This window comes from Streptosporangium sp. DT93 (genome assembly GCF_049844535.1).
Classification (GTDB): Bacteria; Actinomycetota; Actinomycetes; order Streptosporangiales; family Streptosporangiaceae; genus Streptosporangium.
On record NZ_JBNCLF010000010.1, the window covers coordinates 48,287 to 104,703 of the forward strand.

At 73.3% G+C, this 56,417-nt stretch carries 49 protein-coding genes and 1 tRNA gene (1 of these 50 cut by a window edge); 31 read left to right on the plus strand and 19 right to left on the minus strand.

What is annotated here, in order from left to right:
• Positions 1-82: 82 nt before the first annotated feature.
• Genes ACLQ2R_RS21770 through ACLQ2R_RS21785 form a run of 4 tightly spaced genes read right to left on the minus strand, consistent with a single transcriptional unit; the run spans position 83 to position 4,855 of the window.
• Entirely contained in the window at positions 83-2,050 is a 1,968-nt protein-coding gene (locus ACLQ2R_RS21770; protein ID WP_425962086.1) for a DUF6807 family protein, read from the minus strand.
• Entirely contained in the window at positions 2,047-3,090 is a 1,044-nt protein-coding gene (locus ACLQ2R_RS21775; protein ID WP_425962088.1) for a mandelate racemase/muconate lactonizing enzyme family protein, read from the minus strand. Before ACLQ2R_RS21775 ends, ACLQ2R_RS21770 begins: the two co-directional genes overlap by 4 nt.
• Complete coding sequence (locus tag ACLQ2R_RS21780; RefSeq protein ID WP_425962089.1) at positions 3,087-3,953, minus strand: 5-dehydro-4-deoxyglucarate dehydratase; 867 nt, start codon at positions 3,951-3,953, stop codon at positions 3,087-3,089. The genes ACLQ2R_RS21775 and ACLQ2R_RS21780 overlap by 4 nt, the downstream gene beginning before the upstream one ends.
• Positions 3,954-3,967: 14 nt before the next feature.
• Complete coding sequence (locus ACLQ2R_RS21785; protein ID WP_425962091.1) at positions 3,968-4,855, minus strand: NAD-dependent epimerase/dehydratase family protein; 888 nt, start codon at positions 4,853-4,855, stop codon at positions 3,968-3,970.
• A 147-nt stretch (positions 4,856-5,002) separates the two neighbouring features.
• On the opposite strand from ACLQ2R_RS21785, the gene ACLQ2R_RS21790 reads away from it, so the two are divergent.
• On the plus strand, positions 5,003-5,965 hold the full coding sequence (locus tag ACLQ2R_RS21790) for a LacI family DNA-binding transcriptional regulator (RefSeq protein ID WP_425962093.1): 963 nt from the start codon (positions 5,003-5,005) through the stop codon (positions 5,963-5,965).
• A 134-nt stretch (positions 5,966-6,099) separates the two neighbouring features.
• Here ACLQ2R_RS21790 and ACLQ2R_RS21795 read toward each other — a convergent pair whose 3' ends face one another.
• The gene (locus ACLQ2R_RS21795) at positions 6,100-6,552 is read right to left on the minus strand and encodes a VOC family protein (protein WP_425962095.1); all 453 of its coding nucleotides are present in this window, start codon (positions 6,550-6,552) and stop codon (positions 6,100-6,102) included.
• Positions 6,553-6,573: 21 nt separating this feature from the next.
• On the opposite strand from ACLQ2R_RS21795, the gene ACLQ2R_RS21800 reads away from it, so the two are divergent.
• From ACLQ2R_RS21800 to ACLQ2R_RS21820, 5 genes are all read left to right on the plus strand, one after another.
• Positions 6,574-7,176, plus strand: a complete 603-nt coding sequence (locus ACLQ2R_RS21800) for a CGNR zinc finger domain-containing protein (RefSeq protein ID WP_425962097.1) — start codon at positions 6,574-6,576, stop codon at positions 7,174-7,176.
• A 353-nt stretch (positions 7,177-7,529) separates the two neighbouring features.
• Positions 7,530-8,510: a carbohydrate ABC transporter permease gene (locus ACLQ2R_RS21805; protein WP_425962099.1), complete on the plus strand. Its 981-nt coding sequence runs from the start codon at positions 7,530-7,532 to the stop codon at positions 8,508-8,510.
• Positions 8,494-9,354, plus strand: coding sequence for a carbohydrate ABC transporter permease (locus tag ACLQ2R_RS21810; RefSeq protein ID WP_425962101.1), 861 nt, complete (start codon positions 8,494-8,496; stop codon positions 9,352-9,354). Before ACLQ2R_RS21805 ends, ACLQ2R_RS21810 begins: the two co-directional genes overlap by 17 nt.
• Positions 9,355-9,415: 61 nt before the next feature.
• On the plus strand, positions 9,416-10,687 hold the full coding sequence (locus ACLQ2R_RS21815) for an ABC transporter substrate-binding protein (RefSeq protein ID WP_425962103.1): 1,272 nt from the start codon (positions 9,416-9,418) through the stop codon (positions 10,685-10,687).
• A gap of 80 nt (positions 10,688-10,767) precedes the next feature.
• Positions 10,768-12,063 (plus strand): Gfo/Idh/MocA family protein, encoded by a 1,296-nt coding sequence (locus ACLQ2R_RS21820; protein ID WP_425962105.1) that lies wholly within the window; start codon positions 10,768-10,770, stop codon positions 12,061-12,063.
• Between the two features lie 165 nt (positions 12,064-12,228).
• Here the strand turns inward: ACLQ2R_RS21820 and ACLQ2R_RS21825 are convergent, their stop codons facing one another.
• The gene (locus ACLQ2R_RS21825) at positions 12,229-13,743 is read right to left on the minus strand and encodes a hypothetical protein (protein WP_425962107.1); all 1,515 of its coding nucleotides are present in this window, start codon (positions 13,741-13,743) and stop codon (positions 12,229-12,231) included.
• 126 nt (positions 13,744-13,869) lie between these two features.
• The gene (locus tag ACLQ2R_RS21830) at positions 13,870-14,913 is read right to left on the minus strand and encodes a hypothetical protein (protein WP_425962109.1); all 1,044 of its coding nucleotides are present in this window, start codon (positions 14,911-14,913) and stop codon (positions 13,870-13,872) included.
• An 87-nt stretch (positions 14,914-15,000) separates the two neighbouring features.
• Here ACLQ2R_RS21830 and ACLQ2R_RS21835 point away from each other — a divergent pair, with 87 nt between their 5' ends.
• Together ACLQ2R_RS21835 and ACLQ2R_RS21840 are read left to right on the plus strand one after the other, a co-directional pair.
• A complete protein-coding gene (locus ACLQ2R_RS21835) occupies positions 15,001-16,113 on the plus strand; it encodes a sensor histidine kinase (RefSeq protein WP_425962111.1) in 1,113 nt (370 codons plus the stop codon).
• Positions 16,110-16,754 carry a response regulator gene (locus tag ACLQ2R_RS21840; RefSeq protein WP_425962113.1) on the plus strand — a complete coding sequence of 215 codons (645 nt, stop codon included), beginning with the start codon at positions 16,110-16,112 and terminating at the stop codon, positions 16,752-16,754. Before ACLQ2R_RS21835 ends, ACLQ2R_RS21840 begins: the two co-directional genes overlap by 4 nt.
• Before the next feature lie 52 nt (positions 16,755-16,806).
• On the opposite strand, the gene ACLQ2R_RS21845 is transcribed toward ACLQ2R_RS21840, so the two are convergent.
• Positions 16,807-17,211 carry a winged helix-turn-helix transcriptional regulator gene (locus tag ACLQ2R_RS21845; protein ID WP_425962115.1) on the minus strand — a complete coding sequence of 135 codons (405 nt, stop codon included), beginning with the start codon at positions 17,209-17,211 and terminating at the stop codon, positions 16,807-16,809.
• A 92-nt stretch (positions 17,212-17,303) separates the two neighbouring features.
• On the opposite strand from ACLQ2R_RS21845, the gene ACLQ2R_RS21850 reads away from it, so the two are divergent.
• The 4 genes from ACLQ2R_RS21850 (at position 17,304) to ACLQ2R_RS21865 (ending at position 21,665) form a co-directional block, all read left to right on the plus strand.
• Positions 17,304-18,161: an SDR family oxidoreductase gene (locus ACLQ2R_RS21850; protein ID WP_425962117.1), complete on the plus strand. Its 858-nt coding sequence runs from the start codon at positions 17,304-17,306 to the stop codon at positions 18,159-18,161.
• Between the two features lie 108 nt (positions 18,162-18,269).
• Positions 18,270-19,088, plus strand: coding sequence for a PIG-L family deacetylase (locus ACLQ2R_RS21855; RefSeq protein WP_425962119.1), 819 nt, complete (start codon positions 18,270-18,272; stop codon positions 19,086-19,088).
• Positions 19,089-19,353: 265 nt separating this feature from the next.
• Positions 19,354-21,000, plus strand: coding sequence for a penicillin-binding transpeptidase domain-containing protein (locus ACLQ2R_RS21860; protein ID WP_425962121.1), 1,647 nt, complete (start codon positions 19,354-19,356; stop codon positions 20,998-21,000).
• Between the two features lie 65 nt (positions 21,001-21,065).
• The gene (locus tag ACLQ2R_RS21865) at positions 21,066-21,665 is read left to right on the plus strand and encodes a phosphoribosylanthranilate isomerase (RefSeq protein WP_425962123.1); all 600 of its coding nucleotides are present in this window, start codon (positions 21,066-21,068) and stop codon (positions 21,663-21,665) included.
• A 77-nt stretch (positions 21,666-21,742) separates the two neighbouring features.
• On the opposite strand, the gene ACLQ2R_RS21870 is transcribed toward ACLQ2R_RS21865, so the two are convergent.
• Positions 21,743-22,219, minus strand: a complete 477-nt coding sequence (locus ACLQ2R_RS21870) for a DUF1992 domain-containing protein (protein ID WP_425962125.1) — start codon at positions 22,217-22,219, stop codon at positions 21,743-21,745.
• Positions 22,220-22,461: 242 nt separating this feature from the next.
• Between ACLQ2R_RS21870 and ACLQ2R_RS21875 the strand changes: the two genes are divergently transcribed.
• Positions 22,462-23,025, plus strand: a complete 564-nt coding sequence (locus tag ACLQ2R_RS21875; protein WP_425962127.1) for a carboxymuconolactone decarboxylase family protein — start codon at positions 22,462-22,464, stop codon at positions 23,023-23,025.
• Positions 23,026-23,133: 108 nt separating this feature from the next.
• Here the strand turns inward: ACLQ2R_RS21875 and ACLQ2R_RS21880 are convergent, their stop codons facing one another.
• A complete protein-coding gene (locus ACLQ2R_RS21880; protein WP_425962129.1) occupies positions 23,134-23,550 on the minus strand; it encodes a hypothetical protein in 417 nt (138 codons plus the stop codon).
• A gap of 447 nt (positions 23,551-23,997) precedes the next feature.
• On the opposite strand from ACLQ2R_RS21880, the gene ACLQ2R_RS21885 reads away from it, so the two are divergent.
• Both ACLQ2R_RS21885 and ACLQ2R_RS21890 read left to right on the plus strand, forming a co-directional pair.
• A complete protein-coding gene (locus ACLQ2R_RS21885; protein ID WP_425962131.1) occupies positions 23,998-24,792 on the plus strand; it encodes an SDR family NAD(P)-dependent oxidoreductase in 795 nt (264 codons plus the stop codon).
• Positions 24,793-25,129: 337 nt separating this feature from the next.
• On the plus strand, positions 25,130-27,136 hold the full coding sequence (locus ACLQ2R_RS21890; RefSeq protein ID WP_425962133.1) for an FUSC family protein: 2,007 nt from the start codon (positions 25,130-25,132) through the stop codon (positions 27,134-27,136).
• Positions 27,137-27,185: 49 nt separating this feature from the next.
• Here ACLQ2R_RS21890 and ACLQ2R_RS21895 read toward each other — a convergent pair whose 3' ends face one another.
• A complete protein-coding gene (locus tag ACLQ2R_RS21895) occupies positions 27,186-28,571 on the minus strand; it encodes a GntP family permease (protein WP_425962135.1) in 1,386 nt (461 codons plus the stop codon).
• Complete coding sequence (locus ACLQ2R_RS21900; protein WP_425962137.1) at positions 28,571-29,134, minus strand: gluconokinase; 564 nt, start codon at positions 29,132-29,134, stop codon at positions 28,571-28,573. Before ACLQ2R_RS21900 ends, ACLQ2R_RS21895 begins: the two co-directional genes overlap by 1 nt.
• Positions 29,135-29,417: 283 nt before the next feature.
• Between ACLQ2R_RS21900 and ACLQ2R_RS21905 the strand changes: the two genes are divergently transcribed.
• Positions 29,418-30,077: an HAD family hydrolase gene (locus ACLQ2R_RS21905; RefSeq protein WP_425962139.1), complete on the plus strand. Its 660-nt coding sequence runs from the start codon at positions 29,418-29,420 to the stop codon at positions 30,075-30,077.
• 175 nt (positions 30,078-30,252) lie between these two features.
• On the opposite strand, the gene ACLQ2R_RS21910 is transcribed toward ACLQ2R_RS21905, so the two are convergent.
• The gene (locus ACLQ2R_RS21910) at positions 30,253-31,221 is read right to left on the minus strand and encodes an aldo/keto reductase (RefSeq protein ID WP_425962141.1); all 969 of its coding nucleotides are present in this window, start codon (positions 31,219-31,221) and stop codon (positions 30,253-30,255) included.
• A 301-nt stretch (positions 31,222-31,522) separates the two neighbouring features.
• Here ACLQ2R_RS21910 and ACLQ2R_RS21915 point away from each other — a divergent pair, with 301 nt between their 5' ends.
• Positions 31,523-32,629 (plus strand): WD40/YVTN/BNR-like repeat-containing protein, encoded by a 1,107-nt coding sequence (locus ACLQ2R_RS21915; protein WP_425962143.1) that lies wholly within the window; start codon positions 31,523-31,525, stop codon positions 32,627-32,629.
• A gap of 216 nt (positions 32,630-32,845) precedes the next feature.
• Positions 32,846-34,156: a hypothetical protein gene (locus ACLQ2R_RS21920; RefSeq protein ID WP_425962145.1), complete on the plus strand. Its 1,311-nt coding sequence runs from the start codon at positions 32,846-32,848 to the stop codon at positions 34,154-34,156.
• Between the two features lie 144 nt (positions 34,157-34,300).
• Here the strand turns inward: ACLQ2R_RS21920 and ACLQ2R_RS21925 are convergent, their stop codons facing one another.
• Together ACLQ2R_RS21925 and ACLQ2R_RS21930 are read right to left on the minus strand one after the other, a co-directional pair.
• Entirely contained in the window at positions 34,301-35,410 is a 1,110-nt protein-coding gene (locus tag ACLQ2R_RS21925) for a winged helix DNA-binding domain-containing protein (RefSeq protein ID WP_425962147.1), read from the minus strand.
• A gap of 95 nt (positions 35,411-35,505) precedes the next feature.
• Complete coding sequence (locus tag ACLQ2R_RS21930; protein ID WP_386238950.1) at positions 35,506-35,739, minus strand: zinc-ribbon domain-containing protein; 234 nt, start codon at positions 35,737-35,739, stop codon at positions 35,506-35,508.
• Between the two features lie 332 nt (positions 35,740-36,071).
• On the opposite strand from ACLQ2R_RS21930, the gene ACLQ2R_RS21935 reads away from it, so the two are divergent.
• Positions 36,072-38,330, plus strand: a complete 2,259-nt coding sequence (locus ACLQ2R_RS21935; protein ID WP_425962149.1) for a glycogen debranching N-terminal domain-containing protein — start codon at positions 36,072-36,074, stop codon at positions 38,328-38,330.
• Here the strand turns inward: ACLQ2R_RS21935 and ACLQ2R_RS21940 are convergent.
• On the minus strand, positions 38,302-39,327 hold the full coding sequence (locus ACLQ2R_RS21940; RefSeq protein WP_425962151.1) for an aldo/keto reductase: 1,026 nt from the start codon (positions 39,325-39,327) through the stop codon (positions 38,302-38,304). The two genes, ACLQ2R_RS21935 and ACLQ2R_RS21940, sit on opposite strands and share 29 nt — an antisense overlap.
• 200 nt (positions 39,328-39,527) lie before the next feature.
• Here ACLQ2R_RS21940 and ACLQ2R_RS21945 point away from each other — a divergent pair, with 200 nt between their 5' ends.
• The 6 genes from ACLQ2R_RS21945 to nrfD all read left to right on the plus strand — a co-directional run bounded on the left by ACLQ2R_RS21945 (position 39,528) and on the right by nrfD (position 47,841).
• A complete protein-coding gene (locus ACLQ2R_RS21945) occupies positions 39,528-40,637 on the plus strand; it encodes an AraC family transcriptional regulator (RefSeq protein ID WP_425962153.1) in 1,110 nt (369 codons plus the stop codon).
• Positions 40,638-40,732: 95 nt separating this feature from the next.
• The gene (locus ACLQ2R_RS21950) at positions 40,733-41,962 is read left to right on the plus strand and encodes a styrene monooxygenase/indole monooxygenase family protein (protein ID WP_425962154.1); all 1,230 of its coding nucleotides are present in this window, start codon (positions 40,733-40,735) and stop codon (positions 41,960-41,962) included.
• A gap of 62 nt (positions 41,963-42,024) precedes the next feature.
• Positions 42,025-42,636, plus strand: a complete 612-nt coding sequence (locus ACLQ2R_RS21955) for a flavin reductase family protein (protein ID WP_425962156.1) — start codon at positions 42,025-42,027, stop codon at positions 42,634-42,636.
• A gap of 9 nt (positions 42,637-42,645) precedes the next feature.
• Complete coding sequence (fdh, locus tag ACLQ2R_RS21960; RefSeq protein WP_425962158.1) at positions 42,646-45,831, plus strand: formate dehydrogenase; 3,186 nt, start codon at positions 42,646-42,648, stop codon at positions 45,829-45,831.
• A 4-nt stretch (positions 45,832-45,835) separates the two neighbouring features.
• The gene (locus tag ACLQ2R_RS21965) at positions 45,836-46,726 is read left to right on the plus strand and encodes a 4Fe-4S dicluster domain-containing protein (RefSeq protein ID WP_425962438.1); all 891 of its coding nucleotides are present in this window, start codon (positions 45,836-45,838) and stop codon (positions 46,724-46,726) included.
• Positions 46,723-47,841 (plus strand): NrfD/PsrC family molybdoenzyme membrane anchor subunit, encoded by a 1,119-nt coding sequence (gene nrfD / locus ACLQ2R_RS21970; RefSeq protein WP_425962160.1) that lies wholly within the window; start codon positions 46,723-46,725, stop codon positions 47,839-47,841. The genes ACLQ2R_RS21965 and nrfD overlap by 4 nt, the downstream gene beginning before the upstream one ends.
• 142 nt (positions 47,842-47,983) lie before the next feature.
• Here nrfD and selD read toward each other — a convergent pair whose 3' ends face one another.
• Positions 47,984-49,057 (minus strand): selenide, water dikinase SelD, encoded by a 1,074-nt coding sequence (selD, locus tag ACLQ2R_RS21975; RefSeq protein WP_425962162.1) that lies wholly within the window; start codon positions 49,055-49,057, stop codon positions 47,984-47,986.
• A gap of 87 nt (positions 49,058-49,144) precedes the next feature.
• Between selD and ACLQ2R_RS21980 the strand changes: the two genes are divergently transcribed.
• Positions 49,145-49,240 (plus strand) — tRNA-Sec (locus tag ACLQ2R_RS21980).
• 366 nt (positions 49,241-49,606) lie between these two features.
• Here ACLQ2R_RS21980 and ACLQ2R_RS21985 read toward each other — a convergent pair.
• Both ACLQ2R_RS21985 and ACLQ2R_RS21990 read right to left on the minus strand, forming a co-directional pair.
• Positions 49,607-50,107, minus strand: coding sequence for a TIGR03618 family F420-dependent PPOX class oxidoreductase (locus ACLQ2R_RS21985; protein WP_425962164.1), 501 nt, complete (start codon positions 50,105-50,107; stop codon positions 49,607-49,609).
• 302 nt (positions 50,108-50,409) lie between these two features.
• Complete coding sequence (locus tag ACLQ2R_RS21990) at positions 50,410-50,544, minus strand: hypothetical protein (protein ID WP_425962166.1); 135 nt, start codon at positions 50,542-50,544, stop codon at positions 50,410-50,412.
• A 3-nt stretch (positions 50,545-50,547) separates the two neighbouring features.
• Between ACLQ2R_RS21990 and ACLQ2R_RS21995 the strand changes: the two genes are divergently transcribed.
• From ACLQ2R_RS21995 to ACLQ2R_RS22015, 5 genes are all read left to right on the plus strand, one after another.
• The gene (locus tag ACLQ2R_RS21995) at positions 50,548-50,808 is read left to right on the plus strand and encodes a hypothetical protein (RefSeq protein ID WP_425962168.1); all 261 of its coding nucleotides are present in this window, start codon (positions 50,548-50,550) and stop codon (positions 50,806-50,808) included.
• 328 nt (positions 50,809-51,136) lie between these two features.
• Positions 51,137-52,459: an L-seryl-tRNA(Sec) selenium transferase gene (gene selA, locus ACLQ2R_RS22000; protein WP_425962169.1), complete on the plus strand. Its 1,323-nt coding sequence runs from the start codon at positions 51,137-51,139 to the stop codon at positions 52,457-52,459.
• Positions 52,459-54,306 (plus strand): SelB C-terminal domain-containing protein, encoded by a 1,848-nt coding sequence (locus ACLQ2R_RS22005; protein WP_425962171.1) that lies wholly within the window; start codon positions 52,459-52,461, stop codon positions 54,304-54,306. The genes selA and ACLQ2R_RS22005 overlap by 1 nt, the downstream gene beginning before the upstream one ends.
• A 301-nt stretch (positions 54,307-54,607) precedes the next feature.
• The gene (gene fdhA, locus ACLQ2R_RS22010) at positions 54,608-55,831 is read left to right on the plus strand and encodes a formaldehyde dehydrogenase, glutathione-independent (protein WP_425962172.1); all 1,224 of its coding nucleotides are present in this window, start codon (positions 54,608-54,610) and stop codon (positions 55,829-55,831) included.
• A 331-nt stretch (positions 55,832-56,162) separates the two neighbouring features.
• Positions 56,163-56,417 carry the 5' portion of a hypothetical protein gene (locus ACLQ2R_RS22015; protein ID WP_425962174.1) on the plus strand. The gene runs 15 nt beyond the window's last position, so 255 of the gene's 270 nt are visible here — the first part of the coding sequence; its start codon is at positions 56,163-56,165; its stop codon lies beyond the right edge, outside the window.

The following is a 56,417-nucleotide window of genomic DNA, read 5'->3' on the forward strand; positions in this document are numbered from 1 at the left end:
GGGGCACCCGGGGCGCCGCCCCGCCCCCCCCCCCCCCCCGCGGGCCCCCCCCCCCCCCCCCCCCCCCCCGCGACCGGGGTCCTCACGGGACGGCGAGCTCCGCGGCCAGGGCGTGGGCCCGCTCGGTGGTGAGCCGCCCGTCGGCGACCACGACGGTGATCGCACGCTCCAGCCGTTCGGGGACGACCAGCGGCACCTCCCAGGCCAGGGCCGGTCCGACCCCAGGGTACTCGGCGACGCGGACGAACCACGGGTCGAGCCCGGCGGTCTGCGCGAACAGCAGGCTCCAGTCGTCGCAGGTCAGCGCCAGCCAGGGGGATCGGCTGCCGTGCACGGCCCGCTCGCCGCGGGCGTCGGCGGTGAAGACGTCCAGCCCGGGGGAGTCCTTGGGAGCGCGCCAGAAGAACCCGCCGTACCCGGCGCCGGTCCGCCCCTTGCAGGCCGAGCTCTGGATCGACAGCGGCTCGCCGGTCCGGTTGTGCAGCGTGAAGACGAACTCCAGCGCCCAGGCGCCGGTCACGGTACGGGCCAGCAGGGTCCGTTCCTCGACGGCCAGGACGGTGCCGTCCGGCCCGACCCAGTCGAGCCGCTCGGCGAAACCGTCACCGCCGTCGCCGTTCACGGGACGCAGTGAGCGGCGCCGCTGCCGCCCGTGGTTGGGGAGGATCACCGGCCCGGTGCCGGGCACGTAGGTGGAACCGCCCCAGAAGTTGACCCCGTTGACGTCGGAGATCGCCACGCCCGCCCCGAAGTGGTGGACGTGGTCGGCGGGCTGGGTCTCGGTCACGACCGTCCCCGCCAGCGTCCGTACCGGATGCAGGTGGGGGCGGGGCGCGTCCGTCGCCTGGAGGTCGCCCCGGCGGACGTAGGTCGCGACCTCCCGCGAACCGGCGCGCAGCAGCGACTCGGGCCATACCGCCGGTGCCTCCGGCGTGATCGGTGCGGCCGGCGCCGGCGGGGGGGTGGACGCGGTCGCCGGGGAGCCGGTGCCGCCGGGGAAACCGAGCTCCGACAGGGTCCTCAGCTCCGCCGCCGCGCGCACGGCCAGGCCCTCGATGCCCGGCAGCACCAGCCGGGACGGCTCCGTACGGAAACCGGTAGCGGGCAGCGGGTCGGGGGCGCGCCGGATCTCGTCGAGCACCCGGGTGAAGCCGCCGGTCCGCTCCAGCGGCACCAGCAACTCCTCTCCCTCCCTGACGTGCGCCAGCAGGTTGGACAGCAGGTCGGTGCGGTCGAAGCCGGTGCGGACGCCGTCCACCTCGACCTCGTCGAGGGTGTAGAAGAGCAGCGCCGAGCGGGTGTCGCCGTGCAGGTGCAGGTAGGGCTCGGTCCGGCGCCCGCCGCACAGGCTGACGGTGATCGCGATGACGGTGCCGTCGGAGAGGCGGAGGCGGGCGCTGGAGGTGTCGTCGGAGGAGATCGCGTTGGCCCGGTACAGCTCCAGCTCGATCCCCTCGACCGAGGAGACCGCGTCGGCCCCGGCGACGGCCAGCGCGGTGGCCACCGCGTGCGCGAACGGGTTGGTCAGGGCGCCGTCCATGACGTCCACGCCGTCCAGCCTGCGCCGCCCCGCCCAGGGGGCGCGCGTGTAGTAGGAGAACGGGCGCGTCCAGGACCCGGCGACGCCGACGGCGCGGATCGGCTCGCCCAGCAGCCCGGCCGCCGCGGGAACGGCGGCCGAGCCGAGCGACTGGAAGCCGACCTGGCAGGCCAGCCCCGTCTCGGCCACGGCGGCGGAGATCTGCTCGAACTCCTCCACCGACGGTGTGGGGGGCTTCTCCAGCAGCACGTGCGCCCCGGCCCGCAGGGCGGCGACGGCCAGGGGGGCGTGGGTGTGGATCGGCGTCGCGATCACCGCCACCTCCGCCCCGGTCCCGGCGATCAGCGACGCCAGGTCCGCCGACCACGGCACGTCGAGGCCGTCGGCCGGCCGCGTGTCGCAGACCCCGGCGAGCTCGGCCCTGCCGGTCGCGGCCAGCCGCCGCACGTTCTCCACGTGGTTGCGGCCGTGGCCGTGGATCCCGGCGACCACCACGCGCACCGGCTTCACGACGCCCACCTCGTCGGCGCGCCGGTCGCGCGCAGCTCGGCCCCGTCGATCTCCACCGGGAGGGGGGAGGCGAGCAGGCCCAGGTCGGCCAGCGTGGCGTCCTCCACCCGCTCCACCATCGCGGGATGGTGCAGCGCGAGGGCGAGCTGCCCCGACAGCTCGGTGAGCAGGTGCGGGTAGACCGGGACGCCGAAGACGCGGGCCAGCTCGGCGATCCGCAGGAACGGGGTGATCCCGCCGACCCGTACCAGGTTCGGCTGGACGACGTCGCAGGCGCCCGCCGTCAGCAGGTCGCGGAACCCGTGGACGGTGGCGACGTTCTCGCCGACCGCCACCGGGACGCCGACGCCGCGCCGCAGCTCCACCTGGCCGGGCAGGTCGTCGGCGGGCAGCGGCTCCTCGATCCAGAACAGGTCGTACCTCTCCAGGGCCCGCAGCGCGACGCGGGCCCGGTGCAGGTCCCACCGCTGGTTGGCGTCGACCATCAGCAGCCGGTCCGGCCCGATCACCTCGCGGACCGCCGCGACCCGCTCGACGTCCTCGGCGAGGGAGGGGCGCCCGACCTTCATCTTGACGGCGGTGAACCCGGCGGCGACCCACCGCTCGGCCTGCGCGCGCAGCTCCTGGAGGGTGTAGTGGAGGTTGACGCCGCTGCCGTAGACGGGGACGCTCTCGCGCCGCGCGCCGAGCACGTCGACCAGTGCCCGCTCGCCGCAGCGCAGGTCCCACAGCGCGAGATCCATCCCGGACAGGGCGATCGGGACGATCCCCGACCGTCCCGCCTCGCTCAGGTGGGCCGAGAGGCGGTCCCACACCAGCTCCGGGTGCGGCGGCAGGCCGATCACCGCGTCGCGGACGTCGTGCTCCAGCAGGGCCTTGACCGCCTGGGCGCCGATCTGCGGCGTCCAGGCGAGCCCGGTGCCGCGCCGCCCGTCGTCCAGCGTGATCGTAACGAGCAGGGCGTGGTTGAAGGGCACGTCCGCGCCCCAGGGCCGGGCCAGGGGCGCCGACCGCAGCGTGACCGCCAGATCCTTGATCACGAAGCCACCAGGGCGAGGCCCGAGGTGATCAGCGCCTCCAGCTCGGCCTCGTGCTCGGGCGTCACCGGCACCAGCGGCGGCCTGACCTGGCCGGCGTCCAGCCCGCGCAGCCGCACCCCGGTCTTGACCAGCGACACCGCGTACCCCGGCACCTTGGAGCGCAGTCGCACCAGCGGCGCGTAGAACTCGGCGATCAGCCGCTCGTCGCCGTTCAGGTAGGCGTTGGCGATCTCGGGCGCGAAGCAGAACACCGCGCTGGAGTACAGGCCGACGCCGAGCGCGCGGTAGGCGGGCTGGGTCAGCTCGGCGGTCGGCAGCCCGTTGAAGAACAGGAAGTCCTGGCGCACCTCCCGCACGGCCAGCACGATCCGCTGCATCCGGTCGATGTCGCCGAGACCGTCCTTGAGGCCGATGACGCCGGGGATCGCGGCCAGCTCGACCGCGGCCTCCGGCTCCAGGGCGATCGGCCCGCGCTGGTAGATGATCACCGGCAGCTCGGCGGCGATCGCCCGCACGTACGCGGGGAAACCGGGGCCCTGCACGAGGTAGGGCGGCATGAGCAGCAGCCCGTCGGCACCCGCCTCGCGGGCGGCCCGCGCCTGGGAGAGCGCCGCGCCGAGCGGCCCGCCTGCCCCGGCGAACACCGGGACGGCCCCGGCCGCGCTCTTCACGGCCACCCGGACGACCTCGGCGTGCTCGGCCTCCGACAGGGCGGTGAACTCGCCGGTCCCGCAGGCGGCGAACACGCCGCCGGGACGGTGCTCCAGCCCCTGGCGGACGTGGTCGGCCAGCACGCCGGGCGCGAGCTCGCCGTCGGGGCCGAAGGGGGTCACGGGGAAGAACAGGACGCCATCGAGATTCATGATCGGGCTTTCCTTCAGGAGAGTTCGGTGCGCCAGCTGCGCTTGGCGGTCCAGCCGAGCAGCCGCTCGGCCTTGGCGGAGGAGAAGGCGGGACAGGTGCCGGTCAGGGGGGTGGCGAACGCCTTCGTCTCCGGCATGACGGTCGGCAGCAGCTCGGCCAGCGGTTCGCGCGCCAGCGCGTCGGCGGCGCCCGCGAAGAAGACCTCGCCGTTCGTCTCCAGCAGGGGGAGCCTGGCCATCAGCGTGTCGACGAAGTCGCCGGCGTCGCGGGCGTCGAGGTAGTTGAACAGGGAGACCCCGCCGATCTCGGGCCGGTCGAGCCGCTCGACGATCGTGTGCCCGGACTGGGTGGGCGCTCCCTCCCACTCCTCGGGCGCGACGACGAAGCAGGGGCGGAACGCCGCCATCCGGGTGCTCTCACTGGAGCGCGCGAACGCCTGCATGGTCTGCTCGGCCACGAGCTTCGACAGGTTGTAGGCGTTCCAGGGCCGCGCCGGATGGTCCTCGTCCAGCGGCAGGTAGGCGGGGGTCCACCCGCCCGGCGCGCCGTACCCGATCACCGTGGGACTGCTGGCCACGACGAGCTTCTCCACCCCGAGGGCGACCGAGGCCGCGCAGACGTTGAAGGCGAGCTGGGTGTTGACGCGGAACGTGGTGGCCTCGGAGCGGCTGAACGGTACCGCGATGGCCGCCAGGTGGACCACCGCCTCCGGCCTGAAGTGGGCGAGGACCGAGTGGGTCTCGCCCAGGTCGGTGAGATCGGCCGGGAGGGTGGAGGCGGCCTCGCGCGGGGTTCCCGGCGCGCTGTCCACGCCGATGACCTCGTGTCCGGCCGCCGCGAGCGAGGTGACAACGCTGCGGCCGAGCCGGCCCGCGCTACCGGTGACGAGCACTCTGCTCACCGTGGGGGCTCCTTCGAAAGACTGCAATCAGTTGCAGTAAACAATCGCGGCAGCCGGGACAATACGTCAAGTGAGCGGGGTTAACCACCGACAACCGGTCTCAGGATGCTTAACCCATCTGCAAACGGTTGCGTTAGGGTGTGCGGCATGTCAGTGACCATCCGGGATGTCGCCCACGCCTCAGGTGTCCATGTGTCGACGGTTTCCCGGACCTTCTCGGCGCCCCATCTGGTCAACGCCGAGACCCGTACCCGGGTGCTCGCGGTGGCCGAGGAGCTCGACTACCGGCCCAACCGGGCGGCCCGCTCGCTCAAGACGGGCCGCACCAACAACATCGGGCTGATCGTGCCCGACCTGGCCAACCCGTTCTTCTCGTCGCTGATCAAGGCCGCGCAGGCCGCGGCCCGCCGCCAGGACTACCACCTGTTCGTGGCCGACACCGGCGAGAGTCCCTCCGAGGAGGAGGAGCTCATCCTGGCCTTCTCCAAACAGGTCGACGGCATCGTGCTGTGCAGCCCGCGCCTGTCCAACAAGGCGCTGGAGAAGCTCTCGGAGAGCGTCTCGTTCGTGCTGGTCAACCGGCTCATCCGCGGGCTGACCACGGTCGTGATGGACGTCGCCCACGGAGCCCGCGTCGCCATGGAGCACCTGGTGGAGCTCGGCCACCGGCGCGTCGCGCTGGTGACGGGTCCCGCGGGCTCGTGGACCAGCGGCGAGATCCGCAGGGCGGTCACGGAGATCCCCGGTCTCGACGTGGTCGTCATCGGCCCGAACCCCCCCACCGAGGAGGGGGGCGTCGCCGCCGCGGCCAGGGTCGTCGAGGCGGGGGTGACCGGGGTGCTCGCCTACAACGACCTGGTCGCCATCGGTCTCATCGAGGCGCTGGAGCCCCTCGGGGTCGGCGTGCCGGGCGACGTGAGCGTGATCGGTTTCGACGACAGCACCACCGGGCGGCTGTACCGCCCCAAGCTCACCACGGTCGCGATGCCCGCGAGCGCCGCCGGGCGGATGGCGGTCGACCTCCTCGTCCAGTCGATGAGCGCCGCGACCGTCCTGGAGACCCATCTCGTGGTCCGCGACTCCACCGCGCCCCCGAGGGAAGGCGCCTGAGCCGCGCTTCCCTGGCGCCCGGGAAGCGTGGCACTCGTTCGCTCCCCCGGGTGAGACGCCTTTCGCGTGCCCACGCCGCGCGGAACTCGTTCGCACCCCCGGGGAAGGGCTTCTGAGCGGCGCTCCCCGTGCGGCTACGCCGCGCAGAACTCGTTGCCCTCCGGGTCGCGCATGACCCACCAGTGCCCGGCCGGCCCCCTGTCGAACTCCTGGACGCGGGCCGCCCCCAGGCCCTCCAGCCGGGCCACCAGCGCGTCGAGGCCGCCGGGCCCGGCGTGGACGTCGATGTGCAGGCGGTTCTTGCCCGACCTGCCCTCGGGCACGTCCTGGAACAGCAGCCGCCGGCCCCGGCCGATGCCGCTGACCTCGTCGAACGGGTCCTCGGGGTGGCGGATCGCGGCGTAGCCGCGGAAGATCCTGCGGCCGCGGTGCTCGGCGACCGCCTCCTCGCCGAGCTGACCGGCGGCCAGCAGGCGCTCGATGAGCGCGCCGGGATCCTCCACCTCGTAGTCCAGGGCCGCGGCCCAGAAGTCCGCCAGGGCGGGAGCGTCCGTGCTGTCGATGACCAGCTTCCACGTCAATGCCATGTAACCAGTTATATTGGTTACATGGACTCGCCCGCAACCAAGGGGCTGACGCTGTACTCCCGCGCCGGCGTCGCCTACCGGTTCGACCCCGGCGCCCTGTGCCTGGAGCTGCTGACCACCGGCGGCCCCGGCCCCTACCGCCGCTACGAGGTCCTGCACGAGCCCGCCGACCTGGCGGCCTGGGCGGAGCGGTCACGGCTGACGCCGACCCCCGTGCTGGAGATCACGGAGGCCGAGGTGGCGGGCGCGCGGCGGCTGCGCGACGCCCTGTTCGGGACGGTCCTCGCCCACCTGCGCGGCGAGCCCTACCCGCCGGAGGACCTGGCGGCCGTCAACGAGGCGGCGGCCCTTCCGGCCCTGGCGCCCGCGATCGCGGCGGCCGGGGAGCGGCGCTGGGCCACCACCTTCACCGGCACGCACCTCGTGGCCACCGTGGCGCGCGACGCCGTCGAGCTGCTGACCGGCCCCTTCGCGCACCGGGTCCGCACCTGCGCCGCCGGGAACTGCGACCTCGTCTACGTCGACACCTCGCGTCCCGGCCGCCGCCGCTGGTGCTCCATGGAGCACTGCGGCAACCTCAGCAAGGTGAGGGCGCTGCGCGAGCGCCGATCCGGCGAGGAATGACCGCCCGGGGCCCGGGGCCGACGGCCCGCGACGCACGTGTGGCCGATTCGCGGCCGATTCGCGACTGATTCGCGTCCGGGGCGAGGGCCTGGCCCCGGGGTGGTCACCAGGCGGTTTTCGCTCCCCTTCACAGGGGGCGACCACGCTCCGTGACTGCAATCGGTTGTATTAACTCGCGTTGAAACGAGTTTTTTCCGTTCACCCTCTGATGGCGTAATAGTGCCTTGAACTGCTGTTATGTGAAAAGGGGGCGTTGCGAGGCGTGAGCCAGCTCACTGCAAAGGGTTGACGTCCCGGCTCGTGAAGCTATAGGAAAAGCGCTACCAATTCACCGACTCCCCGAAGGGCCAGTGATGACGCTGAGTCCCGCAACGGCGGGGACGACCGAAGTGCCGGTCACGCCCCCCGAAAAGGTGGCTCCCCCCACCCATCGGCGCCTCAGGAGCTCCCGCAGCCGATCGCAGGCGTGGGCGGCCTACCTGTTCCTGGCCCCTTGGTTCATAGGCCTCTTCGCGATCACGCTCGGTCCGATGATGGCCTCGCTCTACCTGTCGTTCACCGACTACAGCATGCTGAGCGAGGCGCACTGGGTCGGCTGGGCCAACTACGAGAAGATGTTCTTCGCCGACGACCGGTTCATCACCTCGCTGCAGGTGACGACCACCTACGTCGTGGTGTCCGTCCCGCTGCAGCTGGCCTTCGCGCTGGCGCTGGCGCTCGTGCTGGACAGGGGACTGCGCGGCCTGCCGTTCTACCGCTCGATCTTCTACCTGCCCTCGCTGCTCGGCGGCAGCGTGGCGATCTCGATCCTCTGGCGGAAGATCTTCGGGACCGACGGCATCGTCAACTCGTTCCTCGGCCTGTTCGGCTACGAGGGCCAGGGATGGGTGACGAGCCCCGACACCGCGCTGTGGACGCTGATCATCCTGCACGTCTGGACGTTCGGCGCCCCGATGGTCATCTTCCTGGCCGGGCTCCGCCAGATCCCGCAGAGCCTGTACGAGGCGGCCGCGGTCGACGGCGCCGGCAGGTGGCGGAAGTTCCGCTCGATCACCCTGCCGCTGCTCACGCCGATCATCTTCTTCAACCTGGTGCTGGAGGTGATCAAGTCGTTCCAGTCCTTCACCCAGTCGTTCATCGTCAGCGGCGGCAACGGCGGACCGGTCGACTCGACCCTCTTCTACACGCTCTACCTCTACATCAAGGGCTTCAAGAACTACGAGATGGGCTACGCGGCCGGCATGGCGTGGGTGCTGCTGCTCATCATCGCCGCCCTGACCGGTGTCAACTTCATCATGTCTCGATTCTGGGTTTTCTATGGCGACGACAAGTAAGCGCGTGCCGGTGCTGTTCCGGCCCGCCCCCCGCCTGGTCAGGCACGTCCTGCTGATCGCCTTCGGGTTGTTCATGCTCTACCCGCTGCTCTGGATGATCTCCAGCTCGATCAAGCCCGAAGAGCTGATCTTCCGGGAGCCGGGGCTGGTGCCGGGCGAGGTCACCGGTGCGAACTACACCGAGGGCTGGGTCGCGCTCAAGCACACCTTCGGCTACTACCTCTGGAACTCGGCCGTCATCACGGTCCTGGCGGTCGTCGGCAACCTGCTCGCCTGCTCGCTCGCGGCATACGCCTTCGCCCGGCTGGAGTTCCCGCTGAAGAAGGTGTGGTTCGCGATCATGCTCGGCTCGATCATGCTGCCGCACCACGTCACGGTCGTCCCGCAGTACATCATGTTCGCCAAGTTCGACTGGATCAACACGATCTGGCCGATCATCGCGCCGAAGTTCCTCGCCACCGACGCGTTCTTCATCTTCCTGATGGTCCAGTTCATCCGGACCCTTCCCCGGGAGCTGGACGAGGCCGCGGCGATCGACGGCGCGGGCCACTGGCGCACGTTCATCCGGGTGATCATGCCGCTGTGCGTCCCGGCGCTGGCGACCACCGCGATCTTCACCTTCATCTGGACCTGGAACGACTTCTTCACCCAGAACCTCTACCTGACCAACTCCGACAACCTCACCGTCCCGGTCGCGCTCCGGCAGTTCATGGACTCCAGCGGCGAGTCCTCCTGGGGCCCGCTGTTCGCGATGTCGATCATCTCTCTCGGGCCGATCTTCGGCTTCTTCCTCGCGGGCCAGAAGTACCTCGTCCGGGGCATGGCGACCACCGGTCTCAAGTAGTCCCTTTCGTCCATCCAGCTCACACCCCCCGTCCTCCCCACCTCCACCACCTGAGGCGATTATGAAGATCATCAAGGCGGCCACCGCCATCACCCTGCTCGCGATATCGGCCACCGCCTGCGGCAGTGGCGACAGCGGAGAGGCCGGCGAGTCCGGCGGCAAGACGAAGGTCGTCTTCTCGTACTGGGGCAGCGACGCCCGTCAGAAGCTGACGGAGTCGGCCATCGCCGCGTTCGAGAAGAAGAACCCGACGATCGACATCGAAGGCGACTTCTCCGACTGGGACAGCTACTACGAGAAGCTGGCCACCAAGGCCGCGGCCGACGACGCCCCCGACGTCATGTCCATCGAGATCCGCGGTCTGGCCGAGTACTCCGGCCGCGGCATCCTCGCCGACCTCACCGGCAAGGTGAACAGCACAGACCTCGACCAGGACGTGCTCAAGGCCGGCCAGGTCGACGGCAAGCAGTTCGCCATCCCGACCGGCGTCAACGCCTTCCCCATGATCGTCAACAAGGCGGCGGTGGAGAAGGCCGGCCAGAAGGTCCCCGACGACACCACCTGGACCTGGGACGACTACATCTCGATCTCCCAGAAGATCACCGAGAAGGGTGAGGGCAAGGTCTGGGGCACCGAGTACAACGAGAACCCCGCCTTCCTGCAGCTGTTCGCCGCCCAGCGCGGGGAGCAGTTCTACAAGGACGGCAAGATCGGCCTGTCGGAGCAGACCGTCAAGGACTGGTGGGCGCTCCTGCAGAAGATCATCTCCACCAAGGCCGGTCCGAGCGCCGCCCAGATGCTGGAGACCGGCACCAAGGTCGACCAGGCCATGCTCGCCACGAACACCAGCGCCTTCGGCAGCTGGTGGAGCAACCAGCTCACCGCGCTGAGCAAGGGCTCGGGCCAGGAGCTCGACCTGCTGCGCATGCCCAAGGTCGAGGGTGCGCCCAACGCCGGCATGTTCCTCCAGCCGGCCATGTACTACACGGTCTCCGCCAAGACCGACAAGGCCGACGCCGCCGGCAAGTTCGTCGACTTCCTCGTCAACGACCCCGAGGCCGGCGGCATCCTGCTCAGCGACCGCGGCCTGCCGACCAACGCCAAGGTCGTCACCGCCATCAAGGACAAGCTGACCCCGGCCGACCAGAAGGTGCTGGCCTTCATCGAGTCGATCAAGAGCGAGCTGAGCCCGATCACCGTCCCGCCGAAGGGCGCGATGGAGATGGAGGACATCCTCAAGCGCGCCACCGACTCGGTGCTGTTCGAGAAGGCCACCGCGGACGACGCGGCGAAGGCCTTCATCGCCGAGGCCAACTCCACCCTCACCAAGTAACGGCCCTTCTCCACGCGGGAACGACGTGCCGTACGGCTCACACCGGGCCGTACGGCACGGCCGTCTCCACCCTTACTCCCATGGGGTTCCTGATGCGATACGCCTTCGTCGGACTCGGCCACCGGGTACAGCTGTACATCGACGCGCTGCTCGGTGACTGGAGCGACACCGGCGAGATCGTCGCCCTCTGCGACGTCAACCGGACCCGGATCGGCTACTACCTCGACCGGATCGGCCGCGACGTCCCGTCCTTCACACCGGACGAGTTCGACAAAATGCTCCCGCTCGCGGACGCCGTCGTGGTCGCCACCGTCGACGCCACCCACGCCCGCTACGTCGTCGCCGCGCTGGACGCGGGCAAGGACGTCATCGTGGAGAAGCCGCTGTGCACCACCGCCGAGGACTGCGCGGCCATCGTCGAGGCCGCCGAGCGGAGCACCGGCCGGCTCGTCGTCACCTTCAACTACCGCTACTCGCCGCGCAACAGCGCCGTCCGACGGCTGATCGCCGACGGCGCGATCGGCGACGTCACCTCCGTGCACTTCGAGTGGGTGCTGGACACCATCCACGGAGCCGACTACTTCCGCCGCTGGCACCGTGACAAGGCCAGCTCCGGCGGCCTGCTGGTGCACAAGTCCACCCACCACTTCGACCTGGTCAACTGGTGGCTGGACGACACCGCCGCCTCCGTCTACGCCCGCTCGGCGCTGCGCTTCTACGGGGCCGGCAACGCCCGCGCCCGCGGCCTGGGCGACCGGCCAGAACGCGCCGCCGGAGCGCCGGAACTCGGCACCGACCCCTACCTGCTCGACATCTCCGCCGACCCCCGGCTCAAGCGCCTCTACCTGGACGCCGAGCACGAGGACGGCTACATCCGCGACCAGGACGTGTTCGGCGACGGCGTGACCATCGAGGACAACATGTCGGTCCTCGTCGGCTACTCCCGCGGGGCGATCCTCACCTACTCCCTCAACGCCCACGGCCCCTTCGAGGGCTACCGGGTGGCCTTCAACGGCACCGAGGGACGGCTGGAGCTGGAGGTCGTCGAACGCGCCTGGACCCCGCCGCGGGCCGCGATCGACCCGACCGCCGCCGACAAGGCCCACGCCGCCGGCGCCTCCGAGCGGCTCGTCCTGCAACGGCACTGGCAGGAGGCGGAGGAGGTCGCGATCTCCGCGGGCGCGGGCGGCCACGGCGGCGGCGACGTCCTCATGCTGAACGACATCTTCCGCGGTGTCTCCGACGACCCCCTGCGCCGCCAGGCCGGGCACCGCGCGGGCGTCGCCAGCGTGATGGTCGGCGTCTCGGCCAACCTGTCCGCCGCGAGCGGAGCCCCCGTCCTGCTGGAGGACGAGGGCACCCGGCAGGCGCGCTGACCCCGGCCGGGTCCAGGGCCCGGCCGGACCGCATGGCATCCGGCGACACCCGGCACACCGGCCGGCACGCGGGGCGGCCGGCCTGACGCGCCGAACCTGACGCGCCGGCGGGCACGCGGGGCGGCGGACCTGACGCGCCGGGGTGCGCGCGGGGCGGCCGAGCGGTCACCGCCGCGCGCGATGGACGACCTTCTCCGTGGACCGGCCGGGATAGACGACGATCAGGTGCTCCTCGACGGGCGCGTCGGGGTCGTCCTCGTCCCACCCCAACGCGCGGGCGTAGATGCGCATCCGGTAGCGGCCGGGGCCGCCGACGGCCAGGTCGGGCAGCGGCCGGATCGTCCCACTGTCACCGCCCTCGGAGAAGTGCGGCACGACCAGGCGGCCGCTGCGGCTGACGAGACCCACCTCGACCACCCGTTCCCAGCCCCTGAGCCGGAGCGGCGGGGTGGCGCCGAACGCCTTGACCGTGACGCACAGCGCCGCGTTCTCGCCGTCGGTCATGACGACGGCACTGCTGCCGGCGGCGTCGACGAACCCGTCGTCGACCGCCCGGTCGATGTCGCCACCAGGACCTTCGGACTCGTCGCGGTCGTCGAAGACGTGGTGGCCGCCCCCCTCGAAGAGCAGGTACGCGGTCGTGCCCTGCCTCCCGGCCCGCACCCCCGGCCAGGGGTCGGTGCACCGGGCGTTCATCTCGGCCTCCCACGCGGCCGTCTCCCGCTCGTTCTCGGCCCGCGCGCGTGCCTCGTCGAGCGCCTGCTCGGCCCGCTGCCGGTCGACACCCTCCTGCGCGCCGGGGAGGGCGAACCGCGACTCCTCCTCGGCGCCGACCACGACGAGCGGCAGTACGAGCGCGGCGACGACGGCCGCCCGCGGCACGCGGCCGGGGGTGGGCCCGGGGCCGGCCCCGGCGGCGGGCGTGCCGGCGGGCCCGGCGAGCTCGTGCGCGGTGCGCGCCAGCCACACCGTGCCGAACACCCCGAGCGCGCCCAGCACGAGCGCCTGGTCGTCGAACAGCTGCCCGACCTGGAGGAGGCCGAGCAGGGAGGCCAGCAGCGGGGAGAGCAGGGCGACGACGAGGGCGACCCTCCCGATGTCGACCGTGGCGTCGCTCCACCGCCCGTCGCGGCGCTGCGCGACGAGGATCATCACCGTCCAGCCGAGGCCCGCCAGCCCCAGCAGCTCGATCGTCCGGCCCGTACCCTCGGAGAAGGAGAATAGGAAGAGCGTCGAGGACAGCGCGCCGGTCAGGCCGAGCACGAGGGCGAGGGCCCGGAACAGGACCGAGACCCCGGAGACGACCCGCACCAGCAGGACGACCGTGGCGATCCACACGGCCTGGCTCGCGACGTACTCCACGACGTCCGACAGCTCTCCGACGAGGTCCCAGAGCGCCAGGTCGCCGACGATGCCTACGTACAGCAGGCGCCGAAGCCAGACCACGTCGCGCGGCGACTGCGCGGTGCGCGACGTCCCGGGACCGCGCAGCACCTGCCACAGTGCCCACGCGTTGAGCCCGCAGATCCCGGCGTACAGGGGCGCCGGCCCGTCCTCACCCCACATGTGGAGTGTCCTCGACGCGGCCACCGACAGCACCGACGGGTCGCCGGACACGACGGCGAGCACCACGCCGATGGCCGCGACGGCCAGGTAGAGCACGACGACGACGGCGGCCACGTGCCCGAAGCGGTATCGGCCGGCAGCGGCCCGGATGCGAGTGACGATGCGGATGATCTTACCGATATGTCCGGACACGGGAACCCGGCGGAGCGGGGAGCCGCCTGGCACGCCGTCCTCGACACGTCACCCGCGGCGCAGCCGGTAGGCCAGGACCGCGGCGGCCAGCAGGATCCCCCAGATCGGGTACGGCCACAGCAGCAGCGGCAGCAGGTCCCCCCACTCCACGGCGTTGACCGTGAGCCCGGGAGAGGCCAGGCAGCAGGCCCCCGCGACCAGCCCTCCCGCGATCACCGGCAGGCGCACCGGCACGGGGCGGCCGTGCAGGACCGGCACCCACCGCGGCCACACCTCGCCCCACCGGGCGATCAGGCCGAGCGTCAGCACGGATCCGCCCAGGGCGCCGAAGGCGATGATCAGCCCCTGCAGCCTGAGCCCCGGATTCGCCGCCAGCTCGCCCGCGCCGACGTCGGTGGGCCACGGGGTCAGCCAGGTCAGCCGGTAGAGTGCGTACGGCAGCGGGCACAGCGCGGCCGCGATCGTGACCGGGCGTCCCCAGCGGGCGACGGCGGCGGGCCGCACCCAGCGCGGCGTGCCGCCGGTCCTGAAGGCCGCCACCGCGATCGCCGCCCACAGGCCGCAGGCGAGCGCGTCGGCCAGCGTCCAGGACACGCGCCCGGCGTACGACGAGAAGTCCGCGAAGAGGTTGAGCAGGAGGCGGCCGACCGGGACGAGCCCGGTGAGCGTGCCGCCCACGACCAGGGCGAGCAGCGCCCCCAGCGCCACGAGGGCGAGCACGGCCGGCCACCCGCGGCGCCGGCAGAGCAGGACCAGGATCGCCGCCAGCGCGACCGGGCCGGCCAGCGCCATGGCGTAGCCCAGCAGGGACATGATGCCGGCGTCGGACATCACCACGCCGAAGAAGACGACCTGCGCGACCGCGCCCGCCCTCAGCGCCGTACCCGAGGCGAAGGCCGTCACCAGCCCGGCCAGTCCGGCCACGACGGCCATCGGGCCGCCCACGTCGTGCTCGAACAGGTGCGACAGCGACACGGTGACGCGGTCGTGCGCGCCGAAGGGATAGCTCGCGGGGATGATCCACCACAGCAGCCCGACGGCCGTCACGGCGATCGACAGCAGCGCGCCGGCGATCCGGAGGTTTCTCGTCATGGCGCTCACCGTAGGAACGGGCCGCTCCCCGCCACCTCCCCCTGGCGGGGGAGTGCCCGTCCCGGCTTGCTGGTTAGCATCGTCGCCGTGAGCGAACACCTCGCGCGCGCCCTGCGGGCGGCGATCTACCCGGCGCTCGGCGCGGCCCTGCTCGTCCCGGCGGCGGTGGCGCTCGGCCTGGTGATCGTCACCGAGGTCACGCCGGCCCGTGTCCTGACGCTGTGGGCGGCGTGCCTGCCGGCCTCGGTGCTGCTGGCCCTCGCGCCCCTGGTGCGGCGCATCGAGACGATCGCGCTGTCGGAACTCCTCGACGTCGACGTCCCGGCGAGGGCCGATCCGCTCTACCTGGTGGCCCTGACGAGCCTGCACCTGTACGGCGGAGCCACGCTGGGCGCCGCGCTGCTCCTGCTGGCCCCCGGGCTGACACGCGCCGGCGACCTGACGGGCTGGCGCCAGAACCCCGCCGAGACGGCGCAGCCGTTCCTGATGGCCGGCGCGGTGGTGGCCGCCATGGTCGTCGCCGGGTTCGGCCAGCGGTCGGTGGCGCGCCGGCTGCTGCGCGCCGAACCGTCCCGTGCGCTGGAGGAGCTCGGCCGCCGCCAGACGCTCGCGCTGGAACTGCACGACGCGGTGGGGCACGCGCTGAGTGTGGTCCTGGTGCAGGGCATGGCCGCGCAGGCGGCGCTGCACCGGCCCGAACCCCGGGTGCGGCAGGCGGGGGAGTCGCTGGACCACCTGGTGGACACCGCCCGCGCCGCCCAGGAGGAGCTCGACGTGCTGCTCGGCGTGCTGGACGACGGCGACACGGCGCGCGCCCCCACACTCGACGCGCTCGGCTCGCTCACCCGCGGCCTGGACGTGCGGGTGCGCGCCCAGAACCTGGACCGGGTGCCGGCGGCGACCTCACGTGCCGCGTACGCGATCGCCAGGGAGGCGCTCACCAACGCCCTGCGGCACGGCCGGGGCCCCGTCACGCTCGACGTGGCCGTCGTCGGCGACCTGGTGCTGACGGTGGAGAACGCCACCGCGACCGCCGCCTGCGCCGCCCCCGCCGCCACCGGCGGCGGTGCCGGTCGTGATGCGGCCGGGAGGGGGCGGGGCCTGACGGGCATGCGCATGCGCGCCCGCCTGGTCGGCGGCACCTGCACGCTGGAGGAGGCGGACGCCGTCTGGCGCGTACGGGCGAGGCTGCCGCTGTGATCCGCGTGGTCCTGGCGGACGACGACCGGCTGATCCGCGCGGGGTGGTCGGCGATGCTCTCCGCCCACGACGACCTCGCCGTCGTGGGCGAGGCGGCGGACGGCCACGAGGCCGTCGAGGCGGGCACCGGGGCGGACGTCGTGCTGATGGACGTCCGCATGCCCCGGATGGACGGCCTGGCCGCCACCGTCGAGCTGGCCCGCCGCTCGCCCTCCACCCGCGTCGTCGTGGTCACCACCTTCGAGAGCGATCAGCTGGTGTGGGGGGCGCTGCGCGCGGGAGCGGCCGGCTACGTGCTCAAACGCGCTCCCGCGACCCAACTGGTGGAGGCGGTCCGGCTGGTGCACTCGCGGGACGCGGTGCTCTTCCCCGACGCGCTGCGGCGCATCGCCTCGCCGCACCACGGCGACGCCGGGGTGGGCCACGGGGTGACCCTGACCCCGCGCGAGCTGCAGGTATTGCGCCACATCACGCTCGGGCAGGCCAACGCGGAGATCGCCGAGGTGCTGCGCGTGTCGCGGGAGACGGTCAAGACGCACGTCACCAACGTCCTGGACAAGCTGGGCGCCCGCGACCGCACGCAGGCGGCGGTCACGGCCTACGAACTCGGCCTGGTCGTCCCCGGCATCGAGCCCCGCTGAATTCCCCGAGCTCCCCGAGCTCCCCGACCCGGGCCGGCGGCCGGGCGCCGGCTCAGCCCTGGCGGCGCTCGTAGGCCAGCCGGGCCTCCTCGACCTCGGGCACGGCCCCCTCCAGCAGGTCGGCCAGGGCACGCAGGTGCGCGGCGGCACGGACGCCGAGCGGGGTCAGCGCGTACTCCACCCTGGGCGGTATGGCGCTGAGGACCTCGCGGGTGACCAGGCCGTCGCGCTCCAGGGCCTGGAGGGTCTGCGACAGCATCTTCTCGCTCACCCCCTCGACCCGGCGGCGCAGCGCGTTGAAGCGGTAGCCGCCCTCGGCCAGGGCCAGCAATGCGAGCGAGGCCCATTTGGCCGTCACGTCCTCGAACGCGGCGCGCGAGGTGCAGGAACGGGCGAAGACGTCGCTGACGAGCTCCTGGGAGGGCTCCGCCGGGGGGTGCGCACTGTGTTCGGCCACCCCGCCAGCCTACCCCCGTCGCTGCGGAACAGTGTGTACTGTGTTTTAGTTAGTGCTTACTGGATTGCAGTGCTTACTTGAAGGGATTCGCCATGCCCGCCTATGCCGTCACCGGGGCCACCGGCCACCTCGGACGCCTCGTCATCGAGGACCTGCTCGACCGGGGCGTACCCGCCGCCGAGATCGTCGCCGTCGCCCGCAGCGAGGCCAAGGCCGCGGACCTGGCCCGGCGCGGCGTCCAGGTCCGCCTGGCCGACTACTCGCTGCCCGAGACGCTGCCGGCCGCCCTGGACGGGGTACGCCGCCTGCTGCTGATCTCCGGCGACGTGCCGGGACGGCGTCCGGCCCTGCACGCCGCGGTGATCGAGGCCGCACGGGCCGCCGGCGTCGAGCGCGTCGTCTACACCGGCCTCCTGCGGGCCGGCACCAGTGCCAGCCCGCTGGCGCCCGACCACAGGGCCACCGAGGAGATCCTGGCCGCCTCAGGCGTGCCGTTCACCGTGCTGCGCAACGGCTGGTACACCGAGAACCACACCGATCAGCTCCCCCGATACCTGGAGCGGGGGGAGATCCTCGGCGCCGCGGGTTCCGGCAGGATCTCGGCCGCGCCCCGCGCCGACTACGCCGGGGCCGCCGCCGCGGCGCTGACCGGCGACGAGCACGACGGCGCCGTGTACGAACTCGCGGGCCAGGCCTTCACCCTCGACGAGCTGGCCGCGACCGTCACCGAGGTGACCGGCACGAAGGTCGTCTACCGCGACCTTCCGGCGGCCGAGTACGCCGCCGCGCTGCGCCGGAGCGGGATGGACGAGGGCACCGCCGCCTTCGTCGCCTCGCTCGACGAGTCCATCGCCCGCGGCGACCTGGAGGCCGGCGCCGGCGACCTGGCCCGGCTGCTCGGCCGCCCGGTCACCCCGCTGGACGAGGTGATCCGGAACGCTCGCCCCTGAGCCCGTGGTGGGCCGCCGCCCACGGTGGCCCACCGGCCGCTCCGGGCTGTCAGGGGGCCACCGTAGAGTGGGCCGATCCGCGGCTCTTTGAACGAACGGGTGGAAATCATGAGCGAACGATTGACCGTGATGGCCGTGCACGCCCATCCCGATGACGAGGTCCTCGGGACGGGCGGGATCCTCTCCCGGTACGCCGACGAGGGCATCCGCACCGTCCTGGTGACCTGCACGAACGGGGAGCAGGGGGACGCCCCCGGCGGGGTGAAGCCGGGGGAGCCGGGCCATGACGAGGCAGCGGTGAGCGCGCTGCGGCTGGAGGAGCTCCGCGCGTCCGTGACCCATCTGGGGATCGAGCACGTGGAGCTGCTCGGCTACCGCGACTCGGGCATGGACGGCTGGGACGGCAACAAGGCCGAGGACGCCTTCGCCAACGTCCCGGTGGAACGGGCCGCCGCGCGGCTGGCCGAGCTGATGGAGCGCTACCGCCCGCAGGTCGTGGTGACCTACGACGAGAACGGGGGCTACGGTCACCCCGACCACATCCAGGCCCACCGGATCGCCGTGGCCGCGGCCGAGACCAGCCAGATCCCCGAGAAGCTGTACTACACCGCCGTGCCCCGCGAGCGCATGGCCGAGCTGTCCGAGCTCCTCCGCTCGGCCGGTGTCGCCCCCGAGGAGCTCGAACTTCCCGACGACTTCGGGGTCCCGGAGGCGCAGATCACCGCGATGATCGACGTGACGCCCTACGTGGAGCGCAAGCGCAAGGCGCTGGAGGCGCACGCGAGCCAGGGGGACAGCATCTTCATGCTGCGCATGCCCCCCGAGGCCCTGCATCAGGTCCTCGGGACCGAGGGGTTCATCCGCGCGATCAACCGCGTCCCCGGGGCGGCCGACAGGGAGGACGACCTCTTCGACGGCCTCCGGTAGGGGCCGAGGGCGAGGGGGCGGCGCGGGCGCGTGAAGGCAGGACGGGCAGGGGCGGGAGAGGGAATCGGCACGGCTCCGGTGAGGAAGGGCTTCGGGTCGTGAGGGGGACGCGCGCCGGTGACATGCCGGGCCGGCGCCGCACCACCTTCGCCCGTTAAGGGCACGCTCCTGTACCGATGTCGGGAAAAACCTGTTTCGGTATCGCGCCCGCCTTTACGATCTTTTCTCTGGTGAGCATCCGTGGAAACCCAGGGGAGTAAACGGCATGCGGGATCGACGGCTTCTCGCACTGATCGTCTCGGCGGTCATGATCGTCATTTTCGGCGTGTACGCGCTGGTGTCCACCTCGGGCACGGTCGCCGCCTCCCCGTCGGCCCGTCCCACGCCCGCCGACGCGGCCGCGGAAGCCGAGGAACCCGGCACGGCCGAGGGGGGCGAGGGGGCGCCGCCCTCCTCGGCGTCCGTGATCACGCTGGCCCCGGCCACACCCACCCCGGCCACGCCGACGCCGCAGGACGGTCCCGAGTGGGTCGCCAGGAGCTACCTCACCGCCTGGCAGGCCGGCGACCACGCGGCCATGGCCGCCCTGGTCGCCGACCCCCCGGCCGACTTCGCCGACCGGCACCGCGGCTTCGACGCCGACCTGCGGATCTCCTCGCTCTCCCTCACCGCCGGCGAGCTGAGCGAGCCGGGCGCGGAGAAGGCCGAGCTGTCCTTCAACGGCGTACGGGAGATCACCGATCTGGGCCGGTGGCCCTTCACCTCGGTCCTGCGCCTGGAGCGGCGCGCCGGCACGTGGAAGGTGCTCTGGGCCCCGGAGACGATGCACCCCTCGCTCAAGGACGGCGGGAGCCTGAAGCTGAGGCGGAAGGAGATCAGGACCCCGGACACGCTCACCCGCGAGGGGCGCCCGTTCCCCAGGGAGAGCAGGGCGGGTGACTACTTCACCGGTCTGGGTGAGACGGCCGTCGAGCTGAAACTGCTGGAGGAGCCCTCGGGAACGGTGCTGAAGGCGTCCCCGCGCCGGGAGGCGTCCGGGACGAGGACCACCGTCTCGCTGCCCGTGCAGGCCGCCGCGGCACGGGCCCTGGACGGGGTCGGGCAGCCCGCCGCGATCGTGGCCCTGGACATCCAGACCGGTCAGGTACGCGCGGTGGCGGACGCGCTGGGCGGCAAGAAGGCCTTCAACGGCCTCTACCCCCCGGGGTCGACGTTCAAGGTGGTGACGGCCGCCGCGCTGCTCCGCTCCGGCCTGGTCCCGGACTCGCAGGTCCCCTGCCCGGCCTCCTACACCATCCCGAACGGCAGGACCTTCACCGACTCCGACAACGTCGACCACGGCGCCGTCCCCCTCACCATGGCCTTCGCGCTCTCCTGCAACACCACCTTCGCCCAGCAGGCCCACGACCGGCTGCGCGACGACCGGCTGCGCGCCGAGGCCGCCGACCGGTTCGGCTTCCGGGAGAAGCCGGGGCTCAGCGCCTGCCGGATCCGGCCGTACGGAAACCTCGACGAGCTGGGGTCCGACGCCATCGGCCAGAACTCCGTGCAGGCCAGCCCGCTGTGCATGGCCGAGGTCGCGGCCGCGGCGGCGAGCGGCGTCTGGAGGCCCGCCATCCTGGCCGAGCAGGCCGGCCCGGACGAGCCGCAGCCGGTGCCGCTGGACGACGGTGTGGCCTCCGCCCTGCGGACGATGATGGAGGCCGTGGTCACCCAGGGCACGGCCGCCCAGGCGGGCCTGCCCGCGGGCACGGCGGGCAAGACCGGCACGGCCGAAGTCCAGGGCGCCACGGACCACGCCTGGTTCGTCGGCTACCGGGGCTCCCTGGCCTTCGCGGTGTTCGTGGAGAACGGCGGGGCCGGAGGACAGGTCGCGGCCCCGATCGCCGCGCGGTTCCTGAACGGCCTGTAGGCGCCGGCCCGCCCGGGTGACCGGGGGCGGGCGGGTGGTGCCGGGGACGGGCTACCGTACTCAGGGTGTACGTGAAGATCTGCGGGCTCCGCGAGCCCGGACATGTGACGGCCGCCGTCGAGGCGGGCGCCGACGCCATCGGGTTCGTCCTCACCAGGAGCTCACGGCGGGTCACCCCCGCGCGGGCGCGGGAGCTGGCCTCGGCGGTCCCGGAGCACGTGCTGACCGTGGCGGTGTTCGCCGGGGAACCGTCCGGGGAGGTCCGCGCCGCCGCGCTGGAGGCAGGGGTACGCGGGATCCAGCTCCACGGCGACCACCCGCACGAGGACTTCACCGCGCTCAAGGACCTGGGGCTCACCCTGGTGCGCGCCGGGGCGGCGAGCACCGACCTGCGCTGCGGCGCCTTCGACGAGGACCTGCTCATCGTCGACGCGCCGAGACCCGGTTCGGGCGAGCCGTGGGACTGGGCGGCGGTACGCGGCCGTCCGGCGGGCCACTGGATGCTCGCGGGAGGGCTGGACCCGTCGAACGTGGCCGGGGCGATCGCCGCGGCCCGCCCGTGGGGGGTGGACGTGTCGAGCGGGGTGGAGGTCGCGCCCGGTGTCAAGGACGCCGGGCTCATCGCGGACTTCGTCGCCGCCGCCCGCGGCGCCGAGGGGCCCTGACCGGCGGCGGGTGCGTGGCCGACGGTGGCGGGGGAGGGGTGTTACCGGCGGCGGGAGCGGGCCGTTCGGTCCGAGGCTCAGCCTCGCCCGAACCACCGGAGGAGGGAACGCCGCCGGGGCGGCGGGGCGGGGGCGGGGGCGGGCTCCTCCACGGCGGGGTGGCGGGTTCGCCGGTCGGCGACGACCTCGTCCACGTCGAGGAGTGGCTGGACGAGCGGCGGGCCCGACAGGGTCCTGCCGTGACTCTCGCGGATCCGGTCGTTGATCTCCTCGATGATCCTGCGGGCCTCGGCCTCCGTCCGCGCGTCCACCGCGGCCGCCCGCGCCCTCTCGGCGTCCTTGCGCAGTGCGAGCGTCCCCGGCAGGGGGAACGACAGGTTCTCCTCCCTCATCTTCTGCTTGACCCACCACAGCTCGTCGGGCTGCCTGCCCGCGTCGGGAAGGGGCTTGCCCGCGCCCGGCAGGTTGTCGAACTCCCCGCGTTCGGTGGCCTCGCGGATCTGCCGGTCGATCCACGTCTCGAAGCCGACCCCGAGGGGTTTGCGGTCCGTCACGGTCGGGCCTCCTGTCGCGGTCGGTGACGTCTTCGAGGGTAATCGGCGGTTCCCCGGGGGCGGGTGGTGGACCCCTCCGCGATTCTCACCCGCTCACCTGCCGGCGGAACGGCCCGCCTGTCCACGACGTTGCCAAAGTAGTCAACCATGTTTACTATATAGACAACCACATTGACTGTTTCGCCGCGTGCGTCAGCCGAGCCCGGCTCCCGCGCCCGGTGAGTCCCAGAGAGAAGGTCCCGATGCCCTCCGACGTCTTCGTCGCCCACACCGCCGACAGCGCGCCGTCCGACATCCGTCCCACCGTCGAGGCGGTGACGCGCAAGTTCGGCTACCTCCCCGCGCCGGTGGCCCTGATGGCCGACTCCCCGCAACTGCTCAAGGGGTTCCTGGCGGCCTCGGCCTCGTTCGAGCAGGCCACCCTCGGACAGCTCGAACGTGAGATCGTCATCCTGACCGTCGCCACCCGGAACCGCTGCCACGTCTGCGTGGCGATGCACACCGCCACGCTGGCCGGGCTGGAGGCTCCGCCCGAGCTGGTCGAGGCGCTGCGGGCCCGGAGGCCCCTGGCCGACGCGCGGCTGGAGGCGGTGCGGCGCTTCACCCTCGCGGTCATGGACGGCCTGGGCGCGGTGGACGAGAAGGAGACGCGCGCGTTCCTCGACGCCGGCCACACCGCGCGCAACGCGCTGGAGGTCGTTCTCGGGGTGGGCGCCTACACCATCTCGACGTTCGCCAACCGGCTCGTCGAGGCGCCCCTCGACCCCCAGTTGAGCGCCTTCGCGTGGGACGGCGAAGGCGCCTGAGCGCTCCTTGCCATCGGAGCGCCCCTCGGCGTGCCGGGACGGATGTTCCGGGGTGGTCGAGTCGTTCCGGGACAGGCGTCCGGTGTCAGGCGTTTCAGGCCGGGCGTCTCACGGCAGGCGGCCCAGGGCGTCGGCGATCGCCTGGCGGAGCATGTCACCGTACGGGCCCTCGGGAAGGTCGTGGACCCGGTCGGCGGCCAGCCGGAAACAGCGGCGGGCCTCGTCGGGATCGCCCAGCAGCTCGTGGGAGGCGCCGATGTTGAGGTGCAGCGAGGGGTAGAAGGGGAGCACCCGCTCGTCGGCCACCGCGTCGGCGTGCTTGAGCGAGATCTCGTTCCAGCGCAGCGTCTCCTCCGCCGACTCCTGATGGCGCGCGACGTAGTGGGCCGCCACGCAGGCGTCGAAATCGTCGGTCCGTTCCAGCCACGCCTGCTCGAACAAACGCAGCGCGTCCTCGGGACGGCCGTCGGCCTCGGCCTCCATGCCCTGGGCGCAGAGTCCGACCACGGGGTTGTCAGGGTCCACGATTCCCACCTTCCTGTCGTACGGGGTCGGCAGACTACGGGCCGGGACCGACAGAATCGCCGCCGGCGGAGCCAGGACCGGGAAACCGCGACGGACCGGGCCGGGACCTACGGAGCCGGGGCAGGCGGTCCGCCTCCCACCTCCCTGGCGGCCCGCCTCCCGCGTGCCTGGCGGCCCGCCTCCCGCGTGCCCGGCCGATCCGTCCAAGAGTCTCCAAACTCCCCGCCAGGACACCGTCATCCGGCGAGGAGAACGCCGTTCCCCGCGCCCGCTCCCGCACAATGACCACGATCCCGCGTTCCACGCCGCCCGGCGCGGGGCGGGGACGGGCCGGTGGGCGGCACGACGGGGCACCGTCCCGCCCCCCGCCCCGTCCCCTCGTCCCGCCCACCGGCCGGGCGGGCTCACACGGGGGCGGTTCCACGACGGGCATCAAGGACGTGACGCATGCACATCGATCTCACCGGCAAGACGGCGCTGGTCACCGGGTCCACCCAGGGGATCGGGGCGGCCATCGCCACCGGCCTGGCACGGGCGGGCGCGACCGTGGCCGTGAACGGCCGCACCCCGCAGACGGTGGAGGCCGCCGTCGGCGCGCTACGCCTGAAGGTGCCCGGGGCCCGGGTCCTGCCCGTCGCCGCAGATCTCTCCACCGAGGCCGGTGCCGACCGGGCCGTCGACCTGGTGCCGGATGCCGACATCCTGATCAACAACCTCGGCGTCTTCGGGGTGCAGGACGCCCTGGAGATCACCGACGACGAGTGGCGGCGCTTCTTCGAGGTGAACGTGCTGGCGGCGATCCGCCTCACCCGCGCCTACCTGCCGGGGATGATGGCGCGGTCCTGGGGTCGCGTCCAGTACATCGCCAGCGACTCCGCGGTCGTGACACCCGTGGAGATGATCCACTACGGGATGTCCAAGACCGCCCTCCTGGCGGTCTCGCGCGGCTTCGCCAAGAAGGCCGCGGGCAGCGGGGTCACGGTCAACTCCGTCATCGCCGGTCCGACGCACACCGAGGGGGTGGAGGACTTCGTCTACGATCTCGTCGACCGGGACCTGCCCTGGGAGAAGGCCCAGCGCGCCTTCATCAGGGAACACCGCCCCCAGTCGCTGCTGCAACGGCTGATCGAGCCGGAGGAGATCGCCGACATGGTCGTCTACCTCAGCTCCCCGCAGGCCTCCGCCACCACCGGCGGCGCCCTGCGGGTCGACGGGGGCTACGTCGACGCCATCCTTCCCTGAACGTCCCGCTTCCGGCGGTCACCGGCACGGCCACGAGCGCGAGCCACGGCCATGGGGTACGCGGGCATGGCCACGAGCGCGGGTCACGGGCGCGGGTTACGAGTGCGAGCCGGCCACGAGTGAGGACACGGCCGGCCACGGACACGGGTGCGCCCGCCCACGAGGGGGACTCGCGGGGGAACGAGGGGGAACGGGGACGCGGGCGAGGTCAAGTGTTCGTCGGTGAACGCGGGGATAATCCGGCGAAATCGGCGGGTAAGGACGCTTCGTGAACGATCAGGAGATCATCCCGGGGCCGGACACGCCCGGCGTACCGGCGCGCTGAGCACGGCGAGCCGTGCCTACGCCGCCTCCGCCGCCCCCGCCGCCTCCGCCGACCCCGTCGAACCCACCCCCGTCGCGCCGGTCGCCCCCGTTCTTCCGGCGGGCCGCCGACCGGCTGACCGACGCCGCCCCCGGCTGGCTGGTGGAGACGGTCCGTCCCGCTCCCGCCGCCCTCGAATGGTGGCCGATGCTGCGCATGGCGGTGGCGGTGACCCTCCCGCTGGCGGCCGGGTTCGCCACCGGGCACGTCGTGGCCGGCCTGCTGCCCGCCATCGGCGCGATGAACGCCGGCATGGCCGACCGCGGCGGGCCGTACCGGGTCAGGATCACCCGGATGGCGGCGGCCGGCACCGCCGGCGCCCTGGGGTACCTCGTCGGGACCACGGTTCGCGACCACGGCTGGTGGGTCGTGCTCACCGTGGTGGTCGTCTCGGTGGTGTCGGCGCTGATCAGCACGAGCGGCGCCACCGGCTCGGCGGCCGGCCTGCAACTGCTGGTGATGACCGTGCTGTCCATCGGCATCGAGCTGCCGGGATCACCGCTCCTGAACGCGCTGGCGTTCCTGCTGGGCGTGGGATGGGTGATCGTCCTGGGGGCCGCGGAGTGGCCGTTCCATCCCCGGGCGCCCGAGGAGACCGCGGTGGTCGCGGTCTACCGCGCCCTCGACGCGCTTCTCGGCGGCGGCACGAGCGGCACCGGCGGCCCCGGCGGCACCGGCGCGCTGGCCGCGTTCGACGCCGCCCTCAAGAGCGGGTACGACACCGTCCTCGCGGCCCGCTCCCCGGCGGCGGGGCTGGACGCGGAACGCACCCGCCTGGTCGCGCTGCTGAACCAGGCCTCACTGATCCGCAACGCGCTGCTCTCGCTCTCCCACGAGGGACGTGAGCCGCCCGGCGCGTTCGCCGACGCCGTCCGGGAGGTCACGGCCTCGCTCACCGGCGGGCCCGCCCCGCGGGCGCCGCGTCACGCGTGCGACTCGCCCGCGATGCGCGCCCTGTGCTCCGCGGTGGAGGGGGCCGTGGAGCTGGTCTCCGGCGCCGAGGTGGCCGACGAGCAGCTGCCGTACGAGAGGATCGGCCACCGCGCACGGCTCCGGGCCACCCTGCAGAGCATGTGGTACGGCCACCTGGTCCGCGTCTACACGCTCAGGCTGGGACTCTGCATGGGCGTCGCCGCGGCGATCAGCCGGTTCGGCTGGTTCGAGCGGTCCTACTGGATGACGCTGACCGTCGCGCTGGTGCTCAAGCCCGACTTCGGCTCGGTGTTCGCCCGCGCCGTGCAGCGCGCGCTCGGAACCCTGGCGGGCACGCTGGTCGGCACCCTGATGCTCCTGGTGGTGCCGTACGGCGCGCTGCTCCTGGTGCCCGTCGCGGTGTGCGCGGCGCTCCTGCCGTACGGCGTGCAGCGCAACTGGGGTCTGGTGTCGGCCTTCCAGGCGCCGCTGGTGCTGCTCCTGGTGGACCTGCTGACCCGGGGCGGGCCCGGGCTGGGCGTCGTCCGGCTGGTCGACACGCTGGCCGGATGCCTGATCGTCCTGCTGCTGGGCTACCTGCCGTGGCCGACGAGCTGGGAGGCGCCGGTCGGGCCGCGCTTCGCCGACGCCGTCTCGGCCACCGCGGGCTACCTCCGGTACGCCTTCGACCCCGGGCACACCGGCCGGGCTCTGCTCCGCCGGGGGGTGTACGACGCCCTGGCCGACCTGCGGACGGTGTTCCAGCGGGCGATGACCGAACCGCCGGTGGTCAGCCGGCGCGTGACCACCTGGATGCCCGCGATGACCGCGCTGGAACAGGTGGCGGACGCGACCGTCGCCACGGTCGCGCGGACCGAGCGCGGTGCCTCGCCGCCGCCGGACACCGCCGTCCAGAACCTGGCCCGCTGCCTGGACGATCTCGCCAGGGACGTCCGCGCCGGGCGGGAACCCCGCGATCCGGCGTACTGCGAGGAGAAGAGCCTGGAGCGGGTCGACTCCGCGGTGCGCGCCCTGCGCGACACGGTCTCGGCCGACCGGCCCGGCTGACCGGCCCGGCTGACAGCGGCTCCCCGGCCCGAGGGCCGGGGAGCGCGCGTCAGAAGAACAGGCTGAGCAGCAGGACGAACACCAGGCCGGCCACCGAGATGATCGTCTCCATCACCGACCAGGTCTTGATGTTCTGCCCCACGGTGAGCCCGAAGTACTCCTTGACCAGCCAGAACCCCGCGTCGTTGACGTGCGAGAAGAACAGCGATCCCGCGCCGATGGCGAGCACGAGCAGCGAGGTCTCCCCGACGCTGAGGTTGGCGACCAGCGGGGCGAGGATGCCGGAGGCCGTGACGGTCGCGACGGTCGCCGACCCCGTGGCCAGCCGGATGAGAACGGCGACGAACCAGGCCAGCAGCAGTACCGACAGGCCGCTGTTCTGCACCCAGGTGGCGATGAGGCCGCCGATCCCGGTGTCGATCAGGGTCTGCTTGAAACCGCCGCCGGCGGACACGATCAGCAGGATGCCCGCGATCGGGGGCAGCGACTGTTCCAGCGACTTCGCGACCGCCTTCCGGTCCATGCCCGCGCCGAGACCCAGGGTGAACATCGCCACGATGACGGCGATGAGCAGCGCGATCAACGGCGTGCCCAGGAAGTCGAGCACGCTGCGGATCGGGTTGCCCTCTGCCAGCAGGATGTCGGTGAGGGCCTTGCCCATCATCAGCGCCACCGGCAGCAGGACCGTGGCGAGGGTGACGCCGAACGACGGCCTGCGGGTGTCCTCGGCCGCGGGGCGGGTCTCGTAGAGCTCCGGCGGCGGCACGTTCACCCAGCGGGCCGCGTACTTGGCGAACAGCGGCCCGGCGATGGCGACGGTCGGGACGGCGACGAGCACGCCCAGCCCCAGCGTGATGCCGAGATCGGCCTTGAGGGCGTCGATGGCGACCAGCGGCCCGGGGTGGGGCGGGACCAGCCCGTGCATCACCGACAGGCCCGCGAGCGCGGGGATGCCCACCTGGATCAGGGAGACGCCGGAACGGCGCGAGACCAGGAAGATGACCGGCATCAGCAGCACGAGGCCGATCTCGAAGAACATCGGCAACCCGATCAGGGCGCCCACCGCGGCCATCGCCCAGGGCAGCGAGCGAGGGGTGGAACGGCCGACGATCGTGTCCACGATCTCGTCGGCCCCGCCGGAGTCGGCGAGCAGCTTGCCGAACATCGCTCCCAGCGCGATGAGGGTGCCCACCCCCGCGGCGGTACTGCCGAACCCGTCGGTGAAGGCGGCGATGGTGTCGGCCATCGACAGGCCCGCGACGGCCCCGACGGCCAGCGAGCCGAGGGTCAGGCTCAGGAAGGGGTGCAGCTTGAAGTACGTGATCAGCAGGACGATCAGCGCGATGCCGATGAGCGCCGCCGGGATGAGCCGGCCGGCGGAGGCCGCGGGGGGTGCGGTCAGCGTGGTCAGCGTGGCCAGGACGGTGCCGCTCATCACGCGTTCCCCGGCCGGTCGGTGGTCCCGGGAGCGGAGGTCTCCCCGTCTCCCGGAGCCGCCGTCGCGGCGGAGCCGTCCGTGGCGTCCGCGGTGTCCGCGGCGTCCAGGTAGGCCTCCACGAGGTCGTCGACGGACAGGGAGAAGTCGAGGACCATCCCGTGCTCGTCGGGCTCCAGGGGCTCCAGGGTCTTGAACTGCGAGTCGACCAGCGAGGTGGGCATGAAGTGCCCGGGGCGACCGGCCACCCTGCGCCGTACGGCGTCGATGTCACCGTGCAGGTGGACGAAGCGCACCGACGGCGCGGCCTCCCTGAGGATGTCGCGGTAGCTCCGCTTGAGGGCCGAGCAACTGGCGACGCCGCCGGTGGCGGCGTGCTCGGCGAGCCAGACGCCGATGGCCCGCAGCCACGGCATCCGGTCGTCGTCGTCCAACGGGATGCCGGCCGACATCTTGGCGACGTTGGCCTCGCTGTGGAAGTCGTCCGCGTCGGCGAAGGGCAGCCGCAGCCGCTGGCCGAGGGCCGCTCCCACGGTGGTCTTCCCCGAGCCGGTCACGCCCATGACGACGAGCAGCGCGGCACCGGGAGCCGGTGCGGCGGGATTCTGGTTGGGGTTCGTGGCTCCTCCGCTCCCTTGGAGGCACGAACTGCGGCCGTATCCCCTGCGGGATGCGGCGGCGGCACGGCCGTGCCTTGAGGATGTTGATGCCGTGTTTCATGCCGGCGTGTCCCACATGCCCGCACGTCGTGACCCGAAACTCAGGCGTCACACGGGCCCGTCTTCTTTCCCGAGTCCAAAGACGATCTCTGGAATCCGCGGAGCGGGGGCGGGGCACAGCCTCCCCATGGCTGACACCGCGATCGTCGACGTCGACGGCACCCTGGTCGACACCAACTACCAGCACGCGCTGGCCTGGTCCAGGGCGTTCGGCCGCCACGACGTGTGGCCGCCGCTGTGGCGCATCCATCGGCACATCGGCATGGGCGGGGACCAGTTGGTGGAGGCGGTCGCCGGCGAGGAGGTCGAACGGCGGCACGGTGACGCGCTGCGGGACGCCTGGGTGGAGGAGTTCGACGTCTTCCTCGACGAGGTCAGGCCGCTGGAGGGCGCCACCGGCCTGCTGGACGAGCTCGGCAGGCGCGGGTTCACCATCGTGCTGGCCTCGTCCGGGAAGCCCCAGCACGTCGAGCACTTCCTCGACCTCGTCGGCGGCCGCTCGCGCTGTGCGGCCTGGACCACCTCCGAGGACGTCCAGAAGGCCAAGCCCGCCCCCGACCTGCTGAAGGTGGCGATGGACAAGGCCGGCGGCACCTCCGGGGTCATGGTGGGCGACTCCTCCTGGGACTTCGTCTCCGCCCGCAGGGCGGGCATCCCCGGCATCGGCCTGCTGACCGGAGGGTTTCCGGACGCGGACCTGCGCGAGGCCGGGGCGGACCACGTCTTCGACTCCCTGCCCGACCTGATCGCCGGTCTCGACCGCACCTCGCTCCGCGCGCCCCGCTGAGATCGCGGGTCCCGCTGGGACCGCACGCTCTGCCGGAACCGTGCTCCGCCGGGACCGCACGCTCCGCTGGAACCGTGCTCTGCCGGAACCGTGCTCCGCCGGGACCGCACGCTCCGCTGGAACCGTGCTCTGCCGGGACCGTGCTCCGCCGGTACCGGGCGGCCGGTGGCGGGGCTCAGCTCCAGGGCAGCGCGCCGCGGGTGGACCAGTAGCTCTCCGGCTCCTCGGCCAGCCCGGCGAGCCGCTCGTCGAGCCCGGCGTCCCAGGCGACGCCGGTCGCGGCGAGGTTGTCGCGCAGCTGACCGGCCGAGACCGCGCCGCTCAGCACCGTCCCGGCCCACGGGCGGGCCAGTACGGCCGCCAGCGCGAGCGCGTCCGGTGTGACGCCCCGCTCGCGTGCGGCGTCCCCGAGCGCGGCGGGCGCCGCGCGGGCGGTCAGCCGCCCGTTCGCCACGCCCTCCTTGACGATGACGCCCAGGCCCGCCCGGTGTGCCCGCGCCAGTGCCTCGCCGGCCGAGCGTTCCAGCAGGTTCCACGTCGACTGCACGGTGTCGAAGACCCCGGTGCCGACCGCCCGGTCGATCGTCCCGGCCTGGTGCGGCCCGCTCGTCGACAGGCCGACCGCGACCCCCTCCGCCCGCAGCGCGCGCAGCCCGTCGAGCACGCCCCCGTCGTCGAGGACGCCGCTCTCCGCCGTCGCCGAATGGATCTGGTAGAGCGACAGGTGATCGCCGAGCAGGGCGCGGGTCTGCTCCAGCTGGACGCGGAACCGGTCGGCGGTGAGCTCCTTCACCTCGTGCCGTTCGGCGTCCATGCGCCAGCCGCCGACGTAGGCGTACCCCCACTTGGAGCCGACGGCCACCGCGTCCGGGGCGATGCCGCGCTCGCGCAGCCAGCCCGCGAGGAACTCCTCGGCGCGCCCGTACGAGCGCGCCGTGTCGAGGTAGCGCACTCCGGCGGCCCACGCGGCGTCCAGCACGGCCCAGGTGCGCTCGCGCATCGCCGGGACGTCGCGGTCGCCGCCGAGGTCCTCGGCGCGGCCGAGCGTGATGTAGGCGGGGCGGCCGAGCGCGGCCAGCCCCAGGCCGACCCGCGTCACGGCCGGGCCGCTGCGCCCCAGCGGGCGCCGGACCAGCGCGTTCATGCGCGCCAATATAGCGGCCGTCACCGCCGGGACGGCCCGGCGGCCTCGGGCGCGCCACGCCGTGGATCTTCCTTGACAGGCATACCGGTGGAACCTACGTGCGAATCCGGGGTTCGCGCCCCCTGTGACGCGGGCGGGCCGGCCGGGGTGCGGAGAGGCGTCGGCGGCGCGTCACGTAAGGCGGCACGGGGGTGCGTCATGGCGACGCGTCGCGACGGTACGTCGCGGGGGTGTGCCGTGGCGACGCGTCGCGGACCTGTCACGACGGTACGTCGACGGGCGGAGACGAGGGGAGACGGTCATGCGGGATGTGCTTCTCGCGATCGGCACGCGCAAGGGCCTGTTCCTGGCCCGTTCCTCCGAGGGCGGCCCGTTCGAGGTCGATCCGGTCCGGTTCTCCACGATCGGGGTCCCCTCGGTCGCGATCGACACCCGCGGCCCGGTGCCCCGGATCCTCGCCGGGATCGAGTACGGCCACTTCGGCCCGTCCGTGCTGCGGTCCGACGACCTCGGCGGGAGCTGGCAGGAGGGCGTCAGCGCTTCTGGTGCTCCCGGTGCCTCGGGTGCTTCGATCTCCTTTCCCGAGGCCACCGCGACGGCGCTCACCCGGGTCTGGCAGCTCCAGCCCTCCGCGTCGGAGCCGGAGGTGGTCTGGGCCGGTGCCGAGCCGGGGGCGCTGTTCCGCTCCGAGGACCGTGGCGTCACGTTCTCGCTGGTGGAGGGACTGTGGAACCACCCGCACCGGTCACAGTGGCAACCCGGTCAGGGCGGGCTCTGCCTGCACACCGTGCTGGTCCACCCCGGTGACTCCAAGACCGTGCTGGTCGCGGTGTCCGCGGGCGGGGTCTACCGCACCGAGGACGGCGGCACCTCCTGGCGGGCGGCCAACCGGGGGATCCGTGCCCCGTTCCTGCCCGAGGGCGCGCAGTACCCCGAGTTCGGGCAGTGCGTGCACAAGGTGGACATGCACCCCTCCCGGCCCGAGCGGCTCTTCCTGCAGCACCACGGCGGCGTCTACCGCAGCGACGACTTCGGCGACTCCTGGACGCCCATCGGGGCCTCCCTCCCCTCCGACTTCGGCTTCCCGCTGGTCGTGCACCCCGACCGGCCCGACACCCTCTACGTCTTCCCGCTCCAGGGCGACCAGGACCGCACGCCCCCCGGCCACCGCTGCCGGGTCTTCCGCAGTGACGACGCGGGCGGATCGTGGCGGGCCCTGGAGGAGGGGCTGCCCGCCGGGCCGGTCCACGCCGCCGTACTGCGCGACGCCATGTGCGCCTCGGCGGGCGGGGTGTTCTTCGGCACCCGCGACGGAGAGGTGCACGGCTCGTGGGACGACGGGGAGAGCTGGTTCCCGGTCGCCGCTCACCTGCCGGACGTGCTGACCGTACGGGCCGCCGCGATCTGAACGGGCTCCGCCCTCGCCTCCCGTTCGCGACGGGGCCCGGCCGTTTTCAGCTCCCCCCGATCTCCGCTCCGAAGAGACCGTTTCGCCTTTCTGTCTTCCTTAATTTCCTAATTATACGATTTCTGGATTTTTGCTGACATGACAGTGAAAAGTAGGAAATAAATATTTTCTGGGAATGGCGTGAAGAGGCTCGGCCGGAGCAGTCGTGGAGGGCGTATGAGGAAGTGGGGAGCCGCGGTCGTCGCGGTGCTGGCGGTGCTCGTCCTGGGCGTCGCGGGGGCGCGGGCGGTGGCCAGGGACGCGTACGAGATCTGGCTGGTCGACCAGTCCGACAGCGCAGGTCTCACCCACGGCGGCACCGTCCACGTGTACTCCGGCGCCGACGTCACCGGGCGGCTGTCCGCCGCCCGGCCCCTGCACGTGATCGACCTCGGCGGCGCGACCTCCGCCCTGTGCCTGGCGAGCACCGGCAGCGTCCCCGTACGCCCCCACATGATCGTTTTCAACAAGGCCGACACCCACGCCGCGCTCGCCTTCGTCGCCAGCGGCCACGTGGTCGTCTTCAACGCCGCCACCCGCGCCCCGCTGGCCTGCCTGCGCACCGAACCCGGGGCGGGCGGGGCCCGGCAGGCCCACGCCGTCTGGCCCACCGAGGACGACAGGTACCTGATCGTCTCCAACCAGAACGGCAAGAAGCTCGAGCGCATCACCACCGACTACGCCGCGGGCGTCTTCACGACGCAGCCGGCCGCCACCCTGGACATGGCCGGGTGCGTCACGCCGAACGGCCTGCCCTGCCAGGCCCCGGCCGTCCGGCCGGACAACGCGCCGATCTGCCCGTTCATCGCCTCCGACAACGGCCCGGTCTTCGTCAGCCTCCGCGGCGGCGGGCTGCTCGTGGTCGACTGGCGCACCACGCCGATGTCGATCGTGGGGGAGTACGACATGACCAGGGTCCCGGCCAACGGCTGCGGCTTCATCGAGGCCGCGGGCACCGTCTTCGGGAACGGCGGCGGCGGCGCACCGGGCAACCTCGACCAGTTCAGCGTCTTCCGGCTGCCGATGAGCGGCTACTCGCCGGCCGCCCCGCCGAACACCCCGCCCGTCCAGCGGCTCTTCGACGACGACACGCCCGAGCGCGACGCCCACGGCGTGCTGGTCGCCGGCGACGAGCGCCACGTGTGGGTCGGTGACCGCGACGCCAACGTCGCCGAGGTCTTCAACGGGGCAAGCGGCGCCCGCGTCGGCACCGTCGACCTGACCTCGCCGTTCAGCGCGGACCCCACGGTCGACCTCTTCGCGGTCTCGCCCGACGAGCAGTGGGCCTTCGCCTCGACGCGGGGCCCGAACCCGCTCTCCGGCGACCCGCACTCCTCGCACGGGACGAACCCGGGCATGCTCATCCTCAAGCTGAACGGCAACGGCAAGAAGGGCAAGGTCGAGGGCCTGGTCCCGATCTCCAACCTCGACTCCTCCGGCGTCCAGCGCGCCGACGCCCACGGCATCCGGCTCCGCCGTACGGGCTGACCGAGGCCGGGCCCACCGCCCGGCCCGCCCGGCCCGTCCGGCCCGCCTGGTCCGCCCGGCCCGCCTGGTCCGCCTGGTCCGCCGTCCGGCCGGGTGACGGGCCAGGCGGCGCCCGGGCGGTGTGGCGGGCCGGGTGAGGGGCCGTCAGCCGGTCCGGACGCTCAGCGTGAGGTCGCGTCCCAGGACACCGGCGAGCCGTTCGCGCTCGGCCTCCAGCGTCGCGCGGGGCACGTCGCACTCCTTCCACACCGTGACGGCCAGGACGTCCTTCTCCGCGGTCCAGGTGCCGCGGACCCGGCCCCCGCCGACCACGACCGGCGAGATCCATCCGGCCGCCCTGCTGACCTCGCCGCGTCGTGACGGGGGGACGACGGCGGCCTCCCCGGTGCCGGGTCCCAGCACGTACTGGTCGAAGGCCGGAAGCAGGCGGACCGTGTCCGTGGGCCGGGTGGCGCGCAGGTCGTCGAGGTCCTCGGCCCGCGCGTAGGCGTCCCGGCCCTCGATCTCGACCGTGGTGATCCGGTCGCCCAGCGCGGCGACCCACGAGCGCAGGTCGGCCTTTCTGAGTGCGCCCCGGTAGAGCCACTGGTCGAAGCTCTCGATCGGCGCGGGCCCGTACGCGGCCAGGTAGGCCGGGATCACGATCCCGGCGGCCTCGACGGGGTCCGGCAGGCCGGGCCACGCGGGCAGGTAGGTGTCGGGCCGGGTGAAGGTGACCGAGGTGCCGTCGGCGGGCCCGTGGCAGAGCACTCCCCGGAACGCCAGCGGTTTGAGCACGGTACCCCAGCCGGAGCGCAGGTGCTCGGCGACGCTCTCGTCACCGGTGGCGTCGATCACCCGGGCGGTCAACTCCTCGCGGGTGAGCACCGTGCCGTCCAGGGCACGGTGGGCCGCCTCGCCGATGGCCTCCAGCCGGTCCGCGGTGACGAAGGCACGCTGCCAGGACCCCTTCTCCCAGCTGCGGGTCGAGGCCAGCAGGCTCAGGTAGGCGGCGGCCTCCTCGACGGGCAGCAGGTGCAGGGTGCCGCGCATCGCCCAGGTCTTCATCAGCCTCCGGCCCGCCAGCGCCTCCTCGACGCTCTCACGCCGCGGCTCGCGCTGCCGGACCCCCACGGCCGTCCGGGCGGCGGAGGCGACCTGCGCCTGCACGCCGCACAGGCGGCTCACGATCGCCACGGGGTCGTCGGTCTCGGGCTTCTCCAGCATGTGCCTGTTCATCCGCCAGGCGAGGACGTCGTCCCAAGTGATCTTCACGCGGTCTCCTGGCTCGAGGGGGTGGCGCCCATGACACCACCTGGCGGGACCGCCTGGCGACACCGCCGGACGTTCCCCCCCGGGCCCGCCCGGGCTCAGTGGGCCGTCAGGCGGTTCGCCTCGTCCTTGGAGACACCGTAGGCGGCCCCGCAGAACGTGCACTGCGCCTCGTACCTGCTCCGGACCGGGAACAGCGGGATAAAGAACAGGCTGAACTTGGTGACCCGCCTGGTCAGCACCTGGGCCGCGGTGTTGCCACAGGTGGGGCAGGCGCGGGTCAGCACACCGAGGCGGTGAAGAGCGGTACGGAAACCGAAGATGAAGAACATCCTGAAGGACTACCCCGTTCGGAGCCGGTATGCCTCCACCTCGCCGGATCGGCGTATCCGCAGGTCAGAGAGGGGGATCGCTGGACCGGAGCGGGTAAACCGGGTGTAATGAAAGGACCGTTCCACGACGGGGACGTTCCGGATCCTCCCCGGCCGTCCCCGGCTCGAAGAACACCCGCGACAGCCCCCGGTCGCCTCCGTTTCGGAGAACACCGTCGATCCTCGCCGGCCCGCTTTCGTCTCGAAGGAGATCGGCGACCCGCCCCCGGCCTCCCCCTCACACCGCCCCGCCCGCCCCGGCTCGACCTCATCCGACCCCCAGGGAGCCAGTCGTGCTCGACGACGCCCCGCTCGTCTCCGTTCCCCGTCCCGCCACCCGCCGGCTCCAGCCGTTCCTGCACGATCTCGTCGCCGTGGTGGCGGCCCCCACGGTCGCGCTGAGCGGCGCCGACGGACAGATCCGCCCGGCCGGGGTCCAGGGGCTGTTCCACGCCGACCGGCGCGCCCTGTCGCGGGCCGTCCTCACCGTCGGCGGGTACGAGCCCGCGGCCGCCGGGCACGCCCTGCGGGGGTCGGGCGGCGCCGGGTTCGTCACGCTGGCCCGCGGGCTGGGCGATCCCGGCGCCGACCCCACGGTCCGCGTCGAGCGCACCCGGCGGGTCGTGCCAGGTGGCATGGAGGAGAGCGTGGAGATCGTCTCCGCCGCCGAGACCCCGGTCCGCGCCGAGGTCGTCCTGGAACTGGACTGCGACCTCGCCCCGATCGACGCGGTGAAGTCCGGCGGGGAGCCCGCCGCCCTCCCCGGGCCGGTCGTCGCGGAGATCACCGGTCCCGGTGAGATCACCTGGAACGGCGACGGCGTCCGGGTGACGGTGACCGGCGAGGACGCGCGGGCCGGGACGGCCGCCGGAGGGCGCGCCGCGTTCCTGCGCAGGCCGGTCGCGCTGGAACCCCGCGGCCGCGTCACGTTCCGCTGGCGGGTCGCGGTACGCGATCCACGGGCCGTGGTCGTCGCGCCGTCCCGACCCGCCGAGTGGGCGGCGGGGGAGGGGGAACCGGGGCTCGTCGCCGACGACCACCGCCTGGAGCGGCTGTTCGAGCGGTCCCTGCACGACCTGCGCTCGCTCCGGCTGGCCGAGCCCGCCGCCCCCGGCGACGCCTTCCTCGGGGCGGGCGTGCCCTGGTACCTCACCCTGTTCGGGCGCGACAGCATCTGGGCCGCCCGGATGCTGCTGCCGCTCGGCACCGAAACGGCCCTCGGCACCCTCCGCGTGCTGGCCCGCCGCCAGGGGACGCGGGTGGACCCCGGCACGGGCGAGGCGCCGGGGAAGATCCTGCACGAGCTGCGCCGGGAGGCGTTCACGGCCGGTGACGACGGCCCGCGCCTGCCCGCCGCCTACTACGGCACGATCGACGCCACACCGCTGTGGATCTGCCTGCTGCACGACGCCTGGCGCTGGGGCGCACCCGTCGCGGAGATCGCGGCGCTCCTGCCCTGCCTGGAGGCCGCCCTGGGCTGGCTCGGCGAGCACGCCGACCCCGTCGGCGACGGATTCGTGCGGTACGCCGACCCCGGCGGCCGGGGCCTGGCCAACCAGGGCTGGAAGGACTCCGGCGACGCGCTGCGCTTCCACGACGGCCGTCGCGCCCGGCCGCCGATCGCGCTCGCCGAGGTCCAGGGGTACGCCTGCCAGGCGGCCCGCTGCGGCGCCGACCTGCTGGAGGCGTTCGGCCGGCCCGGGGCGGCCCGTCACCGCGCGTACGCCGCCGCGCTGGCCGGTCGCTTCCGGGAACGGTTCTGGACCGACGGGCCGCACGGCCGGTTCCCCGCCCTGGCGCTGGACGGGGACGGCCGCCCGGTGGACGCGCTGACCAGCAACATCGGCCACCTGCTCGGCACCGGCCTGCTCGACGAGGCCGAGGAGGCCCGCGTCGCCGACCTCCTGGTCGTCCCGGAACTGGCGGGGGGTTTCGGGCTGCGCACGATGTCGTCGGACGCGGGCGGTTTCAACCCGCTGTCGTACCACTGCGGGTCGATCTGGACGCACGACACCGCGATCGCGGTCGCCGGGCTGGCCCGCGCCGGGTTCGCCGCGCGGGCGGCGGTCCTGGCCCGGGGGCTGCTGGCCGCGGGCGAGGCGTTCGGCCACCGGCTCCCCGAGCTGTTCGGCGGGGACGACCGGGAGGCGCTCGGGCGTCCCGTCCCCTACCCGGCGGCCTGCCGCCCGCAGGCGTGGTCGGCCGCCGCCGCGGTGACGCTGGCGCACGCCGCGCTCGGCCTGCACCCCGACGTGCCCGGCGGCCGGGTGCTGCTGCGGCCCCTGGAGGGAACCCCGCTGGGAGCGGTCTCGCTGAGCGGGCTGCGGGTCGCGGGCGAGCCGGTGAGCGCGTCCGTCGACCGGGAGGGCAGGGCCGCCGTCACCGGTCTCCCGGCGGGAATCCGCGTCGTCCACGTCCCGCCCCCCGACAGGTCCGCGGTCCGTGTCCCGCCCTCCCCCAGGTCCGCCGTCACCGGCTCGCCCCCCGAAGACCCCGCCGGCCCGTCCCCCGGAGGCCCCGCCGTCACCGGCGGCGCAGCGCCGCCTCGGTGACCGCGGGCGGCGCGTACCCGACGTCGGCCGGGCTGATGCCCGTCCCCGGCGGGACCAGCTCGTCGATCGCGTCCAGCACGTCCGGCGAGAGCGTGACCTCGTCGGCGCCGAGCTGGCTGGTGAGCTGCTCCAGCGTGCGCGGCCCGATCACCGCCGAGGTCACGGCCCGGTGGGAGAGCACGAAGCCCAGCGCGAGCTGGATCATCGAGATGCCCGCCTCGTCGGCCAGGGCCACCAGCCCCTCGACGACGTCGAGCTTGCGGGAGCGGATCTCCTCGGCCTTGAAGTCGAAGTGGTCGCCGTCGCGCGAGGCGCGGGAGTCGGCCGGCATCGGCGCGTCGCGGCGGTACTTGCCGGTCAGCCAGCCGCCGTTCAGCGGGCTCCAGACCATCACCCCCAGGTTGTAGCGCTCGGCCACCGGCAGCACCGCGGCCTCGGCGTGCCGGGCGAGGATCGAGTACGAGGGCTGCTCGGTGGAGAACCGCTCACGGCCGCGGCGTTCGGCGACCCACTGGGCCTCGACGAGCTCCTCGGCCGGGAAGGAGGAGGTGCCGATCGCCCGTACCTTGCCCTGGCGTACCAGGTCCGACAGGGCGCCGAGGGTCTCGTCGATGTCGGTGCGCGGGTCGGGGCGGTGGACCTGGTAGAGGTCGATCCAGTCGGTGTCCAGGCGCCGCAGGCTGTCCTCCACGGCCCGCATGATCCAGCGGCGGGAGTTGCCGCGCCGGTTGGGCGAGTCGTCCATGGCGTTGTGGAACTTCGTGGCGAGCACGACCTCGTCCCTGCGGCCCTTGATGGCCTTCCCGAGGATCGTCTCGCTCTCGCCGAACGCGTAGATGTCGGCGGTGTCGATGAAGTTGACGCCCGCGTCCAGCGCGGTGCCGACGATGCGTTCGCACTCGTCGCGATCGGTGTTCCCCCACGCCCCGAGCATCATCGTGCCGAGACAGAGCGGGCTGACCTGGATGCCGGTACGGCCAAGCGTGCGATGGTTCACGGCCTCGATCCTGCCAGCCGCCACCCGGCCGCCTCCGGCCGGGTCAGCCGGGACCCGCGACATCCGCGCAGGTAGGAGATGCGGAGGCCACCCGTCCGAGGCCACCTCCGGAACCCCGTCCGGCCTCCTGGCCGGGTCCGGTCGCCGTTCTGTGCATTTGTACGTGGACGGCGCGCCCGCTCCGGTGCGGAGATGGGCGCGTGACGGGTACGGAGGCGGAGGCGTCGATGGGCGAGGTGCGGGATCGGACACCGCTCGGCAACAGTCCGGTCTTCGACACCGGGGATCTCGACGAGGCCCGGGAGCGGGTGGCCGCGGTGTTCTGCCCCCACCGCCTGGATCTCACCGGCGACGCCTCCCGGCTGGCCGCGCGCCTCAACTCGGCCCGGCTGGGCTCGCTGCGGGTCACCTACCTCGACTACGGGGCGGACGTCCGCATCGAGCCGGGGGAGCTGGAGTCCTTCTTCCTGGTGCAGATCCCGCTGGCCGGGCGGAGCCTGATCCGGTGCGGCGAGCAGGAGATCGTGTCGACGCCCGGAATGGCCTCGCTGCCGTCGCCGTCGGAGCACCTCGACATGCGCTGGGCGGCGGGCTGCCCCCAGCTGATCGTGAAGTTCGACCGGCCGGTCGTCGAGGGCGCCGTGGAGCGGATGCTCGGGGAGCGGCTCGACGAGCCGGTCGTCTTCGACCTGGGCGTGGACATGACGGCGGGCTGGGCGCGGGCCTGGAGAGGCATGGTCGACCTGGTCGTGAGCGAGGCCGAGCACGGCGACGGGATCGCCGCGCAGCCGCTGGCCGTGGCCCACCTGGAGAACGCCATGATCACCTCCCTGCTGACCGGGCAGCCGTCCAACTACCGGGACCGGCTGACCGCGCCCCGGCCCGCGGCCGTGCCCAAGGTGGTGCGCCGGGCGATGCGCCACATCGAGGACAACGCCCACCTGCCGCTGACGACCGACGACGTGGCGCGCGCCGTGGCGGTCAGCGGGCGCTCCCTGCAGGAGGGGTTCCGCCGCCACCTGGGCCTGTCCCCGATGACCTACCTCAGGGACGTGCGCCTGGACCGCGTCCACCGGGAGCTGGCGGCCGGTGACCCGGCCGGGTGCACGGTGACCGGGGTGGCGGCCCGGTGGGGCTTCCTGCACCAGGGGCGGTTCGCCGCCCTGTACCGCGCGCGCCACGGCCAGGCCCCGTCGCGGACACTGCGCGGCGGCGGTAGTGGTGGCGGTGGCGTGGAGATCGGCGGTGGCGGTGACGACGGCACCGGCGCCGGCGAGAAGTCCGCGCCAGACGGACGTAACCCGCGCTGAACGGATGGCGGGGGCGGCGGCGTCCGGCATACCGTTCTCTCAGGCGCCGCTCGACCGTTCACCTCCCTCCCACCTCTCGCGAAGGACACGTCATCATGCGCAGAATCCTCATCGTCGGCGCCGGTCAGGCCGGCCTCCACCTCGCCCTCGGCCTGCTGCGGAACGGCTACGACGTCACCGTCGTCTCCAACCGCACCCCCGAGGAGATCCGCGACGGCCGGGTCACCTCCAGCCAGGCCATGTTCGGCACCGCCCTCGGCCACGAGCGCGCCCTCGACCTGGACCTGTGGGCCGGCGACTGCCCGCCCATCGACGGCATCCAGTTCGCCATGGCCGGCCCGGACGGCCCGGCCCTGCACTGGGCGGCCCGGCTCGACGCCCCCGCCCGCTCGGTCGACCAGCGGCTGAAGATGCCCGCCTGGATGGCCGAGGTGGAACGCCTCGGCGGCAAGATCGTCATTCACGACGCCGGCGTGGAGGACCTGGAGGAGTACGCCTCCGGCTACGACCTGGTCCTGGTCGCCGCGGGCAAGGGACCGATCGCCTCGCTCTTCGAGCGGGACGCGCCGCGCTCGCCGTACCGGGCCCCGCAGCGGGCCCTGGCCCTCACCTACGTCAACGGCCTCGCACCGCGGCCCGAGTACTCCGCGGTCTGCTTCAACGTGGTCCCCGGGGTCGGCGAGTACTTCGTCTTCCCCGCGCTCACCGTCACCGGCCCGTGCGAGATCATGGTGTTCGAGGGCGTCCCCGGCGGGCCGATGGACTGCTGGGCGGACGTCTCCACCCCCGCAGAGCACCTGGCCAGGAGCCGGTGGGTGCTGGAGACGTTCCTGCCGTGGGAGGCGGAGCGCTGCGGCGACGTCGAGCTCACCGACGAGGGCGGCACGCTGTCGGGCCGCTTCACCCCGGTCGTGCGCAGGCCCGTGGCCACGCTGCCGTCGGGGGCGGCGGTCCTGGGCGTGGCGGACGTGGTCGTGCTCAACGACCCGATCACCGGGCAGGGCGCCAACAACGCCGCCAAGTGCGCGGCCTCCTACCTGGCGGACATCCTGGAGCACGGTGAGCGCCCGTTCGACGCCGCCTGGATGGAGCGCGCCTTCGAGCGCTACTGGCAGGACGCCAGGCACGCCACCACCTGGACGAACGCGCTCCTGGCGCCCCCGCCGCCGCACGTGGTGAACATCCTGGGCGCCGCAGGGCAACTGCCCGAGGTGGCCTCCCGCTTCGTCAACGGCTTCGACGACCCCTCCGACTTCGCGGACTGGTTCCTGGACCCGGCCGGCTCGGCCGGCTACCTGGCGCGGGCCGGGCGGGGGGCGGCGTGATGCGGGCCACGGAAACGACGGGAGCCACGGGAGTGACGGAAGCGGTGGGAGCGGCGAGATCCTTGCGGGACGCCCTCGGGCAGTTCGCCACCGGGGTGGCGGTGATCACCGCCGTCACCGGCCGGGGCGACCGGCTGGGCGTCACCGTCAACTCCTTCACCTCGGTCTCGCTCGACCCGCCGCTGGTCCTGTGGTGCCTGTCCAGGCGGGCCCCCAGCGCGCCGGCCTTCGCCGAGGCGGGCCGGTTCGCCGTCAACGTGCTGGCCGCCGACCAGGAGCACCTGTCGCGGCGGTTCGCCACGCCGCTGCCCGACAAGTTCGCCGGGGTGGAGACCCGCCTCACCCCGGCCGGGGTGCCGGTGCTCGCGGGCACCCTCGCCCACTTCGCCTGCCGCACGGTCACCACGTACGAGGGAGGCGACCACCTGATCTTCGTCGGGGAGGTCGAGCACTTCCACGGGACACCGGGCGGCGAGCCGCTGGTCTTCCACTCGGGCACCTACCGGGCCGTCTCCGTACCGGAGCGGGACGGTGAGCCGGGGACGGCGCGGGACAGGGAGCCGAACGGGGGGCGGGGCAAGGCGGCGACGCCGTCCGGCGCGGTCACGGCCCGCAGGACCGGCCGGGCGCGGGCGGCGGGCCGCGACGTGGTTGGGGCGGGCAGGCCGGGGTAGGACCGCACCGTGGGACCGGGGAGGTTCATCTCCCGCTGGCCGGTGATCCGGCAGCTCAGGGGTGAGGACGGCAGGGGCGACGCCGCACGCTCGGCGCGCACCGACGCGCTGCGGCCCCGCACCGAGGAGGCCGACACCGTCACCCGGTCGATCTGCCCGTTCTGCGCCGTCGGATGCGGCCAGCTCGTCTACGCCAGGGACGGCCGCGTCACCCAGATCGAGGGCGACCCCGACTCACCGATCTCCCGGGGTCGCCTCTGTCCCAAGGGGGCGGCGAGCAAGCAGCTCGTCACCCACCCCGGCCGGCAGACCCACGTCCTCTACCGGCGCCCGCACGGCACCGGCTGGGAGCGGCTCGACCTCGACACCGCCATGGACATGATCGCCGACCGGGTCGTCGCGACCCGGCGGGCGACCTGGCAGCAGGAGCACGAGGGGAAGACGGTCCGGCGCACCATGGGCATCGCCAGCCTGGGCGGGGCGACGCTGGACAACGAAGAGAACTACCTGATGAAGAAGCTGTACACCGCCCTCGGCGCGATCCAGGTGGAGAACCAGGCCCGTATTTGACACTCCTCCACGATCCCCGGTCTGGGGACCAGCTTCGGGCGTGGCGGCGCCACGGACTTCCAGCAGGATCTGGCCGAGTCCGACTGCATCGTCATCCAGGGCTCCAACATGGCCGAATGCCACCCGGTGGGTTTCCAGTGGGTGGTCGAGGCCAAGGCGCGCGGGGCGAAGGTGTTCCACATCGACCCGCGCTTCACCCGTACCAGCGCGATCGCCGACCGGTACCTGCCGATCCGCGCCGGGACCGACATCGTGCTGCTCGGAGCGCTGATCAACCACGTCCTCACGCGTGAGCTGGACTTCCGCGAGTACGTGCTGGCCTACACCAACGCCGCGTCGATCATCTCCGGGGACTTCGAGGACACCGAGGACCTCGACGGGCTGTTCTCCGGCTTCGACGCCGAGACGCGCGCCTACGACCCGTTGAGCTGGTCCTACGAGAGATCGGCCGAGGAGACGTCCGGGGGAGACGAGGACCTGGAGGGCGGCCGGAAGCATTCCGAGGCCGCGGGAGGCGAGCAGTACGGCTCGGGCGGCGCCCCGGCCCCGGCCAGGCCGTCGGCCGACCCGACGCTGCGTCACCCCCGGTGCGTCTACCAGATCCTCCGGCGGCACTTCGCCCGCTACACCCCCGAAATGGTCCGGGAGGCGTGCGGCATCCGCCCGGAGGACTTCGCCGAGCTCGCCGACGCGATCACCGCCAACTCCGGCCGGGAGCGCACCACCGCCTGGGCGTACGCGGTCGGCTGGACCCAGCACACCGTGGGCGCCCAGTACATCCGCGCGGCGTCGATCCTGCAGCTCCTGCTGGGCAACATCGGCCGGCCCGGCGGCGGCATCCTGGCGCTGCGCGGCCACGCCAGCATCCAGGGCTCCACCGACATCCCCACCCTGTTCAACCTGCTGCCCGGCTACCTGCCGATGCCGCACGCCCACCGCCACGAGGGGCTGGACGACTACCTCGCCAAGGCCGGGGCCGACACCGGCTTCTGGGGCAGGAAACGCGCCTACACCGTCAGCCTGCTCAAGGCGTGGTGGGGTGAGGCCGCCACCGCCGAGAACGACTTCTGCTTCGGCCACCTGCCGCGCGTCACCGGCGACCACGGCCACTTCACCACGGTGATGGCGCAGATCGACGGCACGGTCAAGGGCTACTTCGTGGTGGGCGAGAACCCGGCGGTGGGCTCCTCGGGCGGCCGGGCGCAGCGCCTGGGCCTGGCCAACCTCGACTGGCTGGTGGTGCGCGACCTGACGCTGGTGGAGACGGCCACGTTCTGGAAGGACGGCCCGGAGCTGCGGACCGGGGAGACGCGCACCGAGGACATCGCCACCGAGGTGTTCTTCCTGCCCGCCGCGAGCCACGTGGAGAAGGAGGGCACCTTCACCAACACCCAGCGGTTGCTGCAGTGGCGGCACAAGGCCGTCGAGCCGCCGGGCGAGTGCCGCAGCGAGCTGTCGTTCTACTACCACCTCGGCAAGCGCATCAGGGCGCGGATCACCGACGACGAGATCGACCGGCCGCTGCGCGAGCTGACCTGGGACTACCCCGAGGAGGGCGAGCACGCCGAACCGTCGGCCGAGGCCGTGCTGCGCGAGATCAACGGCGTCGGCCCCGGCGGCCGGGCCCTGTCGGCCTACACCGAGCTCGAACCCGACGGCTCCACCGCGTGCGGCTGCTGGATCTACTGCGGGGTCTACGCCGACGAGGTCAACCAGGCGGCCCGGCGCAAGCCGCACGGCGAGCAGAGCCGGGTGGCCCCCGAATGGGGCTGGGCCTGGCCGGCCAACCGGCGCATCCTCTACAACCGCGCCTCCGCCGACCCCGAGGGCCGCCCGTGGAGCGAGCGCAAGGCCTACGTGTGGTGGGACGCCGAGCGCGGGGAGTGGACCGGTCACGACGTGCCGGACTTCGAGCGGGACAAGCCGCCCGGCTACCTGCCGCCCGAGGGGGCGCTCGCCGAGGCGGCGCTGGCCGGCACCGACGCGTTCATCATGCAACCCGACGGCAAGGGCTGGCTGTTCGCCCCCTCGGGCCTGGCCGACGGGCCGCTGCCCGCGCACTACGAACCGCACGAGTCCCCGGTGCGCAACCCGCTGTACGCGCAGCAGGCCAACCCGGGCCGCCGGACGTACCGCAGGCCGGAGAGCCCCTACAACCCGCCGGAGTCGCCGCGTTTCCCGTACGTGCTGACGACCTACCGGCTCACCGAGCACCACACCGCGGGCGGCATGAGCCGGCCGCTGGCCTACCTCGCCGAGCTGCAGCCCGAGCTGTTCTGCGAGGTCTCCCCGGAACTGGCCGCCGAGCTGGGGCTGGTCAACGGCGGCTGGGCGACGATCGTGACGAGCCGCACCGCCATCGAGGCCCGCGTCCTGGTGACCGGGCGGGTACGCCCGCTGCGGCTGCGGGACGGCACCGTCCACCAGGTCGGCCTGCCCTACCACTGGGGCTGGGGCGGCGGGGGGCTGGTGACCGGCGACGCCGTCAACGACCTGATGCCCCTCGTGCTCGACCCGAACGTCTACATCCAGGAGAGCAAGGCCATGACCTGTGACCTGCGGCCCGGCAGGCGGCCCACCGGCGGGGCCCTGCTCGCCCTGATCGAGGAGTACCGCCGTGGCTGAACGGATGGGCTTCTTCACCGACACGAGCATCTGCATCGGCTGCAAGGCCTGCGAGGTCGCCTGCAAGGAGTGGAACCACGTGCCCGACGACGGGTTCGTCTTCCGCGCCACCTCCTACGACAACACCGGCAGCCTGGGGGCCGACACCTGGCGGCACGTGGCCTTCATCGAACAACCGGGCCGGTCACGGCCCGAGCGCGGACCGGACGAACTGGGCCTATTGGACGGATCGGGCGGACCGAACGGTACCGGATCGGGCGGCGGGCACGAACGGAAAGCGGGCACGGACGCGGGCGGGTTCGAGGACATCGAAGGCTGGCTGATGTCCTCGGACGTGTGCAAGCACTGCACGCACGCCGCCTGCCTGGACGTCTGCCCGACCGGCGCGCTGTTCCGCACCGAGTTCGACACCGTGGTGGTCCAGGCCGACGTCTGCAACGGCTGCGGCTACTGCGTGCCCGCCTGCCCGTACGGGGTGATCGACCGCAGGGAGGGCGACGGCCGGGCCTTCAAGTGCACGATGTGCCACGACCGCCAGCTCGGCGGGCTGGAACCGGCCTGCGCCAAGGCGTGCCCCACCGACTCCATCCAGTTCGGGCCGCTGGACGAGCTGCGCGCCCGCGCCGCCGGGCGCCTGGAACGGCTGCACGCCGAGGGCCGCTCCGAGGCCCGCCTGTACGGGGCCGACCCCGGCGACGGCGTGGGCGGGGACGGGGCGTTCTTCCTGCTGCTGGACGAGCCGGAGGTGTACGGCCTGCCGCCCGATCCGGTGGTCACCACCCGGGATCTCCCCGCCATGTGGGGATGGGCCGCCGGGGCGGCGCTGTCCATGGCCGGGGCCGTCGCGATCTCCTTCCTGGACCGGTCGCACTCGTTCCCAGGACGGTCGCGATGAGGCGGGGCGAGGAGGAGATGGTCCCGCGGGCGGAGTTCCGCTCCTACTACGGGCAGCCGATCATCAAGTCGCCGATCTGGCACGAACCCCACATGCCCCTCTACCTGTACCTGGGGGGAACGTCCGGTGCCGCGTCGATGCTCGCCGCCATGGCCACGCTCACCGGCCGCGACCGGCTCGCGCTCACCGCCAGGGTCGTCGCGGCCGGGGGAGCCGCGGGCGGTGCCGCCTTCCTGGTCGCCGAGCTCGGCAGGCCCGCGCGGTTCCTCAACATGCTGCGCGTCTTCAAGCCCACCTCGCCGATGAGCGTCGGCTCCTGGGTGCTGGCCGCCCACAGCGGCCTTGCGGCGCTCGCGGCCGGCTCGGCGCTGGTGACGCCGCGCGAACCGCCCGCCGGCCCGCGGACCTCGCGGCTCGCCGCGGTCCTCCCCGCCCGGCTCGCGACTGTTCTCTCCGGTACGCGACCCGCCTCCTCGCCCGCCGCAGCCGCGAAGGCCGACGTCCTGCGCGCCCGGCTCGTCGCGGTGCTGCCGTCCCGGGTGGTCGCGCTCCTGCCCGCCGCCGGTGACGCGGCCGGTCTGGCGGCCGTGCTGACCGGCCCGCTGATGGCGACCTACACCGCGGTGCTCGTGGCCGACACCGCCGTGCCCGCCTGGCACGAGGGGCACCGCGAGCTGCCGTTCCTGTTCGCCGGGAGCGCGCTGGCCGGGGCGGGCGCCGCGAGCATGCTGGCCACCCCGCTCCGGGACGCCGGTCCGGCCCGCGCCGTCGCCGCGCTGGGCGCCGCCGTCGAGACCGTCGCCGGGGCGGTGCTGGAGCACCGTCTCGGCATGCTCGGCGAACCGTACCGGCAGGGCGTCTCCGGCCGCCTGATGCGGGCGGCCCGCGTCCTCACGGTGGCCGGGGGCCTGCTGGCCCCGGTCGCCGGACGCGGCCGGACCCTCACCGCGCTCTCGGGCCTGGCCCTCACCGGGGGCGCCCTGTGCACCCGCTTCGGTGTGCTGCGGGCGGGCAAGGCCTCGGCCGCCGACCCCAAGTACACGGTGGTGCCCCAGCGGGCACGACTGGAGGCCGCCCGGCAGGAGACCGCGCACCGGGAGGACGCGGACGTCTGAGCGACGGTGCCGCGTGCCGGGAGGACGCGGACACGGACGCCTGGACGACGGCGCCGCGCCCGCCGGACCGATCGTGGGACGCGCCCGCCCGTGCGCGGCGGGTGCGGGAGGCACGATGCCGTTCCGCCACTCCCCGCCCCGGTCAGCGCAGCCGCAGGGCCGCGCCGTCGAACGGGACGAGCTCGCCGACCACGGGGGCGCCGGGGACCTCTCCCGCCACGAGCAGGCCGCCGGAGGTCTGGGCGTCGGCGAGCAGCAGCAGGTCCTCCTCGCCGATACGGCCCGGGTCCAGGTGCGGGTGGACCCACGCCAGGTTGCGCCGGGTGCCGCCGCTGACGTGGCCGTCCCGCACCGCCCCGCGGGCGCCCTCCAGGTACGGCACGGCCGCCACGTCGACCACCGCGGTGACGCCGCTCGCCCTGGCCAGCTTGTACAGGTGCCCCAGCAGGCCGAACCCGGTCACGTCCGTGGCGCACTCCGCACCGATGGCGAGCGCGGCACGGGAGGCGTCCCGGTTCAGCGCGGTCATCGTGGCGATCGCCTGCGGGAAGACCTCGCCGGTCGCCTTGTGCCGGGTGTTGAGCACGCCGACCCCCAGCGGCTTGGTCAGCGAGAGGGGCAGGCCCGCCCGGCCGCGGTCGATGCGCAGCAGCCGTCCGGGGTCGGCCAGCCCGGTCACCGCCATGCCGTACTTCGGCTCGGGGTCGTCGACGCTGTGGCCGCCCGCGACGTGACAGCCCGCCGCCCGCGCCACCTCCAGGCCGCCGCGCAGCACCTCCCCGGCCAGCTCCATCGGCAGCACCTCCCGGGGCCAGCCCAGCAGGTTGACCGCCACCAGCGGCTCCCCGCCCACCGCGTACACGTCCGACAGGGCGTTGGCCGCCGCGATCCTTCCCCAGTCGCGGGCGTCGTCCACCACCGGTGTGAAGAAGTCGGCGGTGGCCACGATCGCCCGCCCGCCCTCGACGCGGACCACGGCGGCGTCGTCCCCGTCGTCCAGCCCGACGAGCAGCTCGGCGTTGAACGGCGGGTAACCGCCCGGCCCGTCGGACCCACCACCCGCTCCGCCCGGTTCCTCCAGCAGGCCCGCGACCACCGCCTCCAGCTCCCCGGGAGGGATCTTGCAGGCGCAGCCGCCGCCGTGCGCGTACCGGGTCAGCCGCACCGCGCCGCCCGCCGTGAGAGGAGAGCGCCGCTCCGCCTCGGTGTCCGTCATCCCGAATCCACCCCTGACGGGCCCTGGCACGCCGCCGTCCGGCACGCCGCCTCGGTTCCCATACCCACCGGGGGGTATGTTCTCCCCGGAGGTGTCCGGGTGCCTGGTGGCCCCCGCGGTCCTCAAAACCGACGAGGCCGGGTCACCCGGCCTGGCGGGTTCGATTCCCGTCCGCCTCCGCCACCTGCCCGAATGTGCGAAAGGGTGAGGGGCGGGACCTGGGGGAGACGACGAAACGCAAGGTCGTCGGAAACGAAATGGAAAAACAGCGTCATGATCTTGCCTCTCGTGCCCCTTCGCGCTCAGGCAAAAGCACCACGACCCTCTCCGCCGCGTCGTCGGGATGCCACGTGCGGTCGTTCCACCGCCGCGGGAAGATCCCTACGGTTCCTCCGAACCTGAGGCGGAGGAACTCGTCAACACGGTGAAGCGGGAAGCGGGTGACCCGCTCCTGAACATGCGAGCGCCTCGCTCGTCCTCGTCGGTGCCGTCGTACGGGGTCGACCTTGTTCTCAGATCATTTCGCCCTCCTGGCGATCTGCGGCCGCCTCATCGGTCCTCGGTGGGAATGTCCAGGGCGGTGCCGTACAGACGTGACACCCGCAGCCTGATCACCACGCGTTGTTCCCTCACCGTCTGCCGGAGGAACGCCGCCTCCTGTGCCGGGTTCTCGAAACCCGGGGTGAGGGCCAGAAGTTCCCTGCCGATCGCGTCCCCGGGCGTGGTCGTGATCTCCGACACCTCCGCGTCGCCCTCGGCGACGGCGAACGACCAGATGTCCGGCCCGTTCACATGCAGGGCGAGGCGGGGATTGTCGCGTGCCTGACGTGCCTTGAGGCGGTCGTTCGTCGTGGAGATCCGTACGATTCGCTCTTCGGGATCCCAGTTGTAGAGGACGGTGGACAGATGGGGGTGGCCACTGCGTTTCACCGTCGCCAGCACGCCGAACTGCTGCCTGCCGATCAGGCTCACCAGTTCCCCGTCGGTGAGGACCCGCGGCGCGGGTCCGGAGACCTGGTCGTTCTCGTCCGTGGCGGTCGGCTCGGTCATTTGAATCGATTCCTGTCTGCACTGTGTTTCGCTGGGCTGGTGATCAGGTGGCTTCGGGGCGAACCGATGGCATCGACACGGTTGCGATGCCGTCACCCGGAACCGTCGTCGGCATCGCGGCGGCCGGGCCGGTGAGCACCGGTCGGCGCGATCGGAAGATGCCGGTGCGGGTCGGGCCGAGGAGAAGGCGCGGTACGCGCCATGACCGCCTCCGCTCCAGAAGGAACAGAAGAGACCGTAGCAGATAGGTTCGTTGTAGACGATCCTTTGCGGGCCTACTTTTGCGTGCCCCCGCTCACCGGTCAGCCGGTGCCGAAGTCGGTCCGGGCGACGTGGTCGGTGAGGTTCTGGGCGAACCAGGCCCGGCTCAGGATCGTCCACCCGGCCGTCGCCCCTTGGCGGCCCGCCCGGCGGATCCGGAACGGCTCTAAGATCAACTGATGCGCACAGGGTACGGCGAGGCCTCGGTGATGTTCGGATACGTGCTGGGCGCGGTCGTCACGACGGGATTCCAGGAATGGGCACGTGGAAGCGACCGGGCGTTACTCGCCGAGGTTCTGTTCGTGTGCTCCCAGCTGTTCATGATGGCGTTCCTCTTCGGAGTGGTCCGGTTCCTCTTCCGAGGACTGCGGTGGGCCGGCCGTCTTCCCGCCCGCCGGCGGCGGGCGGCGACACCGGAGAGCCCGTCCCCGGTCCGCTGACGCGCCGTCAACGCGACCGGCACGAACGGGTGCGGCAGAACCAGGGGGAGAGCGCGACGGGAGAGCCGCAGGAGGACCGCTTTCGCGGACGATGACCGGATGCGACTGATCTCGTGATGCCCTTTCCGGGCCGGACAGGAGAGGACGCAATGAACACGTTCGTCATCGTGAACGGACTGCCGGGCTCGGGTAAGAGCACGCTCGCGACCCCGCTGGCGCGAAAGCTGGAACTGCCCCTGATCGCGAAGGGGGACGTCGAAACCGCCGAGGCGGGGAGTCACGGCCCGGCGGCTTCGGTTCCGGGGTGGGCTCGCTCTACGTTCGAGGTGTGGACTCACGAAGGCTCGTGCCGCGTACCGACGCCGTCCTCGCCGATCCCCGGCTCGTCGCGGCGGTGGAGCGGCTCGGCCGGGCCGTCGTCAAAGAGGTCGTGACCGCGGCCCAGCAGCGCGCGCGTCAGGGCGGGCTCGATCCGCGGGAGGTGGCGGACGCGGCGGTGGCGGCGCTGCCGCCGTACCCGGCGAGCCCACGGCCGGTGATCAACATGACCGGGGTGCTGGTCCACACCAACCTCGGCCGCGCCCCCCTGTCGGAGGCCGCGCGGGCGGCGGCCCTGGCCTCGGCCGGCCCCGTCGACGTGGAGTTCGACCTGGCCACCGGTGCCCGTGCCCGCCGGGGACGGGGCGCGCTGGAGGCGCTCGCGCGGGCCGTGCCCGCCGCCGGGGACGTGCACGTGGTCAACAACAACGCCGCCGCGCTCGTCCTAGTGGCCACCGCGCTCGCCGCCGGACGGGAGATCGTGGTCAGCAGGGGCGAGCTGGTGGAGATCGGCGACGGGTTCCGCATCCCCGACCTGCTCGTCTCCACCGGTGCCAGGCTGCGCGAGGTGGGCACCACCAACCGCACCTCCTGCGCCGACTACCGCGCGGCGGTGGGCCCAGGGACCGGGTTCGTCCTCAAGGTGCACCCGTCGAACTTCCGGGTCGAGGGCTTCACCGGCTCGGCCGGGGTCGGTGAGCTCTCCGGCCTCGGCGTGCCGGTGGTGGCCGACATCGGCTCCGGCCTGCTCGCGCGCGAGCCGCTGCTGCCCGGCGAACCCGACGCGGCGAGCGCCTTGGCGGCCGGGGCCGCCCTGGTCACGGCCAGCGGGGACAAGCTGCTCGGCGGGCCGCAGGCCGGGCTGCTGCTGGGCCGCCGCGACCTGGTCGAGCGGTGCAGGCGGCACCCCCTGGCCCGCGCGCTGCGGGTGGACAAGCTGACGCTGGCCGCGCTGGAGGCCACCCTGCGCGGTCCCGAAAGCCCGGTCCGGCAGGCGCTGCGCGCCGACCCCGAGATGCTGCGCGAGCGCGCCGGCGCGCTCGCCCGGCGGCTGGCCGAGGCCGGGATCGACGCTCGCGCCGTGCCCAGCGAGGCCGCGGTGGGCGGGGGCGGGGCGCCCGGGGTGAGGCTGCCGAGCGCCGCGCTCAGCCTGCCCGAGCGGTTCGCCCGCCCCCTGCGGACCGGCGACCCCGCGGTCGTGGGCCGGGTGGAGGGCCGCCGCCTGCTGCTGGACCTGCGCGCCGTGCCCGCCGGAGCCGACGACGACGTGGCGCGGGTGGTCCTGCGAGCCCACGGCGACGTGGCGCGGGCGGTCCTGGGGGCGGACGCCTGATGCACGTCGTCGCCACCGCAGGACACGTCGACCACGGCAAGTCCACGCTGGTACGGGCGCTGACCGGGATGGAGCCCGACCGGCTGGAGGAGGAGCGGCGGCGGGGCCTGACGATCGAGCTCGGCCACGTCTGGACGACGCTGCCCTCGGGGGAGCGGCTGGCCTTCGTCGACGTGCCCGGCCACGAACGCTTCCTGGCCACCATGCTGGCCGGGGCAGGCCCGGCCCCGGCCGTCGTGTTCGTGGTCGCGGCGGACGGGGGCTGGATGCCGCAGTCGGAGGAGCACCTGGTGGCGCTGGAGGCGCTGGGCGTGCGGCACGGCCTGCTCGTGGTGACCCGCGCCGATCTCGCCGACCCCGCCCCCGCCACCCGTACGGCACGGGACCGGCTGGCCGCGGGCGGCCTGGCCGGGGTCGAGGCGCTGGCCGTGAGCGGGCGCACCGGCCAGGGCCTCGACGAGCTGCGGCGGGCGCTGGACCGGCTGGTGGCGGCCCTGCCTCCGGCCGACCCCGCCGCGCCGGTACGGCTCTGGATCGACCGCGTGTTCACCGTGCGCGGCAGCGGGACCGTGGTGACCGGCACGCTGCCCGCGGGCACCGTCTCGGCCGGGGACGAGCTGCTCCTGGGCGACACCCCCGCGCGCGTCCGGGCGCTGGAGTGCCTGAAGGAGCCGGTGACCTCGGTGAACGGCGTGGCCAGGGTCGCGCTCAACCTGCGCTGCCCGGGGCCCGTCGAGCGCGGCACGGCCCTGGTCACCCCGGGCGCGTGGACGCGTACCGACCTGGTCGACGTGCGGCTGAGCCCGGCCGGGCCTCCAGGACCGCCGGAACCGCCGGGATCGGCGGGGCACCCGGGAGAGAACGTCTCCGCGGGTCCCGGCGCGGGGTGGGGGGCGGCGGACCTGCCGGGGCGGCTGACCGCGCACCTCGGCTCCGCCGCGGTGATCTGCTCGGTGCGGCCGCTCGGCGGGCGGATCGCCCGGCTCCGCCTGGCCCGGCCGCTGCCCCTGCACGCCGGTGACGTGCTGCTGCTGCGCGATCCCGGGCGCAGCCGAGGCGAGGCGCGGGTGCTGGCAGGGGCCCGGGTGCTCGACCCCCGCCCGCCCGAGCTGCGCCGCCGGGGCGCGGCACGGGAGCGGGCGGCGCGGTTGGCCCGGGCCGTACCGGACGCGGCCTCGTTGCTCGGCACCCATCTGCTGCTGCGCGCCGCCGAGCTGCGCGCCCTGGGCCGAGCCCCCGGGACCGGGCCGGTCTGCGCCGACTGGCACGCCGATCCGGCGTACTGGTCGGGGCTGGGGGAGCGGCTGCCCGAGGTGGTGCGGCGGTACGCGGCGGCGCACCCGCTGGAGCCCGGCATGCCGGTGGAGGCGGCCCGCCACGAGCTCGGCCTGCCCGAGCGGCGGCTGGTCGCGGCACTGGTCCGGCCCCCGCTCGCCCTGGCCGGAGGGCGGCTGGTGACCGACCAGGCCGGACGGACCGGACAGGCCGGGCTGCCCGCGCCGGTTGCCCGCGCCGTCGAACGGCTCGGCGCCGACCTGGCCTCTGGCCCCTTCCGGGCACCGGAGGCGGACCGCCTGGCCCGGCTGGGGCTGGGGCCCCGCGAGGTGGCGGCGGCCGTACGGGCGGGGGCGCTGCTGAGGGTGGCCGAGGGGATCGTGCTGCTGCCCGGCGCGGACGCCCGGGCCGCGCGGGTGCTCGCCCGGCTGCCGCAGCCGTTCACGGTCAGCCAGGCGAGGCAGGCCCTCGGCACCAGCCGCAGGGTCGCGGTGCCGCTCCTGGAGCACCTCGACCGGCGCGGGTTCACCGAGCGGCTCGACGGCGTCCTCAGGCGGTGCCGGACCCTCTGAACATCAGGGGTTCCGGACTCCCGGGGGTGCCCGGGAGGGCCGTGCTCTCCCGGATGGCCGGGGACCGGACCTCCTGAGCGCCCGGTGCCGGGGCCGGACGGGGGCGCCGGATCTCCCCGGGGGTGCTGAAAACCCCAGGTACAGGGTGGGAAACGCAGTGAAAACGGGGAGAACCATGCGTGGAGCACCATGTCCGGGAACGATCGTTCCCGGCCCGGACCCGGTCGTCACGGACCCCCCCTCACCCCCCGCAGGCAGCGACCGCGCGCGGAAGGGCACCACGAGGGAAAGGGAGGACGTCATGCCGAGCAACAAGGCCGTCTCGTACCAGGGGCCGGGCAAGGTGACGGTGGAGAACATCGACTACCCCGAGTTCGAGCTCAAGGACGGGCCAGGGGTCAACCCGGCCAACGTGGGACGCAAGGTCCCGCACGGCGCGATCGTCAAGACCGTCGCGACGAACATCTGCGGCAGCGACCAGCACATGGTCAGGGGCCGCACCACCGCCCCGCACGGGCTGATCCTCGGTCACGAGATCACCGGCGAGGTCGTCGAGGTCGGTCCGGGCGTGGAGTTCGTCTCGGTGGGCGACCTCGTCTCGGTGCCCTTCAACATCGCCTGCGGCCGCTGCCGCAACTGCAAGGAGGGCAAGACCGGGATCTGCGAGAACGTCAACCCCGACCGGCCCGGTTCGGCGTACGGCTACGTCGACATGGGCGGCTGGGTCGGCGGGCAGGCCCAGTACGTCCTGGTCCCCTACGCCGACTGGAACCTGCTGAAGTTCCCCGACCGGGACCAGGCGATGGAGAAGATCCTCGACCTGACCATGCTCACCGACATCTTCCCGACCGGTTTCCACGGCTGTGTCACCGCCGGGGTGGGGCCGGGATCGACCGTCTACATCGCGGGCGCCGGTCCGGTCGGGCTGGCCGCGGCCGTCTCCGCGCTCCTGCTCGGCGCCGCCGCGGTGATCGTCGGCGACCTGAACAAGGAACGCCTGGAGCAGGCCCGCAGCTTCGGCTGCGAGACCGCGGACGTGTCCCAGGGGGAGCTGCCGGACCAGATCGAGCAGATCCTCGGCGAGCCGGAGGTCGACTGCGCCGTCGACGCCGTCGGCTTCGAGGCGCGCGGTCACGGCGCGAGCTCCGGGGAGGAGCAGCCCGCCGCCGTGCTCAACACGCTCATGCAGGTCACCCGTGCGGGCGGGGCGCTCGGCATCCCGGGCCTGTACGTGACCGGTGACCCCGGAGCCCACGACGAGGCCTCCAAGCACGGGTCGCTCTCCCTGCAGTTCGGCCTGGGCTGGGCCAAGTCGCTCTCCTTCACCACCGGCCAGACCCCGGTCATGCGCTACAACCGCCGGCTGATGCAGGCGATCCTGCACGACAAGGTGCAGATCGCCAAGGCGGTCAACGCGGTGCCGATCCCGCTGGAGCAGGCGCCCAAGGGGTACGAGGACTTCGACCAGGGCGCGGCGTCCAAGTTCGTCCTCGACCCGAACGGGATGCTCGGCACGGCCGCCTGACCACCTGACCGGCTCACCGGTCACCGGGTCACGTATCCCGGTGGCCGGGCGGCGCGCCGGTGCCGGGACCCGGTCCGCCCGGGTCCCGGCCCCGGCCGGTTCGGCTCGGTCCGGCTCGGTCCGGCTCGGCCCGGCCCGGTTCGGCTCCGGAGCCCAGGGCCGCTCCGGCTCGTCCTCGCGGTCTTCTCGCCACGTTCCCGTCCGGCGCTCGTCGCGTTCCCACGGAGACTTTTAGCCTGGCGAAATGTATATATCCGGCAAAGCCGGTAAGGGACCGTCCAGGTGCGGGCCACGGTCAGGGCCGTGATCCGGCGAGAACACGGGAGCGAGCATGAGCGAAGCGAACAACGTCTGGCGCCTGGACGTCGACGGGCAGGAACGCGACATCGAGGTCGAGCACAGCTCCATGACCGGCAAGATCGTGGTGAAGCTCGACGGCCAGGTCGTGGAGGAGAGCCGCCTGCTGATGAGCAAGAAGGCCCTGGAGTTCAGGGTGGGCGAGCACGTGGCCCTGGTGGGCGTCGAGTACGCCTACAGCGGCCTCGCCAGCCAGAGCTCGCTCCACTTCGACGGCCGCTACGTCGAA

Bases quoted from the DNA above. Each gene is read 5' to 3' on its own strand.
- ACLQ2R_RS21780 (WP_425962089.1), bottom strand. From the start codon at position 3,953: ATGAATCTCGATGGCGTCCTGTTCTTCCCCGTGACCCCCTTCGGCCCC.
- ACLQ2R_RS21790 (WP_425962093.1), top strand. From the start codon at position 5,003: ATGTCAGTGACCATCCGGGATGTCGCCCACGCCTCAGGTGTCCATGTG.
- ACLQ2R_RS21795 (WP_425962095.1), bottom strand. From the start codon at position 6,552: ATGGCATTGACGTGGAAGCTGGTCATCGACAGCACGGACGCTCCCGCC.
- ACLQ2R_RS21800 (WP_425962097.1), top strand. From the start codon at position 6,574: ATGGACTCGCCCGCAACCAAGGGGCTGACGCTGTACTCCCGCGCCGGC.
- ACLQ2R_RS21805 (WP_425962099.1), top strand. From the start codon at position 7,530: ATGACGCTGAGTCCCGCAACGGCGGGGACGACCGAAGTGCCGGTCACG.
- ACLQ2R_RS21810 (WP_425962101.1), top strand. From the start codon at position 8,494: ATGGCGACGACAAGTAAGCGCGTGCCGGTGCTGTTCCGGCCCGCCCCC.
- ACLQ2R_RS21815 (WP_425962103.1), top strand. From the start codon at position 9,416: ATGAAGATCATCAAGGCGGCCACCGCCATCACCCTGCTCGCGATATCG.
- ACLQ2R_RS21820 (WP_425962105.1), top strand. From the start codon at position 10,768: ATGGGGTTCCTGATGCGATACGCCTTCGTCGGACTCGGCCACCGGGTA.
- ACLQ2R_RS21830 (WP_425962109.1), bottom strand. From the start codon at position 14,913: ATGACGAGAAACCTCCGGATCGCCGGCGCGCTGCTGTCGATCGCCGTG.
- ACLQ2R_RS21850 (WP_425962117.1), top strand. From the start codon at position 17,304: ATGCCCGCCTATGCCGTCACCGGGGCCACCGGCCACCTCGGACGCCTC.
- ACLQ2R_RS21855 (WP_425962119.1), top strand. From the start codon at position 18,270: ATGAGCGAACGATTGACCGTGATGGCCGTGCACGCCCATCCCGATGAC.
- ACLQ2R_RS21860 (WP_425962121.1), top strand. From the start codon at position 19,354: ATGCGGGATCGACGGCTTCTCGCACTGATCGTCTCGGCGGTCATGATC.
- ACLQ2R_RS21875 (WP_425962127.1), top strand. From the start codon at position 22,462: ATGCCCTCCGACGTCTTCGTCGCCCACACCGCCGACAGCGCGCCGTCC.
- ACLQ2R_RS21885 (WP_425962131.1), top strand. From the start codon at position 23,998: ATGCACATCGATCTCACCGGCAAGACGGCGCTGGTCACCGGGTCCACC.
- ACLQ2R_RS21895 (WP_425962135.1), bottom strand. From the start codon at position 28,571: ATGAGCGGCACCGTCCTGGCCACGCTGACCACGCTGACCGCACCCCCC.
- ACLQ2R_RS21900 (WP_425962137.1), bottom strand. From the start codon at position 29,134: ATGGGCGTGACCGGCTCGGGGAAGACCACCGTGGGAGCGGCCCTCGGC.
- ACLQ2R_RS21905 (WP_425962139.1), top strand. From the start codon at position 29,418: ATGGCTGACACCGCGATCGTCGACGTCGACGGCACCCTGGTCGACACC.
- ACLQ2R_RS21910 (WP_425962141.1), bottom strand. From the start codon at position 31,221: ATGAACGCGCTGGTCCGGCGCCCGCTGGGGCGCAGCGGCCCGGCCGTG.
- ACLQ2R_RS21915 (WP_425962143.1), top strand. From the start codon at position 31,523: ATGCGGGATGTGCTTCTCGCGATCGGCACGCGCAAGGGCCTGTTCCTG.
- ACLQ2R_RS21920 (WP_425962145.1), top strand. From the start codon at position 32,846: ATGAGGAAGTGGGGAGCCGCGGTCGTCGCGGTGCTGGCGGTGCTCGTC.
- ACLQ2R_RS21930 (WP_386238950.1), bottom strand. From the start codon at position 35,739: ATGTTCTTCATCTTCGGTTTCCGTACCGCTCTTCACCGCCTCGGTGTG.
- ACLQ2R_RS21950 (WP_425962154.1), top strand. From the start codon at position 40,733: ATGCGCAGAATCCTCATCGTCGGCGCCGGTCAGGCCGGCCTCCACCTC.
- ACLQ2R_RS21965 (WP_425962438.1), top strand. From the start codon at position 45,836: ATGGGCTTCTTCACCGACACGAGCATCTGCATCGGCTGCAAGGCCTGC.
- nrfD (WP_425962160.1), top strand. From the start codon at position 46,723: ATGAGGCGGGGCGAGGAGGAGATGGTCCCGCGGGCGGAGTTCCGCTCC.
- selD (WP_425962162.1), bottom strand. From the start codon at position 49,057: ATGACGGACACCGAGGCGGAGCGGCGCTCTCCTCTCACGGCGGGCGGC.
- ACLQ2R_RS21985 (WP_425962164.1), bottom strand. From the start codon at position 50,107: ATGACCGAGCCGACCGCCACGGACGAGAACGACCAGGTCTCCGGACCC.
- ACLQ2R_RS21995 (WP_425962168.1), top strand. From the start codon at position 50,548: ATGCGCACAGGGTACGGCGAGGCCTCGGTGATGTTCGGATACGTGCTG.
- ACLQ2R_RS22005 (WP_425962171.1), top strand. From the start codon at position 52,459: ATGCACGTCGTCGCCACCGCAGGACACGTCGACCACGGCAAGTCCACG.
- fdhA (WP_425962172.1), top strand. From the start codon at position 54,608: ATGCCGAGCAACAAGGCCGTCTCGTACCAGGGGCCGGGCAAGGTGACG.